At 66.7% G+C, this 56,366-nt stretch carries 48 protein-coding genes and 3 tRNA genes (1 of these 51 running past the window's edge); 21 read left to right on the forward strand and 30 right to left on the reverse strand.

Features of this window, described 5'->3' with window-relative positions; genetic code table 11:
* Positions 1-477 precede the first annotated feature (477 nt).
* Both ACTIFF_RS11325 and ACTIFF_RS11330 read right to left on the reverse strand, forming a co-directional pair.
* Entirely contained in the window at positions 478-867 is a 390-nt protein-coding gene (locus ACTIFF_RS11325; RefSeq protein WP_439536927.1) for a TraR/DksA family transcriptional regulator, read from the reverse strand.
* A gap of 72 nt (positions 868-939) precedes the next feature.
* Positions 940-1,569, reverse strand: a complete 630-nt coding sequence (locus ACTIFF_RS11330) for a hypothetical protein (RefSeq protein WP_439536928.1) — start codon at positions 1,567-1,569, stop codon at positions 940-942.
* A 341-nt stretch (positions 1,570-1,910) separates the two neighbouring features.
* Here ACTIFF_RS11330 and ACTIFF_RS11335 point away from each other — a divergent pair, with 341 nt between their 5' ends.
* Positions 1,911-2,222 (forward strand): type II toxin-antitoxin system RelE/ParE family toxin, encoded by a 312-nt coding sequence (locus ACTIFF_RS11335; protein WP_439536929.1) that lies wholly within the window; start codon positions 1,911-1,913, stop codon positions 2,220-2,222.
* 20 nt (positions 2,223-2,242) lie between these two features.
* Entirely contained in the window at positions 2,243-2,590 is a 348-nt protein-coding gene (locus ACTIFF_RS11340) for a helix-turn-helix domain-containing protein (RefSeq protein WP_439536930.1), read from the forward strand.
* Positions 2,591-2,691: 101 nt separating this feature from the next.
* On the opposite strand, the gene ACTIFF_RS11345 is transcribed toward ACTIFF_RS11340, so the two are convergent.
* The 3 genes from ACTIFF_RS11345 to ACTIFF_RS11355 form a co-directional block, all read right to left on the reverse strand.
* Positions 2,692-2,768, reverse strand: a tRNA-Arg gene (locus ACTIFF_RS11345).
* Between the two features lie 54 nt (positions 2,769-2,822).
* Positions 2,823-2,916, reverse strand: a tRNA-Ser gene (locus tag ACTIFF_RS11350).
* A gap of 75 nt (positions 2,917-2,991) precedes the next feature.
* A complete protein-coding gene (locus ACTIFF_RS11355) occupies positions 2,992-4,230 on the reverse strand; it encodes an aspartate kinase (protein WP_306476719.1) in 1,239 nt (412 codons plus the stop codon).
* Between the two features lie 321 nt (positions 4,231-4,551).
* On the opposite strand from ACTIFF_RS11355, the gene ACTIFF_RS11360 reads away from it, so the two are divergent.
* Complete coding sequence (locus ACTIFF_RS11360; RefSeq protein WP_439536931.1) at positions 4,552-4,845, forward strand: helix-turn-helix domain-containing protein; 294 nt, start codon at positions 4,552-4,554, stop codon at positions 4,843-4,845.
* 674 nt (positions 4,846-5,519) lie between these two features.
* Here the strand turns inward: ACTIFF_RS11360 and ACTIFF_RS11365 are convergent.
* Genes ACTIFF_RS11365 through gspG form a run of 8 tightly spaced genes read right to left on the reverse strand, consistent with a single transcriptional unit; the run spans position 5,520 to position 13,424 of the window.
* The gene (locus tag ACTIFF_RS11365; protein ID WP_439536932.1) at positions 5,520-7,835 is read right to left on the reverse strand and encodes a secretin N-terminal domain-containing protein; all 2,316 of its coding nucleotides are present in this window, start codon (positions 7,833-7,835) and stop codon (positions 5,520-5,522) included.
* Positions 7,832-8,347: a hypothetical protein gene (locus ACTIFF_RS11370; RefSeq protein WP_439536933.1), complete on the reverse strand. Its 516-nt coding sequence runs from the start codon at positions 8,345-8,347 to the stop codon at positions 7,832-7,834. Before ACTIFF_RS11370 ends, ACTIFF_RS11365 begins: the two co-directional genes overlap by 4 nt.
* Positions 8,344-8,880, reverse strand: a complete 537-nt coding sequence (locus ACTIFF_RS11375) for a GspMb/PilO family protein (RefSeq protein ID WP_439536934.1) — start codon at positions 8,878-8,880, stop codon at positions 8,344-8,346. Before ACTIFF_RS11375 ends, ACTIFF_RS11370 begins: the two co-directional genes overlap by 4 nt.
* Positions 8,877-9,443, reverse strand: a complete 567-nt coding sequence (locus ACTIFF_RS11380; RefSeq protein ID WP_439536935.1) for a hypothetical protein — start codon at positions 9,441-9,443, stop codon at positions 8,877-8,879. The genes ACTIFF_RS11375 and ACTIFF_RS11380 overlap by 4 nt, the downstream gene beginning before the upstream one ends.
* Positions 9,440-10,150, reverse strand: a complete 711-nt coding sequence (locus ACTIFF_RS11385) for a hypothetical protein (RefSeq protein WP_439536936.1) — start codon at positions 10,148-10,150, stop codon at positions 9,440-9,442. The genes ACTIFF_RS11380 and ACTIFF_RS11385 overlap by 4 nt, the downstream gene beginning before the upstream one ends.
* Positions 10,131-11,807: a GspE/PulE family protein gene (locus ACTIFF_RS11390; protein WP_069037705.1), complete on the reverse strand. Its 1,677-nt coding sequence runs from the start codon at positions 11,805-11,807 to the stop codon at positions 10,131-10,133. Before ACTIFF_RS11390 ends, ACTIFF_RS11385 begins: the two co-directional genes overlap by 20 nt.
* Positions 11,804-12,982 carry a type II secretion system F family protein gene (locus tag ACTIFF_RS11395; RefSeq protein ID WP_257096047.1) on the reverse strand — a complete coding sequence of 393 codons (1,179 nt, stop codon included), beginning with the start codon at positions 12,980-12,982 and terminating at the stop codon, positions 11,804-11,806. The genes ACTIFF_RS11390 and ACTIFF_RS11395 overlap by 4 nt, the downstream gene beginning before the upstream one ends.
* A gap of 1 nt (position 12,983) precedes the next feature.
* On the reverse strand, positions 12,984-13,424 hold the full coding sequence (gene gspG / locus ACTIFF_RS11400) for a type II secretion system major pseudopilin GspG (RefSeq protein WP_439537117.1): 441 nt from the start codon (positions 13,422-13,424) through the stop codon (positions 12,984-12,986).
* Between the two features lie 168 nt (positions 13,425-13,592).
* Between gspG and ACTIFF_RS11405 the strand changes: the two genes are divergently transcribed.
* Positions 13,593-14,186, forward strand: coding sequence for a lytic transglycosylase domain-containing protein (locus ACTIFF_RS11405; protein WP_439536937.1), 594 nt, complete (start codon positions 13,593-13,595; stop codon positions 14,184-14,186).
* A gap of 108 nt (positions 14,187-14,294) precedes the next feature.
* Here ACTIFF_RS11405 and ACTIFF_RS11410 read toward each other — a convergent pair whose 3' ends face one another.
* On the reverse strand, positions 14,295-15,809 hold the full coding sequence (locus tag ACTIFF_RS11410) for an AMP-binding protein (RefSeq protein WP_439536938.1): 1,515 nt from the start codon (positions 15,807-15,809) through the stop codon (positions 14,295-14,297).
* A gap of 54 nt (positions 15,810-15,863) precedes the next feature.
* Positions 15,864-17,027, reverse strand: coding sequence for a thiolase domain-containing protein (locus tag ACTIFF_RS11415; RefSeq protein WP_439536939.1), 1,164 nt, complete (start codon positions 17,025-17,027; stop codon positions 15,864-15,866).
* 137 nt (positions 17,028-17,164) lie between these two features.
* On the opposite strand from ACTIFF_RS11415, the gene ACTIFF_RS11420 reads away from it, so the two are divergent.
* The gene (locus ACTIFF_RS11420; protein ID WP_439536940.1) at positions 17,165-17,728 is read left to right on the forward strand and encodes a LuxR C-terminal-related transcriptional regulator; all 564 of its coding nucleotides are present in this window, start codon (positions 17,165-17,167) and stop codon (positions 17,726-17,728) included.
* A gap of 25 nt (positions 17,729-17,753) precedes the next feature.
* On the opposite strand, the gene ACTIFF_RS11425 is transcribed toward ACTIFF_RS11420, so the two are convergent.
* Both ACTIFF_RS11425 and ACTIFF_RS11430 read right to left on the reverse strand, forming a co-directional pair.
* Positions 17,754-19,643, reverse strand: a complete 1,890-nt coding sequence (locus ACTIFF_RS11425) for a propionate--CoA ligase (RefSeq protein WP_439536941.1) — start codon at positions 19,641-19,643, stop codon at positions 17,754-17,756.
* Between the two features lie 34 nt (positions 19,644-19,677).
* On the reverse strand, positions 19,678-20,871 hold the full coding sequence (locus ACTIFF_RS11430; RefSeq protein ID WP_439536942.1) for a GGDEF domain-containing response regulator: 1,194 nt from the start codon (positions 20,869-20,871) through the stop codon (positions 19,678-19,680).
* 182 nt (positions 20,872-21,053) lie between these two features.
* Here ACTIFF_RS11430 and ACTIFF_RS11435 point away from each other — a divergent pair, with 182 nt between their 5' ends.
* Entirely contained in the window at positions 21,054-21,623 is a 570-nt protein-coding gene (locus tag ACTIFF_RS11435; RefSeq protein ID WP_439536943.1) for a C40 family peptidase, read from the forward strand.
* On the opposite strand, the gene ACTIFF_RS11440 is transcribed toward ACTIFF_RS11435, so the two are convergent.
* The gene (locus ACTIFF_RS11440; protein WP_439536944.1) at positions 21,599-21,934 is read right to left on the reverse strand and encodes a DUF2325 domain-containing protein; all 336 of its coding nucleotides are present in this window, start codon (positions 21,932-21,934) and stop codon (positions 21,599-21,601) included. The two genes, ACTIFF_RS11435 and ACTIFF_RS11440, sit on opposite strands and share 25 nt — an antisense overlap.
* 158 nt (positions 21,935-22,092) lie before the next feature.
* On the opposite strand from ACTIFF_RS11440, the gene ACTIFF_RS11445 reads away from it, so the two are divergent.
* From ACTIFF_RS11445 to ACTIFF_RS11465, 5 genes are all read left to right on the forward strand, one after another.
* The gene (locus ACTIFF_RS11445) at positions 22,093-23,121 is read left to right on the forward strand and encodes a Fe(3+) ABC transporter substrate-binding protein (protein WP_439536945.1); all 1,029 of its coding nucleotides are present in this window, start codon (positions 22,093-22,095) and stop codon (positions 23,119-23,121) included.
* 101 nt (positions 23,122-23,222) lie between these two features.
* A complete protein-coding gene (locus ACTIFF_RS11450; RefSeq protein ID WP_439536946.1) occupies positions 23,223-23,561 on the forward strand; it encodes a CidA/LrgA family protein in 339 nt (112 codons plus the stop codon).
* Positions 23,558-24,277 carry an LrgB family protein gene (locus ACTIFF_RS11455; protein WP_439536947.1) on the forward strand — a complete coding sequence of 240 codons (720 nt, stop codon included), beginning with the start codon at positions 23,558-23,560 and terminating at the stop codon, positions 24,275-24,277. The genes ACTIFF_RS11450 and ACTIFF_RS11455 overlap by 4 nt, the downstream gene beginning before the upstream one ends.
* 139 nt (positions 24,278-24,416) lie before the next feature.
* Positions 24,417-25,106 carry a GTP cyclohydrolase II gene (ribA, locus tag ACTIFF_RS11460; protein ID WP_439536948.1) on the forward strand — a complete coding sequence of 230 codons (690 nt, stop codon included), beginning with the start codon at positions 24,417-24,419 and terminating at the stop codon, positions 25,104-25,106.
* Positions 25,107-25,125: 19 nt separating this feature from the next.
* On the forward strand, positions 25,126-25,758 hold the full coding sequence (locus tag ACTIFF_RS11465; RefSeq protein WP_439536949.1) for an SAM-dependent methyltransferase: 633 nt from the start codon (positions 25,126-25,128) through the stop codon (positions 25,756-25,758).
* 46 nt (positions 25,759-25,804) lie between these two features.
* Here ACTIFF_RS11465 and ACTIFF_RS11470 read toward each other — a convergent pair.
* Positions 25,805-25,889, reverse strand: a tRNA-Leu gene (locus ACTIFF_RS11470).
* Between the two features lie 60 nt (positions 25,890-25,949).
* On the opposite strand from ACTIFF_RS11470, the gene hpnC reads away from it, so the two are divergent.
* The 4 genes from hpnC to ACTIFF_RS11490 are packed head-to-tail and all read left to right on the forward strand — an operon-like array spanning position 25,950 to position 29,809.
* Positions 25,950-26,783, forward strand: a complete 834-nt coding sequence (gene hpnC / locus ACTIFF_RS11475; protein ID WP_439536950.1) for a squalene synthase HpnC — start codon at positions 25,950-25,952, stop codon at positions 26,781-26,783.
* Positions 26,780-27,613, forward strand: coding sequence for a presqualene diphosphate synthase HpnD (hpnD, locus tag ACTIFF_RS11480; protein WP_069037720.1), 834 nt, complete (start codon positions 26,780-26,782; stop codon positions 27,611-27,613). Before hpnC ends, hpnD begins: the two co-directional genes overlap by 4 nt.
* Positions 27,598-28,878, forward strand: coding sequence for a hydroxysqualene dehydroxylase HpnE (hpnE, locus tag ACTIFF_RS11485; protein WP_439536951.1), 1,281 nt, complete (start codon positions 27,598-27,600; stop codon positions 28,876-28,878). The genes hpnD and hpnE overlap by 16 nt, the downstream gene beginning before the upstream one ends.
* A gap of 7 nt (positions 28,879-28,885) precedes the next feature.
* A complete protein-coding gene (locus ACTIFF_RS11490; RefSeq protein WP_439536952.1) occupies positions 28,886-29,809 on the forward strand; it encodes a hypothetical protein in 924 nt (307 codons plus the stop codon).
* 15 nt (positions 29,810-29,824) lie between these two features.
* Here the strand turns inward: ACTIFF_RS11490 and ACTIFF_RS11495 are convergent, their stop codons facing one another.
* Complete coding sequence (locus tag ACTIFF_RS11495; RefSeq protein WP_439536953.1) at positions 29,825-30,304, reverse strand: hypothetical protein; 480 nt, start codon at positions 30,302-30,304, stop codon at positions 29,825-29,827.
* A gap of 146 nt (positions 30,305-30,450) precedes the next feature.
* Here ACTIFF_RS11495 and ACTIFF_RS11500 point away from each other — a divergent pair, with 146 nt between their 5' ends.
* Positions 30,451-30,891 (forward strand): putative toxin-antitoxin system toxin component, PIN family, encoded by a 441-nt coding sequence (locus tag ACTIFF_RS11500; protein ID WP_439536954.1) that lies wholly within the window; start codon positions 30,451-30,453, stop codon positions 30,889-30,891.
* Between the two features lie 171 nt (positions 30,892-31,062).
* A complete protein-coding gene (locus ACTIFF_RS11505) occupies positions 31,063-33,270 on the forward strand; it encodes a TonB-dependent receptor family protein (RefSeq protein WP_439536955.1) in 2,208 nt (735 codons plus the stop codon).
* Here the strand turns inward: ACTIFF_RS11505 and ACTIFF_RS11510 are convergent.
* The 3 genes from ACTIFF_RS11510 to clpB all read right to left on the reverse strand — a co-directional run bounded on the left by ACTIFF_RS11510 (position 33,258) and on the right by clpB (position 37,346).
* Entirely contained in the window at positions 33,258-34,049 is a 792-nt protein-coding gene (locus ACTIFF_RS11510) for a TatD family hydrolase (protein ID WP_439537118.1), read from the reverse strand. The genes ACTIFF_RS11505 and ACTIFF_RS11510 overlap by 13 nt on opposite strands.
* A gap of 62 nt (positions 34,050-34,111) precedes the next feature.
* Entirely contained in the window at positions 34,112-34,339 is a 228-nt protein-coding gene (locus ACTIFF_RS11515) for a glycine zipper 2TM domain-containing protein (protein ID WP_305633299.1), read from the reverse strand.
* A 421-nt stretch (positions 34,340-34,760) separates the two neighbouring features.
* The gene (clpB, locus tag ACTIFF_RS11520; RefSeq protein WP_439536956.1) at positions 34,761-37,346 is read right to left on the reverse strand and encodes an ATP-dependent chaperone ClpB; all 2,586 of its coding nucleotides are present in this window, start codon (positions 37,344-37,346) and stop codon (positions 34,761-34,763) included.
* A 146-nt stretch (positions 37,347-37,492) separates the two neighbouring features.
* Between clpB and ACTIFF_RS11525 the strand changes: the two genes are divergently transcribed.
* A complete protein-coding gene (locus ACTIFF_RS11525; RefSeq protein WP_439536957.1) occupies positions 37,493-39,079 on the forward strand; it encodes an acyl CoA:acetate/3-ketoacid CoA transferase in 1,587 nt (528 codons plus the stop codon).
* 25 nt (positions 39,080-39,104) lie between these two features.
* Positions 39,105-39,989, forward strand: coding sequence for a phasin family protein (locus ACTIFF_RS11530; RefSeq protein WP_439536958.1), 885 nt, complete (start codon positions 39,105-39,107; stop codon positions 39,987-39,989).
* 106 nt (positions 39,990-40,095) lie between these two features.
* Here the strand turns inward: ACTIFF_RS11530 and ACTIFF_RS11535 are convergent, their stop codons facing one another.
* The 7 genes from ACTIFF_RS11535 to ACTIFF_RS11565 all read right to left on the reverse strand — a co-directional run bounded on the left by ACTIFF_RS11535 (position 40,096) and on the right by ACTIFF_RS11565 (position 54,092).
* Positions 40,096-40,401, reverse strand: a complete 306-nt coding sequence (locus ACTIFF_RS11535) for a hypothetical protein (protein ID WP_069037728.1) — start codon at positions 40,399-40,401, stop codon at positions 40,096-40,098.
* Between the two features lie 114 nt (positions 40,402-40,515).
* Entirely contained in the window at positions 40,516-43,425 is a 2,910-nt protein-coding gene (locus ACTIFF_RS11540; protein WP_439536959.1) for an EAL domain-containing protein, read from the reverse strand.
* Positions 43,426-43,480: 55 nt separating this feature from the next.
* Positions 43,481-45,121, reverse strand: a complete 1,641-nt coding sequence (locus ACTIFF_RS11545; RefSeq protein WP_439536960.1) for a FecR domain-containing protein — start codon at positions 45,119-45,121, stop codon at positions 43,481-43,483.
* An 87-nt stretch (positions 45,122-45,208) separates the two neighbouring features.
* Positions 45,209-46,636 (reverse strand): efflux transporter outer membrane subunit, encoded by a 1,428-nt coding sequence (locus tag ACTIFF_RS11550; RefSeq protein ID WP_439536961.1) that lies wholly within the window; start codon positions 46,634-46,636, stop codon positions 45,209-45,211.
* Positions 46,633-49,731, reverse strand: coding sequence for a multidrug efflux RND transporter permease subunit (locus ACTIFF_RS11555; protein WP_439536962.1), 3,099 nt, complete (start codon positions 49,729-49,731; stop codon positions 46,633-46,635). Before ACTIFF_RS11555 ends, ACTIFF_RS11550 begins: the two co-directional genes overlap by 4 nt.
* The gene (locus ACTIFF_RS11560) at positions 49,728-52,799 is read right to left on the reverse strand and encodes a multidrug efflux RND transporter permease subunit (protein WP_439536963.1); all 3,072 of its coding nucleotides are present in this window, start codon (positions 52,797-52,799) and stop codon (positions 49,728-49,730) included. The genes ACTIFF_RS11555 and ACTIFF_RS11560 overlap by 4 nt, the downstream gene beginning before the upstream one ends.
* A gap of 12 nt (positions 52,800-52,811) precedes the next feature.
* Positions 52,812-54,092 carry an MdtA/MuxA family multidrug efflux RND transporter periplasmic adaptor subunit gene (locus ACTIFF_RS11565; protein WP_439536964.1) on the reverse strand — a complete coding sequence of 427 codons (1,281 nt, stop codon included), beginning with the start codon at positions 54,090-54,092 and terminating at the stop codon, positions 52,812-52,814.
* A gap of 398 nt (positions 54,093-54,490) precedes the next feature.
* On the opposite strand from ACTIFF_RS11565, the gene ACTIFF_RS11570 reads away from it, so the two are divergent.
* Positions 54,491-55,753 carry an MFS transporter gene (locus tag ACTIFF_RS11570; protein ID WP_439536965.1) on the forward strand — a complete coding sequence of 421 codons (1,263 nt, stop codon included), beginning with the start codon at positions 54,491-54,493 and terminating at the stop codon, positions 55,751-55,753.
* A 35-nt stretch (positions 55,754-55,788) separates the two neighbouring features.
* Positions 55,789-56,366, forward strand: the 5' portion of a protein-coding gene (gene ggpS, locus ACTIFF_RS11575; RefSeq protein WP_439536966.1) for a glucosylglycerol-phosphate synthase. The gene runs 1,669 nt beyond the window's last position; 578 of the gene's 2,247 nt are visible here — the first part of the coding sequence; the start codon lies at positions 55,789-55,791; its stop codon lies beyond the right edge, outside the window.

Raw genomic sequence — 56,366 nt, forward strand, 5'->3', positions numbered from 1 at the left:
TGGTCACCGCACCGATCGCGACGGGGACGTCGCTCCCACAGTCCCTGCGCTTGAGGGCTAGACGCGGTCTCCGGGCGCGCCCGCCCTTGTGGGAGCGGCGTCCTCGCCGCGATACGTACGTTGCACTGCGATGGCCGCGGCACTGATCGCGACGGGGACGTCGCTCCCACAGTCCCTGCGGTTGAGGGCTAGACACGGTCTCCGGGCGCGCCCGCCCTTGTGGGAGCGGCGTCCTCGCCGCGATACGTACGTTGCACTGTGATGGCCGCGGCACTGATCGCGACGGGGACGTCGCTCCCACAATCGCTGCGTTTGAGCGCTCGCCGTAGTCTCCGGGCGCGCCGCCCTTGTGGGAGCGGCGACCTCGCCGCGATACACACTTCGCACTGCGATGGTCACAGCACTGATCGCGACGGGGCCGTCGCTCCCACAGTCGCTGCGTTTGAGGGCTCGCCGTGGCCCCGCGCCTGGACGGCTTCAGAGGCTTGCGGCGGGTTTGAGGCCGCGTTCGCGTTGCGCTTCGCAGGCGACGCAGTACCGGGTGTGCGGCGCAACTTCGAGCCGTCCGGCCGGGATGTCTTCGCCGCACGCGCTGCAGACACCGTACCGGCCTTCGGCGATGCGCTGCAGCGCGGCGTCGATGTCGGCAAGGCGCGCGACGTCTTCTTCGCCACGCTGCAGATCGATTTCCCGGTCAGAGGCGCGCTGCGGCGCGTCGTCGCCGTCCTGCAGCAGCACTTCGCGGGCATGCTCGGCGCGCGTGAGGCCGCCGAGGTATGCCTTGCGTCGTGCGCTCAATTCGCCATGTTCCTGACGCAGGATGTGTTCGAGGTGCTGACGTTGTGCTGCGGTCAGGGGCAGGTTCATGACTGTTTTCTCCTCAGGGCCTGTGGCGGCCCTCTGTGTGGGGTCGGATCCGGGATCGGATGACAGATCGCTTCAGCCGCCCAGCGGACGCGCGATCAGCGAACGTTCGGGTGCAAATGCAAAGCGGTCGAACAGCGCATAGACCGGCGTGTTGCCGTCGCGCGAGCACGAGAAGATGACCTTCGCGATATTGGCCGTGGTCGACGAGTAAAGCACGATCTGCCATGTACCCCACCCTGCAGCGCCGTGCGCCACCGGGTACTCGGCACGTCCGAGCAGCTTTCCCGCAGCGTCATACGCTTCGAGGAAGGGCTGCGCTGTCGCTGCGGTCATGCCTTCCGGCGCTTCCATCGGCTTTGCGTCGATCGAAACCCAACGCTGCGGCTTGGCGAAGACGGCTTCGATGCCACCCTGACGTGCATCGAACATGCAGAGCTGGGGCGGCGCGACCACGGAGATGCCGTTCGGTGCGGATTCCATGCCCCAGGCCGAACGCGCGTAGGCATGCCAGCGCTTCGCCGGGCTGGTGGTGATGGACGCGAAGGTCACGCCCTTCGCGCTGTACTGGGTATCGATCACGGTGCCCTCGGGCACATCGTCGAACAGGATCACGGTCGCCTTGGCGAATTCCAGCGGCGGGCGCACAACGGGTCCGGTGGGGCGATGAAGTCCGGGATTGATGAGATCGGTGATCTTCGGCATGACACATCTCCATGTGACGCGAAGGCGGGTGCCTTCGACACTTCAAGCATGGACGCCGCCTGCGAATCCGCCTTGCGTTTGATCAATGCCGTTGCGTTCATCGACCGGACGACGCCTTCAAAGACATTTGCATAGGTAGAATCGCCGAAGAACCTTCATCGAGTTGCCGTTGTGTAACCACCTGATGATATGGAATTCGTCAAGGTGGCTACGGAACACCCGACCAGGTGAGACGCAGTGCAATCGAACGCGCGCCATACATCATCAGGGCGCAGGAGACATGTCGCCCTTGTCTTGTATATCGGAAAGCGTATAACTTGACGATAAAACCAATACTCTGGATGGGCGACAACCTGAAGGCCATGTCTGTATTTCCGCCGGACGCGAAGCGCGAGGCCGGGCATCAGTTGTGGACGGCGCAACAAGGCGACGATCCGAGCGACTGGAAACCCATGTCGGGCATCGGCGCTGGCGTGCGGGAAATCCGCGTCCGCACCGAAAGTGCCTATCGCGTGGTGTATGTGGCGAAATTCGAGGAAGCCGTCTACGTGCTTCACGCCTTCGTCAAGAAAACGCAGCGAACAGCCAAGGCAGATATCGACCTGGCAGAGCGCCGTTACCGCGATCTGCTCGCAACGAGGAAAACGAAATGAGTACGCCTGACACGACCATCGTGACGAGCAGCGGCAACGTGTTTGCCGACCTGGGCTTCGATCCTGAAGAGGCGCAACACCTGGTGCTGCGGTCCGAACTGATGCGCGCGATCCGAAAGCATATTGAGGACATCGGACAGACACAGCAGCAAGCCGCCCGGTTGTTCGGCGTAACGCAGCCACGTCTGAACATGGTGGTGAAGGGCAAGATCAACGAGTTCAGCCTGGACGCGCTGGTGAGCATGCTGGCCAAGGCCGGAATGCGCGTCGAGATGAAGGTGAAGAAGGCACCGGCACGCAAGCGTGAGGCGGGGCAAAGGATTTCGGCCTCTCCACCGCGCGAGTTGCGCCACATCCGCAGCGCCTGACCGCATGAACTGAAGCGGGAGGGCGCGTGAAAATTTGGCGATCAGAAAAGCAAAAGGCCAATCCGAGGATTGGCCTGAATGCTTGTTTCTCTTTGCGTTGTTGGCGCGCCCGGAGCGATTCGAACGCCCGACCCCTTGGTTCGTAGCCAAGTACTCTATCCAGCTGAGCTACGGGCGCGCTGCAAAGAGGCAATATATTAGCACAAATATACTGCCGTTCAAGCTCTGAAACTGGCGGAGGAGGAGGGATTCGAACCCTCGATACAGGTTTTGGCCCGTATGCTCCCTTAGCAGGGGAGTGCCTTCGACCACTCGGCCACCCCTCCGGTCCTTCCGAAAGCGCGCGAATCATACCGCCTGACCCTGCCCGGGTCAAACGCGCATCGCGCCTGCCGGGCGGATTACGCCGCCGGCTGGTCGAGTTCGAACGCGCGGTGCAGCACGCGCACGGCGAGTTCGAGGTACTTCTCGTCGAGTACCACCGACACCTTGATTTCGGAGGTCGAAATCATCTGGATGTTGATGCCCTCTTCGGCCAGCGTGCGGAACATCTTGCTGGCGACACCCGGGTGCGAACGCATGCCGACACCGACCGCCGACACCTTGCAGATCTTGTTGTCACCCTTGATTTCACGGGCGCCGATGTGCTGGCGCACGCCTTCGACGATCTCCATCGCCTTGGTGAATTCACCGCGATTGACCGTGAACGAGAAGTCGGTCGAGCCGTCGTGGCCGACGTTCTGGATGATCATGTCGACGTCGATGTTGGCGTCGGCGATCGGGCCGAGGATCTGGTAGGCGATGCCCGGGCGGTCAGGCACGCCCAGAACGGTGATCTTGGCTTCGTCGCGGTTGAACGCGATGCCGGAAATGATGGGTTGTTCCATATTGGCTTCTTCCTCGACAGTAATCAGCGTGCCCGGACCTTCGTGGCCCTCGTCCTCGAAACTGGACAGCACGCGCAGCTTGACCTTGTACTTGCCTGCGAACTCGACCGAACGGATCTGCAGCACCTTGGAGCCGAGGCTCGCCATTTCGAGCATTTCCTCGAAGGTGATGCGGTCGAGCCGGCGCGCCTCCGGCACGATGCGCGGGTCGGTGGTGTACACACCATCGACGTCGGTGAAGATCTGGCACTCGTCGGCCTTCAGGGCCGCCGCCAGCGCAACGCCGGTGGTGTCGGAGCCGCCGCGGCCGAGCGTCGTGATGTTGCCGTCGGCGTCCACGCCCTGGAAACCGGCCACCACGACGACATTGCCGTCGTCGAGATCGCGCCGGATGTTGCGTTCGTCGATGGACAGGATGCGCGCCTTGGTGAAGGCGCTGTCGGTCAGGATGCGCACCTGGCCGCCGGTGTAGCTGCGCGCCTTCAGGCCGAGGTCTTTCAGCGCCATCGACAGCAGGCCGATGGTGACCTGTTCGCCAGTCGACGCGAGCACGTCGAGTTCCCGCGGATCGGGTGCCGGAGACACCTCTTTCGCAAGACCGAGCAGTCGGTTGGTTTCGCCGCTCATCGCCGACACCACGACGATCACCTGATCGCCGCGTGCAACGTAGCGCGCGACGCGGCGCGCCACGCTCTTGATGCGGTCGGGCTTGCCGACCGACGTACCGCCGTATTTCTGGACTATGAGGGCCATCTGTACTTCCGCAACGTTGTACGAAAACCGGCGATTGTAACCGATCCGCCACGGCTGCATGCCGCGCTGCGCCGGAAACGGACGACCGGCCGGCGCGCTGACGACCGGTCAGCGCACAGGTTTTTCGTGTTGCAAATCGAGTTGCAAAAATATGCAAATCTGTTTGATACAGGACGATGTGTTCATTTATACTGAATTTCTCCTATGACTTTAGTGATAGGGGAAAAGCGGCATATTTATGCGAATCAGCAAGTCGCCCGGACCGGACTTTCAAGGCAGGCGCGGCTGGGTCGCCATCCACTTTTTTCAAGGACAACGAGCATGAAATCCAGTGACACCATCGACGCACGAGAGATTCGCAAGAAGCTGGGCATGAACCAGTCGCAATTCTGGTCGCGCCTCGGCGTGACGCAGAGCGGCGGTTCCCGCTACGAAAGCGGCCGCAATATGCCCAAACCTGTTCAGGCTCTGCTGCGTCTGGTTCATGTCGAACAGATCGACATCAGCAAGATCCGTCGCGAAGACATGGATGTCGTCGAATATCTGCGCGCGACCGATCCGGAAACCTTCAAGCGTCTGAAGAAGGAAGCCAAGGCCTATCGCAAGGCCGGCTGATTTCCAGGCAGCTGAAGAAGACAAAAGGAAGGCTCGGCCTTCCTTTTTTTTCGTTCACGGCGAGGCTTCAAGCGCAGGGACTGTGGGAGCGACGTCCCCGTCGCGACCAGTGCCATGACCATCACGGTGCAACGTGCGTATCGCGGCGAGGCCGCCGCTCCCACAGGGACGGCGATCGTGCTGTGACCATCGCGGTGCAGCGCGTGTATCGCGGCAGAGTGGCTGCTCCCACAGGGGCGGCGTCCCTCCAGAGACCACGGCGAGGCCTCAAGCGCAGGGACTGTGGGAGCGACGGCCCCGTCGCGATCAGTGCGGTGACCATCGCATTGCAAAGTGCGCATCGCGGCGAGGGCGGAGCGGGGGTTTCGGCGAGCACGGCTCGCCGCCCGCGGAGCCGGTTGGCCATGCAGGGCCAACCGTGGAACGGAGCGGGGGTTTCGGCGAGCACGGCTCGCCGCCCGCGGAGCCGGTTGGCCATGCAGGGCCAACCGTGGAACGGAGCGGGGGTTTCGGCGAGCACTGCTCGCCGCCCGCATAGCCGGTTGGCCATGCAGGGCCCACCGTGGATCGCCGCTCCCACAAGGGGGCGATCGTGCCTCGACCATCGCGGCGCAGAGGCCGCCGCGCCCACAGGGGCGGCGACTATCGCGGTGCGAAGAGCTTGCGCCGCGTCGTTACGGCTTGATCGTGATATCCGCCGGTGACGGCGGCGACACGGGCAGCGGGTTGCCGTCGGCTCCGAGCAATGTGACGCTGCCGACCTGCACGCTGGTGCTGCCGATCGGTGCGGTCGGGCTGACGCGGAAGCGCACCTCGCTGCGCGCCTCCTGACCATCTCCGCCGGCGATGCTCACCGTTGTACGGCCCGGCGCGGTGACATTGCCCTGCGCCGTCAGCACGTTCGGGTCATACACCAGCTCGACCGTCGCCGGCTGGGCGCCGACCGGCACCGTCATCGACACGGTCACGCCGGCTTCGCCGCCGATGGCCGCCTCGCCGGTCGATTGCATGCTCAACTCGGTCTGCGCCGCGGGGTTCGAAGGTTCGTCGCCCGGGCCCGGTTCGGGCGGCTCCGGCACCAGCGGACGCGCGATCGGCGCGGCCACTGCGGGCGCACCGCCGCCCGAGCTCGACAGCCGCACGCCCTGATCCTTGCCGGTCTTGCGCACCGACAGCGACGGCGCGCCGACGGCCGCTTCGGTACCGGCGGCCAGCGCCGGCATGATGTGCGCCGGGCGGTTCAGGTTGCGCACGATGCGCGGGGTGATCAGCAGCACGATTTCGGTCTTGTTGGTGCTGTTGCGCTCGCTCGAAAACAGCTTGCCGATGATGGGCAGGTCGCCCAGCCCGGGCAGGCGCGACGCGCTGGACCGCTCTTCATCGGAAATCAGGCCGGCGAGAATCTGCGTTTCGCCGTCCTTCAGACGCAGCGCGGTCGCGGTCGACCGGGTGCCGATCTGGTAGGCGAGCGAGCTCTGCGGGCCCTGCACTTCGCGCACCACGCTCGACACTTCCAGCGTCATCTTGATGTCGACGTCGTCTTCGAGGTGGATCAGCGGCTCGACGTCGAGCTTCAGGCCGACGTCGAGATAGGTGACCGACGCCGACACGCCGACGTTGGCGGTCGAGGTGGTCGTGAACACCGGCAGCTTTTCGCCGATATGCACCTTCGCCTTTTCCTTGTTCTTGACGCGGATGCGCGGATTGGCCAGCAGGTTGGCCGAGCCGTCCTGCTTGCGCAGGTTCAGGATCAGACCCGGGTTGGAAATGTAGCCGGTGAGGTCGCTGATGTCGCTCAGCGGCACGACGCCGGGCGCGATTTCCTGGCCGGGCAGCTGCACGACGTTGCTGGTCACGCCGGCCGCGGTCGACTGCTGGATCACCTGCTGCTGCGAACGCAGCGCGCCGAAGCCGATCTGGTCCGGGAAATCCAGCCCCAGTTCCTTCAGCTTGTTGCTGCTGACTTCGAGCACCTCGACTTCCAGCATCACTTCGGGTTCGGCCACATCGACCGATTCCACCAGCTGTTCGGCCAGACGCACCGCATCGGCGGTGTCCTTCATCACGATGAGATTGATGCGCTCATCTATATAGATGTCCTTGGTCTTCACCACGGTCTTGATCAGGTTCTGCACCTGCTTGGCTTCGGCATTGACGAGGAAGAAGGTGCGCGTGACCATTTCCTTGTACTCGCGCTGCTTGGCTGCGGTGTTCGGGTAGATCAGCACGGTGTTGTCCGACAGCACGCTGCGTTCGAGCTGGTTGGTGATCAGGATGAGCCGCATCACCTCTGCCACGGTCGTGTTGCGCACGAACAGCGTCACCTTCAGGTCGGGCCGCACGTCCTTGTCGAACACGAAGTTGATGCCGGTCGAGCGCGCGATCGCCTCGAACACGTTGCGCAGCGAGGTATCGCGGAATTCCAGCGTCACCGGCTTCTGGAACAGGCCGCCCAGTTCGGCCGGCGAGGTCTGCTTCGGGCGGGCCTGTTCGACCTCGCGCAGCATTTCGCGCGCGGCGCTGTGCGTGTTGTCCTGTTCGAGCACGTTGCGCAGGCGCGCCTCGGCGCCGCCCATGTCCTTGCGTTCGAGCAGCGTGCGTGCTTCGCGCACCATGGCGTCGTGCCGCACGCCGCGCGTCATCTGGTCGCGGATGAACTGGGCACGCTGGTTGCGCGGGTCGAGCGTCTGCGCCTTGTCGAGCGCCGCGGTGGCTTCGTCGCGCCGGCCCGCCAGACGGGCGTTCTCTGCCTGCGCCAGCAATTTGGACACGGCGACTTCGCGCTGGCGGAAGAAGGTGGCGCGGAATTCGGGGTTGTCCGGCGCTTCCTTGGTTGCCTGTTCGAACAGGCTGAGCGCACGTTCCTGTTCGCCACTGATCAGCGCCTTCTTGCCGTCCTCGAACGCCTGATTGGTGGCGCACCCGGCCAGGGTGACGGCGAGGAACGCGAAAAGCAGCGCGCGCAGGCGGGCCGGCTGGAATGCAGTCATGGGGCGCTTCCGATGGTCAGGGTCTGCCGCTGCTTGAGCGGTTCGAACATGAAGGTGATGGCCGCAGCCGTCACCGATTCAACGCGGTACTGGTTGTTCAGCAGGTCGCCGGCGCGCGCCGGCAGGATGCGGTCGCCCTGGGCGAGGAACACGGTGATGCCGCCCTCCTCCATCAGCTTGCCCTGATAGCGGAACGGCAGCGGCGGCGCGACCGGTGCCGGCGGCGGCCCCTTGCGCGCGGCCGCGGCCGCGAGCGCCGCCGGTGACGGCGCGGGCGGCAGGAAGCTGTGCGTGGCAAACAGGTCGCGACCGACTTCAGCCGCGGGGCGTACCGGTGCGTCGGCGATCAGCACACCCGGTGCCTCGCCTGCCGCCGCCACGGCGCGCGCAGCACTCGACGGGCGACGGCTGTCGGGCGTCGCCGGCTCGACATCGCCTGCATCGTCCAGACCGGCGACGTACCACACCGCCGCGAGCGTCGCCGCCAGTGCTGCGATCAGGCCGCGGTTCATGACGCGTCCTTCATCAGGATGGACACGCGCACGCTGGCATCGACATTGCCGCGCGCGATGTCTTCGCGCCGCAGCACCACCTCTTCCACCAGCACGGCCGGCGACACCTGCTGGATTTCCGCCAGCCAGGTGCGCAGCGCGGGGTAGCTGCCACGCAGCGGAAAGAGATATTCCTGCCGCGCATACCCGGCGCCGACCGGCTGCGATTCGCGGCTTTCGACGCGCGCCAGCACGAGCTTGTTGCGCCCGGCCGCCTGCGACAGCGCTTCGAGGATGGACGGCATGCGCGCGCGTGGCACCAGTGAGGCGTCGAAGCGGTCGAGCTGTTCGCGCGGCGACTCGACCGTGCGGCCCAGCGACAGGCGCTCGGCCAGCGCGCTGCGTTCGCCTTCGAGTCCACCCAGTTCGGCTTCGAGCGGCGCCGTGGCGCCGAACTGGATGGCCAGCGCGAATGCAAGCAGCGCCACGCCGAGCGCGCCGGCCCAGCCGGCACGCGATGCGGCATACATCAGACGGGCGCGCAGCATGTTCATGCGCCCCTCCACTGCAGGCGCAGCGAAAACGCGACCACCTGCAGGCCGTCGCGCTCCTTCAGTTCGAACACCTCGATGCGCGGCGCACCGACCGCCTGCGCGTCGGCGAAGGACTCGGCATAGGCGAACAGCGCATTCAGGTCGCGCGCCTCGCCGGTCACGCGCAGCACGCCGCGTGCCGCATCGGGCTCGACCGACAGCAGCGCCACATCTGCCTTGCCGCGCGCTTCCAGTTCGGCGAACAGCGGCTGCCATTCGCGCGCGCGCTGCAGCGACAGCTTGCGCGCCACGTCGATGCGCGCACGCAGCGCCGGATCGTCCTGTTCGCGGCGCGCCAACACGCGCGCCTGTTCGGCCTTGCGTGCCGCACGCCGGTTGTCGTCGCGCAAGGCGGCGACTTCATCTTCGGTGGTCTGCCAGCGGTCGAACGACGCGAACGCGGCAATCGCCCCGACGGCCAGCAGCAGCCAGCCGAGCCAGCCCGGCGCGTGGCGACGCGGGACGAAATCGAGTTCGGGGGTGGGTGGCCGTGCGCCCGGCCGGGCCATCGATGGCAGCTTCATGCAACCACCCCACCGGCCACACAGCGCCAGCCGCGCGGCAGATTCATCGACGGCGCCCCCTGGACGAACAGGTGGCCGCCATCGAGTACGCCGTCGAACAGGCTCAGGCGACGTTCGAGCAGCGCCGGCAGCGCGGCCGGATCGTCGAGCGCCTCGCCGCGCATGTGCAGCCAGCGTCCGCCGGACCACAGGCCCATGCACAGCCAGCCCTGCTGAAGCTGCGCAAAACCGCCCAGCGCGGCGCTGCCGCCGAAGGCCGCATAGGCGCGCAACCAGGCCGGCTGCATGCTGACCAGCCGCACGCCGGTCGCCGCCGCCCAGGCCACGAGGGCCTGTACCAGTGCCGTGTCCATGCCGCAGGCCAGCACGCGCTCGGCGGGCTGGGCGTCCCAGGCAAAGGTCCAGCCCTGCGCGGCGGTACCGAACACTTCCATCATGCGGGCGCGCACCAGCGCCTGCACTTCGTCGCGCCCGGCCACGCCGGGCGGCAGGTCGATCACCTGCCAGCGCGTCCACGCGTTGTCGATCGACACCTCGACCGCCGCGCGACGCGGCGTGGCAGCGGCCGGAATGCGGGCCAGCGCAGCGGCCAGCGTGTCGTGCGCCAGCGGCTGCGAGTCGGCGTGCAGGCGTTCGCCCGCGCGCGCCAGCGACAGGCCGTGCGGACCGACCTCGAGCAGCAGCGACCTAGACGACAAAAGTGACACGGTTCAATTCCGTCAGACTGGTTTCACCACTGGCCACCAGCACCAGACCCGCTTCGCGCAGCGTGCGCGTGCCGCGCGCCCGCGCGGCCTCCTTCAATTGCCGCATCGGCGCGCGCGTCACGATCAGTTCGCGCAGTTCGTCGTCGAGCACCAGCAACTCCGCAATGGCGCGCCGGCCCTTGTAGCCGGTGCCGCGGCAATGACCGCAGCCGGTGCCGGCGCGATAGTCGTAGCCGACGGCGTCGGCCAGCCCGGATTCGGCCAGCAGCGCGGCATCCGGCTGCTGGGCGACCGAACAGTGCCGGCAGTTCAGGCGCAGCAGTCGCTGCGCGACAATGCCGTTCAGCGCCGACACCAGGTTGTACGGATCGACGCCCATGTGCAGAAAGCGGCCGATCACGTCGAACACGTTGTTGGCGTGCACCGTGGTGAGCACGAGGTGACCGGTCAGCGCGGCCTGCACCGCGATCTCGGCGGTTTCCCCGTCGCGGATTTCGCCCACCATGATCTTGTCCGGGTCGTGCCGCAGCACCGAGCGCAGGCCGCGCGCGAAGGTGAGGCCCTTCTTCTCATTCACCGGAATCTGCAGCACGCCGGGCAGCTGGTACTCGACCGGGTCTTCGATGGTGATGATCTTGTCGAGACCGTGGTTGATTTCGCCGATGGTCGCGTACAGCGAGGTCGTCTTGCCGGAACCGGTCGGGCCGGTCACCAGCAGCATGCCGTAGGGCTCGGCCGCCAGCTTGCGCATGGCGGCGCGCGCGATGTCGTCGAAACCCAGGCTTTCCAGCGACAGCGCCTGCAGTTCCTGCGTCAGGTGGTCCTTGTCGAGCACGCGCAGCACCGCGTCCTCGCCGTGCACGCTGGGCATGATGGACACGCGCAGGTCGATGTCGCGCCCGGCGTAGGCCACCTTGAAGCGACCGTCCTGCGGCACGCGCCGCTCGGCGATGTCGAGTTCGGCCAGCACCTTGATGCGCGACACCACCTGCTCGGCGGTGTCGGCGCCGGCGATCTGGCCGATCCGCACCATCACGCCGTCGATGCGGTACTTCACCTGCATGCCGGCCGGCACCGATTCGAGGTGGATGTCGGACGCCGCCTGTTTCAGTGCGTCGTACAGCGTGGAATTGACCACCCGCACGACCGGGCTGGCGTCGTCGGCGATGCGCGCCAGCGACAGGATTTCGGCCGAACTGGCGCTGACGCGGTCGCTGTCGTCGAGCAGGCCGGTGGAGGCGCGCTGGCTGTCTTCGTAGCGGGCGAGCGCCGCGGTGATGTCGTCGCGCGTGGCGACCCGCAGCTCGAAACTGGCCGGCAGTGTGGCGGCCAGCCAGTCCTGCAGCGCGCCGTCGTACGGGTCGGCCACCACGGCGATCAGGTGACCGGATGCGTCGACGGCCACCAGCACGGCACGCGCCAGCGCCTCGGAAAAGCGGATGCGTTCGAGCGAAGGCGTGAGCGCATTGAGCGCGGCGCTGTTCATCGCCGGCAGACCGAGCTGGGCGGCGACGCGGGCGCACATCGCATCGGGCGTGTCGCCCGACAGGTCGATCAGCGCCTGCATGATCGAGCCGCGTCCGGCCCGCAACCGGGCACGGGCGATCAGGTCGGCAGGCACGCCCTGCGGCGCGCCGGCTGGCAGCGGTGCGTTCATTGCAGGCTTTCCGCGAGCTGGAAGATGGGCATGTACATCAGCACCACGACGCCGCCGATCGCCAGCCCGATGCCCAGCATCAGCAGCGGACCGAACAGGCGGGTGGCGCGGTCGAGCCAGCGCGTCATTTCCTCGTCGTGGAAGGCGGCGATGCGTTCCATCATGTCGCCCAGGTTGCCCGCCCGCTCGCCGACACGCAGCATGCGCGACGCCACGGCGGTGCTCAGGCCGACTTCGGTGAAGGCGTCGGACGCCGAACGGCCTTCGCGGATCGACAGCAGCGCGCGCGACAGACTTTGCTGCATCGGCAGCGGCAGCAGTTCGCGCACCAGTTCAAGCGACTGCACGACCGGAATGCCGCCGCGCAGCAGCATGCCGACGGTGCGGAAGAAGCGCGCCAGCCGGAAGATCCGCATGCGGTCGCCGATGCCGGGCAGGCGTTCGAGCTGCGCCATGAAGCCCTGGCGGAACGCCGGCTGGCGCAGCGTCCAGCCGAGCCCGACGACGACGGCGATCACCGCGATGCCGAGCGCACCGGAATTCGCCTTGACGAAGTGGCCCCACGCGAGCAGCCACTGCGATGCCAGCGGCAGTTCGGTCGAAATGTCTTCGTACACCTTGGAAAACTGCGGCACGACGAAGGCCAGCAGGAACATGACGACCAGCAGGCCGACCACCAGCAGGATGACCGGATAGGTCGCTGCGGCGACCAGCTTGCCGCGCACGCTTTCCAGCTGTTCGCTGTAGGCGACGTAGCGTTCGAGCGCCTGGTCGAGGTCGCTGGTGCGCTCCGAGGCGCGGATCATCGCCACCAGCAGGTCGGGGAATACCGAGGTCTGCGCCGCCATCGCCATCGACAGCGTCTTGCCCTGACGCAGCGCATCGATCAGCGCGGTGAGCACGGTGCGCGACAGCGTGCGGCCTTCCTTGTCGGCCATCACCTCCAGCCCTTCGACCAGCGACAGGCCGGCGCGCAGCAGTGCCAGCAGTTCCTGACAGAACAGCAGCACCGGGAAGCGCTGGCGCGTGAAGCTGAGCGTGCGCGCACGCGCAGCCGAGAGAACGGTCAGGCCGTCGGCCTGAACCTGGGCGCGGGCGGAGATTTCGTCCGACGCCTCGATCTGAAGCTGCGTGATGCGGTTGGTGACGTCGAGGGCCCGGATGCGGAAAAGCATGTCACCAGTTCGTGATGTCGGCGGCTTCGTCGCTGCCGCCTGGTTGACCGTCCTTGCCCAGCGAGCTGAGATCGTATTCGCCGTGTTCGCCCGGCGCGCGATAGATGTACGGGCGGTCCCACGGATCCGGCGGCACCGCCTTCTTCAGGTAGGGGCCGCCCCACTTGGGCGCCGTGGCGGGGCGTTCGACCAGCGCCTTCAGGCCCTCTTCCGTCGTCGGGTAGCGGCCGTTATCCAGTCTGTACTGGTCGAGCGACTTTTCCAGCGCATCCATCTGGGCGCGCGCCGCCTTGACTTCGGATTTGCCGATCTGGCTGAAGTAGCGCGGACCGACATAACCGGCCAGCAGACCGATGATGACCATCACCACCAGCAGCTCAAGCAGCGTGAAGCCGCGTTGCACCACGCGGCCGGGAGTGGCGCCTCGAACCGGGCCTTGCATGGAGCCGGGAACGGGTCTGTCCGGGAATTCGTTACGTGTCATCATTGACTTAGTCTAGCCGTGCCGGCCATGCGGCAGCAAGCGTTTGCGGGCAGTGCAACATGAGCGAAACCTTGCGGCAGCAAGATTGCAATACTCGACACTTTACCGGGCGTGTGTTTCCTTCAGATGAATCGACCCACCAAACTGATCCTCTCGCTGTGCTGCCTGCTGAGTGCCGCGCCGGCACAGGCGGACATTTACGCGCGCGAAGATGGTGAGGGCACACTGCATCTCACCGACACGCCCGTCGGCGAGGGGTATGAACTGCTGCTGGAATCGCGTTCGGCGGGCGCCCCGGCAAGCGTCGGCCGGACGGTCGGGCGGTCCGCGGCTGCTGCAGCGCACCAACAGCGCATTGCGCGCGTGGCGGGTCGTACCGGCGTCGAAGCCGGGCTGCTCAATGCGGTGATTGCGGTCGAATCGGCCTACAACCCGAAGGCCGTTTCGCCCAAGGGTGCGGCCGGATTGATGCAGCTGATGCCGGACACGGCGCGCCGCTACGGCGTGACCGACCGCTTCGATCCGGACCAGAACCTGCTCGGCGGCGCGCTCTACCTGCGCGACCTGATGGCGCGCTTCGACAACCAGCTCGAACTGGCACTGGCTGCCTACAACGCCGGCGAAGGCGCGGTCGAACGGCACGGACGCCGGGTGCCGCCGTTCGCGGAAACCCTGCGTTACGTGCCAAAGGTGCTCGACCACTACCGGTCGCTGCGCTGACGCACGCCGCCGCGCGGGCGGCGCGTCGGGACTTCGGACGGCCGGCCTGACGTCCGGACGACTCGTCCCTGCGCGTCCTTGCGTACGAGTCGTCCCTGCTACGTGCCGTTACGACTGTGCATCCATCTCGCGCAGCGCCGTCTTCAGCACCTTGCCGTAGTTGTTCTTCGGCAGTTCATCGACGAAGCGATAGTGCTTGGGCCGCTTGAAGCGCGCGATCTCGGTCAGGCAGTGCGCATCCAGTTCGGCCACGGTCATCGGCTGGCGGGTGACGACGAAGGCAATCACCACCTCACCCCATTCCGGGTCGGGGCGACCGATCACCGCCACTTCGGCCACCGATTCGTGGGTCAGCAGCGCTTCTTCGACCTCACGCGGATAGATGTTGCTGCCGCCGCTGATGATCAGGTCCTTGCTGCGGTCGAGCAGCGTCAGGAAGCCGTCTTGATCGAGCCGGCCGACGTCGCCGGTGTACAGCCAGCCGTCGACGATGGAGGCGGCGGTCGCCTCCGGGTTGTCCCAGTAGCCATTCATGACCGCTTCGCCGCGCACGCGGATTTCGCCGGTTTCGCCGGTCGGCACATCCTTGCCCTGCGCATCGACCACCGCCACTTCGACCATGGACTGCGCAAAGCCGACCGACGCCAGGCGCTCGCGGTAGCGCGGCTGCGTCGGGTCGTTGATGAGTGCGCGCGGCATTACGGTGATCATCATCGGGCACTCGCCCTGCCCGTAGATCTGCGCAAAATGCGGGCCGATCAGTTCCAGTGCCTCTTCGAGGTCGGCCAGATACATCGGACCGCCGCCGTAGCAGATGGTCGCCAGGCCGGTCGGACGCTGGCCGGTCTTCTTCACCACGTCGATCAGGCGGCGCACCATGGTCGGCGCGGCGAAGAACGACGCTTCCGTCCAGTGGGCGGCGAGATCGAAGCATTCCTGCGCGTCGAAACCGCCGGATTCGGGCACCACATTGATGCCGGCCTGCATGACGTAGGGCAGGTGGAACAGGCCGCCGCCGTGCGACATCGGCGCCGGGTGCAGCGCCACGTCGCCCGGGGCCAGCGCCTGCACGCTGGACAGATAGCCCATGCAGGTCCAGCGCAGCTGGCGCAGCGACAGGTTCACGCCCTTGGGCCGGCCGGTCGTGCCGCTGGTATAGAACAGCCACACCGGATCGGTGTCGCCGCGCGGCTCGATGGCCGACGGCGCGATCGACGCATCGCGCAGGAATTCGAATGACGCCAGCACCGGCACCGCGTTGCCGCCGTCGCGCAGCACGGCTTCGAGCTCGTCGCGCGCCTCGGCGCCGCAGAACACGATCTTCGAACCGCTGTGGCTGCAGATGAAGGCGGCTTCCTTGGCGTGCAGCTTGGCATTGATCGGCACCACCGCCACACCGGCCCACCAGGCGCCCCACATCAGCGGCAGGTAATCGGGCGTGTTGTACATGAACAGTGCCACCCGGTCGCCCGGCGCGAGGCCCTGCGCACGCAGCCAGGTCGCGAAGCGCGCCGCACTCTCGGCGAATCCGCGGTAGTTCCACAGCACCTCGCGACCGAAGGCAATGGCGGGACGATCGGGGTATTGCTGCGCGGTACGCTGAAGCCACAGGGCGATGTTCATGGGTGCTCTCTCTCTCCGTTGATCTTGATTTTATGGGCGGCCCGACCGGACCGCTTACTGCACGCGTTCGAGAATGGAACCGTAGTTGGCCACGCTGGCGCCCCCCATGTTGAGGATGCCGGCGAAGCGCGCGTCCGGCAAGACGTCGGCGCGGAAGCGACCGAGCAGCATCCACGCGCTGATGACATGCATCGATACGCCGGTGGCGCCGATCGGGTGACCCTTGGTTTTCAGGCCGCCGGACAGATTGACCGGCAGCTTGCCGCCGGCATGCACCCAGCCCTCTTCCAGCGCGCGGTGACCGCCGCCGGGCGGCGTCAGGCCGATGGCTTCGTACATCATCAGTTCGGCGATGGTGAAGCAGTCGTGCACCTCGACGCTGTCGAGGTCATCCAGCGTGAGTTTTGCCGAATCGAGCAGGCGCTGCCAGGCGACGCGCGCACCGGCCAGTTCGCTCATGTCGCGCTGCGACGTCGGCATGATGTCGTTGGCCTGCGCCGTGGCGCGCAGGCGCACGAAGGGCCGGCTGCCGTCGTGCGCGTCGCTGTCGCACAGCACGATGGCCGCTGCGCCATCGGAAATCGGCGAACAGTCGGTGCGCAGCAGGCGGCCGACGACACGCGGATTCTTTTCCGATTCGGTCGCGCAGAATTCGACGCTGAGCGGATTGCGGTACTGCGCCAGCGGGTTGTGCGCCGCGTTGTCGTGGTTCTTCGATGCGATGCGCGCCATCGCGTCGCGCGGATCGCCGAAGCGTTCGGCATAGCGGTCGGCGATCACGCCGAACATGCCGGCAAAGCCGGCCGGCGTTTCGGCTTCGTCCTTGAAGTAGGACGCGCGCAGCAGCGCGTTGCCGACGTCGCGGGTCGACAGCTGCGACATCACCTCGACACCGATCACCAGCACGCGCCGGGCCGTGCCGGCGCGGATGGCGAGCGCGCCCTGATGCACCGCGGCGCTGCCGCTGGCGCAGGCGTTCTCGACCCGCACCGCAGGCGTCATGCGCAGGCCGGGCAGCAGATTGGCCGACAGACCGGCCACGAAGCCCTGCTTCACCATGCCGACGCCGAAGTGGCCGACCACCACGGCGTCGATGTCGGTCGGTTCGAGACCGGCATCGGCAATCGCCTCGGCGGCGACTTCCGCCATCAGGGTTTCGACATCTGCGTCAGGGCGCCGGGCAAAGGGCGTGTGGGCGAAACCGGTCAGATCGATCATGGACTCTCTCCCGCGACCGCACAGGGCGGCCATCTGTGGCGAAAGCCGGCCCCATTGGGCGGCCGGCGGATCGGGTATACATTAGGCGCGCCCGAACACCACCGCCAGTCGCAGAACTACGCCCTGCCGAGCCCGATATGTCTTCCTTGATGCCCGATTCCACCGCCGCCGACCAAGCGGCCGACCTCTGTCCGCTGGGTATGGTGCTGACCTCGCAGCGCCGCATCGAGTGGTGCAACGACCGCTTCGCCGCCAGTTTCGGCTATCCGCGCTCGGCGCTGATCGGCCAGAGCATGGCCGTGCTGTACCCGACGACCCGCGAGTTCGAGCGGGTCGGCGAGCGCGGCTGGCAGGCGCTGTTCGAATCGGGAACGTATGAGGACGAGCGGCTGATGCGGCTGCGCGACGGCGGGCTGCGCTGGTTCCGCGTGCTGGGCAATGCGCTCGACCGCAGCGACCCGTACCGGCGCGCGAGCTGGCTGTTCGAACCGCTGCGCGTCAGCGGCACGGTGGACACGCTGAGCCTGCGCCAGCGCGAAGTGCTGTCGGCGATGACACGCGGTCTGACGTCGAAGGAATGCGCGCGCGAACTGGGCATCAGTCCGCGCACCGTGGAAAAGATCCGCGCCCAGCTGATGCAGCGCTACGACGTGCATAACGCCGCCGCGCTGATGAGCCGCATCAGCGGCATGCCGGGCTGACGCGTACGCGTCAGCCGGCGGTTGCTCAGCCGAGCGACTGGCGGATCTGGTCGAGCGTGGTCGGGTCGTCCAGCGTGGTCAGGTCACCCGGATCGCGCCCTTCGGCGATGGCCTGGATCGAGCGGCGCAGCATCTTGCCCGAGCGTGTCTTGGGCAGGCCATTGACGAACAGCACCCGGCCAGGCCGCGCGATGGCGCCGAGCAGGTTGTCGACCGTCTGCATCACTTCCTTTTCCATCGAGGCGCGACCTTCCGGCGTCGCGACCCGGCTGGCATCCTTGACCACGGCGAACGCCATCGGCAACTGGCCCTTCAGGGTGTCCGCCACACCGACCACGGCCACTTCGGCCACGCCGGCATGCGCCTGGATCGCTTCCTCGATTTCGCGCGTGCCGAGCCGGTGGCCGGCGACGTTGATCACGTCGTCGGTGCGGCCGAGGATCTTGTGATAGCCGGCGTCGTCGCGGATGCCCCAGTCGAAGGACGAATACACCAGCGGCGACTTGAACAGCGAAAAGTAGGTGCGCACGAAGCGCTCGTCATCGCCCCAGATGGTCGACAGGCAGCCCGGCGGCAGCGGCGGCACGATGCCGACGATGCCCTTCTCGTTCGGCCCGCACTCGGTGCCGTCCTCGCGGAAGATGCGCAGGTCGTAGCCGTACACCGGATGGCCGGGCGAACCGAGCTGGATGGCCGTCTTTTCGACACCCGGCAGTTCGCACAGGATGGGCCAGCCGGTTTCGGTCTGCCAGTAGTTGTCGATGACCGGCTTGTCGAGCGCGCTCATCAGCCACTCATGGGTCGGCTCGTCGAGCGGCTCGCCGGCCAGGAAGATGTGGCGCAGCGATGAAATGTCGTGCTTCTTCAGGTAGGCCGGATCCTGCTTCTTCAGCACGCGGGCGGCGGTCGGCGCCGAGAACATGACCGACACCTTGTACTTTTCGACCAGGCTCCACCAGATGCCCGGGTCGGGGCGCAGCGGCGTGCCTTCGTACATCAGCGTCGCCATGCCGGCGATCAGCGGGCCGTAGATGATGTACGAGTGACCGACCACCCAGCCGATGTCCGACGTCGTAAACATCGTCTCGCCGGGGTGGCCGCAGTAGATGTGCTGCATCGATGCCGCCAGCGCGACCGCGTAGCCGCCGGTATCGCGCTGCACGCCCTTGGGCTTGCCGGTGGTGCCGGAGGTGTACAGGATGTACGACGGCTCGCTCGATTCGAGCCACACGCACGGCACGCTCGCATTCATGTGGTGGGTGCGCAGCGTCGCGTAGTCGACGTCGCGCCCGACCACCACCGGGCATTCCTTGTCCAGCCCGCGATTCACCATCAGCACGCGTGCCGGCGGGAATTCAGCCAGCGAACAGGCTTCGTCGAGCAGGTGCTTGTACGGCACGACCTTGCCGCCGCGCATGCCGGCTTCGGCCGACACGATGACCTTCGGCTTGGCGTCATCGATGCGGGTGGCCAGCGAACCGGATGCAAAGCCGCCGAACACCACCGAGTGGATGGCGCCGATGCGCGCGCAGGCGAGCATGGCGAAGGCCGCTTCGGCAATCATCGGCATGTAGATCAGCACGCGGTCGCCGCGTTCGACACCGAGCGACATCAACATCGCTGCCATGCGCTCGACTTCGCGCTTCAGCTCGGCGAACGAATAGGTCTTTTCGATGCCGGTCTCGGTCGATACGAAAATGAGCGCCGCCGCGTCGGGCCGCGTGGCGGCATGCCGGTCGACCGCGTTGTGACAGAGATTGGTGGTGCCACCGACGAACCACTTGGCGAACGGTGGCCGGGAGAAGTCGCAGGTTTGCTGCGGGGCCTCCTGCCAGTCGATCAGGCGGGCCTGTTCGGCCCAGAACGTGTCGCGTTGGGAAATGGAACGCGCGTGAAAATCGGTGCTTGCTGACATGCTTCCTCCTCTGACCTGCGCCGTCTTGCGGATATTATTTTTTATCAACGATCGAAGTATCAGCTTCGCTTGCGTAACCGCGCAAGCAGTCGAGCGGAATGTCGCAATCGTATTTGACACTAATCAATTCGAGCAGCGGCAACAGCCGGTAGATCAGCGCAGGCAGCTGGGCATCGATCTCGTCGGACGCCCCGGACTTGATCAGCAGCAGCGCGCGCTCGATGCTCACGATGCCGGCTGTCCAGGCGAATTTCTGCGGCTCGCCGCCACTGCTGCGCACCGCGTTGCCGCCCTCGCGCTGTGCCATGTCGGCGCGCGCCACCGCCAGCCCGAGCATTTGCGACACCGAGTCGGCATTGTCGGACAGGCTGTTCGCCACACCGATGTTCAGGCTGATGCGCAGCGTCTGGCCGCGGTACTGCATGGCGGTCGCGGCGATCACGGTGCGCATGCGATTGGCGAACTGTTCTGCGCTGGCCAGGCTGATGTCCGGCGTGATGATCGCGAACTGGCCCTCGCCGATCTGCGAGAAGGTGTCTTCCCGCCGCACCTTGGTCGCCAGCACCTTGGCCAGCTTGCGCATGATGAGGTCGGTCACGTGCCGGCCGAAGCTGCGCACGATGTCGCCGAAATTGTCGATGCCGACGATCAGCACGCTGACCTCGCCGCGCTGGCGAACCGCTGCGGACAGCAGCTGGGCGCCGTGGATTTCCATGTACTGCGGCGTCGCCATGCCGGAATCGGGGTCGATCGGCGACGCATTCGCCAGCGCTTCGCGACTGTCGGCGAGCTGGCGTCGCGTGCTGTTGAGGCGGCTGGCCGATTCGATGCGCGCAATCAGTTCGACCGTGCCGATGCCCTTGGTGATGAAGTCGGTCGCGCCCAGTTCGCGCGCCCGTTCGCGGGCGGCGTCGTCTTCGTCGCCAGAAATCATGATCACCGGAATGTCGGCGATGCGCTGCACGCGCGACGAGCGCACGCGTTCGAGCAGGCCGTAGCCGTCGAGTTTCGGCATCGTCAGGTCGGACAGCACGACCTGGATCGAATCATCCACCAGCAGCGTCTGCCAGCCGGCTTCGCCATCGGCTTCTTCGCGAAAATCGAAGCGATCGCGGATGCGCTTGATGATGGACGCACGCACCATGCGCGAGTCATCGACGATCAGCACTTTGACCAGCGGCACCTTCACCGGCGACATCACGTCAGCATTCGTATTGCGGTCACTCATGGGCCCTGAAACCGGCTTTCAAGGGGATCGAACGCGTGATTGTAGGGGAAGCCGGCGCCGCGGCGGCGAGGTTTTGCGCCGCACCGGAATCGGCCGGCATCCGGTCGCGCGGTGTCCGCGACCGGATGCCGGCTGACCCGAAAACTTGGCAGGGTGGGCATGCATGCGTATATTCGCGACCCATGCGTCGAATACCCCTGACCCGGATATGCCTTTGTGCCGCACTGGCTCTGGCTGCCGCACTTCCCCTCGCCACACGTGCCGAACCGGTTGAACAGGCGCCGACAGGCTTTTCGCTGGACGACCTGTCCGGCGATCGGGTGGCGGAACATGCCGCCGCAGCCGCAGGCGCGGTCACCGATCTGCTCGACAGCGGTTTCGCGCTGCTCGGCATCCGCTACCGCTTCGGCGGCAACAACCCGCAAACCGGTTTCGACTGCAGCGGTTTCGTGCGTCACGTGTTTTCCGATGCGCTGGGCGTGCTGCTGCCGCGCACCGCCGTTGAGATGGCGCGCGTCGGTGCCCGCGTCGGGCGCGAAGACCTGCAGCCGGGCGATCTGGTGTTTTTCAACACGCTGAGCCGCACCTTTTCCCACGTCGGCATCTACATGGGTGACGACAAGTTCCTGCACGCCAATTCGCGCGGCGGCGGCGTGCGTATCGACGACATGACCGGCCGCTACTGGGCGCGCCGCTTCAATGGCGCCCGGCGCATCGACGTCGACAGTCAGGGCGCGACCGCACTCCGCTGAGTCTTCGGGCACTGCGCGCAGCGCACGGCCCCGCATCCCTCCAGCGCCTGCTTCAGCGCACACACCGACCGCCGGCACGCCACGACAGGCACCCCCTGCTCGCGCGCCGCTTCGCGGAACGCCTTCATCACGTTGTGACCGAGAAAATCGGTGAACAGGATGACCAGTTGGGTACCGCCCGGAAGGCGCGGCGCCGAGCGCTGGTGCTTGGGTTCGCGCCCGGTGATGTGATGGCCGATCTTCAATCCGAATTCAGCCAGCACGTCCGGAATGTTTCCGAGCCGGTCGGCGCCCACGAGTACGGCATCCATGCGCACATCCTTTATGAGAACAATTCTCATTCAAGATAGTGCAATTGCGAACACTTTGCAATTGCGAATCACTTCTGTTAAGTTTTCGCCGCCATCGGGCGGGACGGATTCCCCGCCCCCGCCCGCATGTGCATGAACCGTACTCAATGGAGCTTTCGATGACTTCCCGTCTGATCCGGCTGGCCGCAGCACTCGGTGTCAGCCTGCTGATTGCGCCCGCCGGCGCGCAGGACAAGGTGCTCAACCTCTACTCGGCCCGTCACTACCAGACCGACGAGGCGCTGTACGCAAATTTCACGCGCCAGACCGGCATCAAGATCAACCGCATCGAAGGCAAGGAGGAAGAACTGCTGGAGCGCATCCGCAACGAAGGCGCCAACAGCCCGGCCGACGTGTTCATCACGGTCGATGCGTCGCGTCTCGCCCAGGCCGACGGCTTCGGCCTGTTCGCACCGGTGAAGTCGGCGGTGCTCGAAAGCCGCATCCCGGCGCATCTGCGCGACCCGGAGTCGAACTGGTTCGCCTTTTCGACCCGGGCGCGCGTCATCGTCTACAACAAGCTCAAGCTGAAGGCGGCCGATGTGGCCAACTACGAAGATCTGGCCAAGCCGGCACTCAAGGGCAAGGTGTGTTCGCGGTCCGGCGCGCACCCGTACAACATTTCGCTCGGCGCCGCGCTGATCCAGCACATCGGCGAGGCGAAAACAGAAGAGTGGGCACGCGGCGTCGTGGCCAACTTCGCCCGCTCGCCCAAGGGCGGCGACACCGATCAGATCAAGGCGGTGGCGGCGGGCGAATGCGATGTGGCGGTGTCCAACACCTATTACCTCGTGCGGCTGCTGCGCTCGACCAAGCGCGAAGACCAGGCGCTGATGGAAAAGGTCGGCGTGGTGTGGCCGAACCAGTCGTCGTTCGGCACGCACATCAACGTGTCCGGCGGCGGCATGCTCAAGACCGCACCGAACAAGGACGCCGCAGTGAAGTTCCTCGAGTATCTGGCCTCGGACGAAGCGCAGACCTACTTTGCCGATGGCAACAACGAATGGCCGGTGGTGCCGTCGGTGCCGGTGTCGAACGCCGAACTCAGATCGCTCGGCAGCTTCAAGCCGGATACGCTGAATGTCGGTGAGCTGGCGAAGACCACCGCCCAGGCACAGAAGGTGTTCGACCGCGCCGGCTACCGCTGAGCGGCGCGCGGACGACAAAGGGCCCCGCCACTGGCGGGGCTTTTTTGTCTGCGCGGCGCGCACATCGATAGAATCGGGGCGATTGCCCTCCCCTGCCCCCCATGCTCGCCTCGCTCACACTCCTGCTCGTGTTCCAGCTGATCGGCGAAACCGTCGTGCAGTGGCTGCGCCTGCCGGTACCCGGACCGGTGCTCGGCATGCTGCTGCTGTTTGCCGCGCTGGTGGTCCGCGGCGAGGTGCCGCTCGCGCTGCGCGACACGGCCAACGGCCTGCTGCAGCACCTGTCGCTGCTGTTCGTGCCGGCCGGCGCCGGCGTCATGACGCACCTGGGCCTGCTGGCCACCGCCTGGCTGCCGATCAGCGTCGCCATCCTGCTCAGTACGGCCGTCACGCTGCTGGTCACCGCCTTCGTCATGCGCGCCGCCGCCCGCCAGCGATGAACCCGGAACTGCGCGAACTGTGGGTCTATCTGTCCACCTCGCCGCTGCTCGGGCTGACGCTGACCCTGCTCGCCTACCAGCTGGCGTACGCGGTCTACGTGAAACTGGGTTCGCATCCGCTGGCCAATCCGGTCGCCATCGCGGTCGCGCTCATCGTGGCCATCCTGACCTTCACCGGAACACCCTATGCGGTCTATTTCGAGGGCGCGCAGTTCGTGCACTTCCTGCTCGGACCGGCCACCGTGGCGCTGGCGGTGCCGCTGTATGCGCAGTGGCCAAGGCTGAAAAAGCTGTTCGGTGCATCGATGCTGGCGCTGGTCACCGGATCGGTGGTGTCGGTCGTGTCGGTGTGGCTGATCGCAGAAGCCTTCGGCGCCAGCGATCAGGTGCTGCGTTCGCTGGCGCCGAAGTCGGTCACCTCGCCGATCGGCATGGGCATTTCGGAAAAGATCGGCGGACTGCCGTCGCTGACCGCGGTGCTGATCATGCTGACCGGCATCGTCGGCGCGGTCATCGGGCCGGCGCTGCTGAAGGCGACCGGCACGCAGGACGATGCGATCCGCGGCTTCGCGATCGGCATGAGCGCGCACGGCATCGGCACCGCGCGCGCCTTCCAGATCAGTGAAACCGCAGGCGCCTTTTCGGCGCTTGCAATGGGATTGAACGGTGTCGTCACATCGATTGTGGTGCCCGTGCTCGTGCATGGACTCGCCTGACGGGGCGTGAACAACCGGCAGCGCTTCAGAATCGCGGGCTGTCGTACATCTCACGAGTTGCGCCATACTTATGGCCCCGCAGACGGACGAGACCCATCCGTTTCCGGCGTTGATCCGGCCACTTCCAGCAAAGCAGCAGATGACCTCGCATTCCAGTGAAAAGAAGTACCGCGCCATCGGCCAGTTGCCGCAAGGCGATGTGGTCGGCCATGGCGAGCCCGACCCTCCTGCAACCGCCGGGCCGGGTGCCGCCACGGGTACCACCTGCCGGCTGCCGACCAGCTATGGCGACTTCACGCTGCATGGCTATGCCGACCCGGCCACCGGGATGGAACATGTTGCACTGACGCTGGGCGACTTCTCCGACGGCGCACCGGTGCTGCTGCGCCTGCATTCGGAGTGCCTGACCGGCGACACGCTGTTCAGCCTGCGCTGCGACTGCGGCCCACAACTCGAAGCGTCGCTGCGCGCCATCGCCGCCGAAGGACGCGGCGCGCTGGTCTACCTGCGCCAGGAAGGCCGCGGCATCGGCCTGATCAACAAGATCCGCGCCTATGCGCTGCAGGACACCGGCGCCGACACCGTGGACGCCAACCGCATGCTGGGCTTCGCCGACGACGCACGCGACTACCGTTTCGCCGCGCACATCGTGCAGAGCCTGGGCATCCGCCAGGCCCGCCTGCTGACCAACAACCCGCTCAAAGTGCGCGCGCTCGAGGCACAGCAGATCGAAGTGATCGAACGCATTCCGCTGCACGCCGGCGCCAATCCGCTGAATCACCGCTATCTGTCCACCAAGGCCCAACGCATGGGTCACCTGCAGGATTGATGACAACCAACCCGCCCTCATGAGCCACATAGATGCGCAGGACTTCTGGTCAGACAAGTACCGCGCCGCCGGCGAGGCCTATCTGTTCGGCACCGCGCCGAACCGCTTCCTGCAGTCGCAGTCCGCACTGCTGCTGCCTGGCCAGCGCGCGCTGAGCATCGCCGACGGCGAAGGCCGCAACGCGGTCTGGCTGGCGGAACGGGGGCTGGACGTGACCGCGACCGAACTGTCGCCGGTCGCACTCGACAAGGCGGCGACGCTCGCCGCAGCGCGCGGCGTCAGCGTCGATTTCGCGCTGGCCGACGCGCTGCGCTGGACCTATCCGGACGAAGCCTTCGATCTGGTGGTCGGCATTTTCATCCAGTTTGCTGCGCCGGACGAGCGTCGGGCGCTGTTCGACAACATGAAGCGCACGCTCAAGCCGGGCGGGCACATCGTGCTGCAGGGCTACACGCCCAAGCAGCTCGATTACGGCACCGGCGGCCCGTCGGCGGTCGAAAACCTCTATACCGCCGCGCTGCTGCGCGATGCCTTCGGCGACTTCGAACTGGAGTGCCTGCAGGAATATGAATCGGAGCTGGACGAAGGCCTCGCGCATCGCGGGCATTCGGCACTGATCGGGATGGTGGCGAGGAAAAGGGTGACCGTCTAGCGATGACCGTCTAGCGGTAACCCTTCAGCCGGACTGACCGGCCGGCTGGTGCCCAGGAAGGGACTCGAACCCCCACGCCTCGCGGCGCCAGAACCTAAATCTGGTGCGTCTACCAATTTCGCCACCTGGGCAGGCGGCACGGATTCTATCAGGCAGGGCCGGCGGCACGCGCCCGGTATACTCCGCCACCCATGCCGGTCGAACACTACGAAAACTTTCCGGTCGCATCGAAGCTGATGCCACCCGCGCTGCGCGAACCGGTCGCCGCGATCTACTGGTTCGCCCGCCATGCCGACGATCTGGCGGATGAAGGCGACGCCGCGCCCGAAGCGAGGCGGGCCGCGCTCGAACTGTGCCGCGAACAGTTGCGCATCATCGAACGCGGCGGCGAACCGGACGACGCCATCCACCGCCGCCTCGCGCGCGCGGTGCGCCAGTGGTCGCTGCCGCTGCCGCTGTTCCACGACCTGCTCGACGCCTTCGCGCAGGACGTGGTGCAGACCCGCTACGCCAGCAAAGCCGAACTGCTCGACTACTGCCGCCGCTCGGCCAACCCGATCGGCCGCCTGCTGCTGTGCCTGTACAAGGTGGACGATGCCGCCAGCCTGGCGCAGTCGGACGCCATCTGCAGCGCGCTGCAACTGATCAATCACTGGCAGGACGTGGCGATCGACTGGCGCAAGAACGCCGACGGCATCCCGCCCGGCCGCGTCTACATTCCGCTCGATGCGATGGCGCGCTTCGACGTGACCGAAACGCATCTGGCGCAGTCGAACTGCGACGCCGCCTTCCGCGCACTGATGAAACACCTGGTCGATGACGCGCGCGCATTGATGCATTCGGGCATGCCGCTGGCCCGCACGCTGCCGGGTCGCACCGGCTGGGAGCTGCGTCTGGTCGTGCAGGGCGGGCTGCGCATTTTGCAGCGCATCGAGCAGGTCGATTACGATGTGTTCCGCCACCGCCCGAAACTGGGCCGTGTCGACTGGCCCGTGATCGGGTGGAAAGCCCTGAATTACCCATGACTCCCGACGAATACTGTCAGGACCGTGCCGCAAAGAGCGGCTCGTCCTTCTACTACAGCTTCCTGTTCCTGCCGCCGCCGCGCCGCCGCGCCATCACCGCGCTGTACGCCTTCTGCCGCGAGATCGATGACGTGGTCGACGAAACCACCGACATCAGCCTCGCGCGCACCCAGCTCGCCTGGTGGCGCACCCAGGTCGCCGCCTGCTTCGACGGCACGCCGGAACATCCGGTCTGCCTCGCGCTGATCCCGGCCATCCGCGAATTCAGCCTGCCGCGCGAGCAGCTGCTGGAAATCATCGACGGCATGGAAATGGATCTCGACCAGTCGCGCTATCTCGACTTCAAGGGGCTGCAGCTCTACTGCTACCGGGTCGCCTCGGTGGTGGGGCTGCTGGCAGCGCAGATATTCGGCAGCACGCAGCGCGAAACGCAGAAGTACGCGCACGATCTGGGCATCGCCTTCCAGCTCACCAACATCATCCGCGACGTGGGCGAAGACGCGCGGCGCGGTCGCATCTACCTGCCGGTCGATGAGCTGCAGCGCTTCAACGTGCGCGCCGCCGACATCCTGAACGCGCGCTACAGCGACGAATTCCGTCAACTGATGGAGTTCCAGATCGAGCGCGCACGGCATTACTACGAACAGGCGATGGCCGCGTTGCCGGCGGTCGATCGCGCGTCGCAGCGGCCCGGTCTGGTGATGGCGGCGATCTACCGCACCTTGCTTGACGAGATCGAGCGCGACGGCTGCCGCGTACTGGACCGGCGCATCGCGCTGACGCCGGTGCGCAAGCTCTGGCTGGCCTGGAAGACGTGGCTGCGCAGTTGAACACCGACCGGCCATCGGTCGCCATCGTCGGCGCCGGCTGGGCCGGGCTGGCCTGCGCGGTCGAGTGCGTGGCGCGCGGTGTGCGTCCGGTGGTGTTCGAGGCGGCGCCGCAGGTCGGCGGCCGTGCACGCGCGGTCGAGCTCGATGGTCTGGCGCTGGACAACGGCCAGCACATCCTGATCGGCGGCTATGTCGACACGCTGGCGATGATGCGCACCGTCGGTGCCGACCCGGACGTGCTGTTCGACCGCCTGCCGCTGTCGCTGCGCTTCACCGACGGCTTCGAACTGCGCGCCCGCTCCGGCTCGCCGTGGGCGCAGGCTGTCGCCTTCATGACCTGCCCGGGTCTGACCTGGGGCGACCGGCTGGCTGCACTGCGCCTGATGGCAGCGATCCGCCGGGCACCAGCCGCCGACGAAACGGTGACGCAGATGTTTGCGCGTACCCGCCAGACCGACACCAATGTGCGCTACCTGTGGGCGCCCCTGTGCATCGCCGCGCTGAACACCGCACTCGACGACGCGAGTGCCCGCGTGTTCTCCCAGGTGCTGCGCGACACACTGCTCGGGCGCGCCGGCGCCTCAGACGTGCTGCTGCCGCGCACCGATCTGGGCCAGCTGTTTCCGGCGCCGGCTGCCGCCTGGCTGACACGGCAGGGTGGCCAGCTGCGCGCGGGCGAGCGGGTGCGGACGATCTCGCCGCATGCGGACGGCTTCGCGCTCGATGTCGCCGGTGGCACGGAAGTGTTTGCACAGGTCGTCGTCGCCACCAGCCCGCACCACGTGCCGGCGCTGATCGGCGCCCTGCCGGGCACCGCGCGCATCGCGGCGGAGATCGCCTCCCTCGACTACGAACAGGTCACCACCGTGTTCGCCGATTTCGGCGAAGGCGCGCGCCTGCCGCAGGCCATGATGGGCTTCGCCGACGGCGTGCCGCACTGGATATTCGACCGCGGCGCGCTGGGCGGGCCGCCCGGATTGATGGCCTGCGTGGTGTCGGCCGCCGACGCCGCGCGCGACGACACCGAGCGCGCCGTCATCGACGCGGTAAGACGCGCCTTTCCGTCGCTGCCCGAACCGCGCCGGGTGCGCACGCTGACCGACCGGCGTGCGACCTTCCGCTGCACACCGGGCCGTGCCGCGATCGCACAGCCGGCCGACCCGCGACTGGCGCTGGCTGGCGACTACCTGCTGCCGCTTTATCCGGCAACGCTGGAATCGGCGGTGCGCAGCGGCATGGCCGCCGCCCGACGCGTGGCCGGCTGACGCGGGCATGACGATGCGCGACGGCGTCATCGCCTTGCTCCTCGCGCTGACGCTGACCGCCCCGGTGAGCGGGCAGCCCGCAGACCCCGCGCCGTTCAGTTTCGCCGCCTGGGGCGACGTGCCGTACAGCCGGGTCGAGCGCGACAAGGCGCTCGACATGCTGGCGGAACAGGCCGCGCTGCCACTGGCCTTTTCGATCCACATCGGCGACATCAAGAGCGGCGGCAGCCTGTGCGACGACGCCACGTTCGCCGACCGGCAGGCATTGCTCGACGGCTCGAGCCACCCGCTGATCCTGCTCGCAGGCGACAACGAATGGACCGACTGCGCGCGCGCATCGGCCGGCCGCTTTGCGCCGCACGAGCGACTGGACGCGCTGCGGGCGCGCTTCTTTGCGACCGGTGAATCACTCGGCCAGCGCCGCCTCGCGCTGACGCGGCAGCACTGCTGCGCGGAAAACGTGCGCTGGTCGCATCAGGGCGTGCTGTTCGCCGCGCTCAATGTGTCCGGCAGCGCACTGCCGCCGGGCCCGCGCAGTGCGCAGCTGGAAGATGCAACGCTGCACTGGCTGGACGACACCTTCGCACAGGCGCAGACGGGCGGCGCGCAGGCGCTGGTGATCGCCTTCCATGCCAACCCGGCGTTTGCCGATCATGCGAAAGGTACGCCGCGCCCGCGTTACCGGGCGCTGCTCGACCGCCTGGCCCTCGGTGCGGCCCGCTACGCGCGCCCGGTACTGCTGATCCACGGTGACACGCACCGTTACCGGGTCGATCAGCCGCTGCACGACCCGCGCAGCGGCGCCGTCCTCGACAACGTGATGCGGCTGGAGACGCACGGGTCGCCGTGGCTGGGCTGGACGCGGGTGAAGGTCGATCCGGCCGCCACGCCGCCGTTCAGCTTCGAAGCACGCCCGCAGTGGCTGGACTGACCGGACCGGACGTGCTCACTTCATGATCAGCGGGTCGATCATGATGTCGCGCGTGAAAAAGGTGTTCTGCTCGCCGGCGCAGCTCATGAAGCCGAGCGCTTCGCCGAAGCGCAGGAACTGCCCTTCGCGTTTCAGGTAGGCGTTCTGCGCCTGGTAGGCCTCGGTTTCGGTCTTCAGCGTGGTCGGGCAGTCGGCGAAGATGGCGTCGCCGCGCGCCTTGTGCTGCAGTACATGGACCAGTTCGTGCAGCAGGAAGGAGTTGTCGGCGGCGCTTTCCAGATCGAGCGTGTCGCGCACGTAGATGACGTAGCGCTCGGTTTCGAAGGTGGCGACGATATTGGTGCAGCCGTTGCCGGTCTCGGGACACACGGCATCCGCCAGGGCCTGTTCGCTCATGATTTCGATCGGCGGCAGGTCGGCGAGCGGAATTTCCGGATAGCCCGACAACTTGGCGGCCAGCGTCAGCAAAAAAGAAAGCAGTTCCTGGCTCACCATGGATGCGCGCTCCGGTCGGTCGATGGTCGGGTCGTCAAGCGCCCGCGCAGCGAAAGACAGCGGCTGGCACCGGTTCGTTCGCCGGCTACACTTGCGGCCCTTCACTGGCCTCCGCTAACTTGTTTCCAGCCACCCCACCCTGCCCGATGCGCATCGTCCTCGACACCAATGCCGTGCTCGATCTGCTGCTGTGGCACAACGCCGAACTCGACTGCGTTGCACAGGCGCTGGCGACCGGCCGTGCGCAGCTGGTGTGCGACGACGCCTGCCTGCGCGAATTGCGCACCGTGCTGCGCTATCCGAAGTTCGGGCTGGACGAGGTACAGGCGGCGGCGCTCCATGAAGCCTATTGCATGAAGCTGGAACTGTCGCCGCTGCCCGAATGCCCCGATACCGGCCAACCGCGCTGCCGCGACCGCGAAGACCAGAAGTTCTTCGATCTCGCAGTGCGCGCCGGCGCCGACCTGCTGGTGACGCGCGACCGCGCGCTGCTGCGGCTCGGCCGACATCGTCTGTGCCCGCCGACCTTGCGCATCCTCGCCCCGCCCGCCATCCAGACCTTGTTCGCCGCTGCAGGCGGTGAGTAATTCCCGGCTTCGGTCCCGGGTCGCAGATTCAAGCTTTTCGTGAGGTTTTGTAAGTCGGCCCTGCCTATACTCCGGCCGCTTCGACAGACGTGCGCAGACACGTCGCCCAACCCACTTCGCAACGCGCAACCCCGCGCGCCTTGCCTGCAGACACCCAGAGAGAGGCTCCGCATGACCCCCGCGCTCCGTCACACCCCGCTTGCGCTCGCCCTTGCGCTGATTGGCCAGTGCGCCAGCGCCGAAGAACTGAAGATTGCGCCGACCGTGGTCATCACCGGAACCCGGGTCGAGCAGAATTCCTTCGATCTGCCGATGGCCATCGATTCGATCGACAAGGCCACGATCCAGGAACAGCGCGGCACGGTGAATCTGTCGGAAGTGATCAACCGCGTGCCGGGCGTGGCTTCGGCCGGCAAGGAGAACTACACGCAGGAGCAATCGCTGACGATCCGCGGCTTCGGCGCGCGGTCGGCGTTCGGCGTGCGGGGCGTCAAGCTCATCGCCGATGGCATTCCAGCCAGCACGCCGGACGGCCAGGGCGGCACCGGCCTGTTCGATCTGGCATCGGCCAGCCGCATCGAAGTGCTGCGCGGCCCGTTCTCGGCCCTGTACGGCAACCACTCGGGTGGCGTCGTCCAGATCTTCACCGAAGACGGTCCGGACCGCTTCACGATCACGCCCAGCTTCCAGTTCGGCAGCTACGGCACGCAGCGCTCCGGCGTGAAGTTCGGCGACACCGTCGGCAATTTCAACTACACCGCCAGCGTGTCGGACTTCCGCACCGACGGCTACCGCGACTACAGCCGCTCGGACAAGCAGCAGGCCAATTTCAAGGCGCGCTGGATGCTCGGCGACAAGGCCTCGCTGACCTTCATCGGCAACTACATGCATCAGCAGGGCCAGGATCCGCTCGGCCTCACGTTTGCGCAGCTGAACAGCGATCGCCGGCAGCAGGGCACCTCCAACCGCAACCTCGCCGGCAACCCCGGAACCGCCGAATTCTTCGGCACGCGTCGCACGCTCGAAAACTCGCAGGGCGGCGTGGTGTTCGACACCGCCCTGTCCGACCGCGACAGCCTGCGCGCGATGTTCTACCTGGGCAATCGCAACAACGAACAGTACCTGGCGCTGAATGCGGGTACGCAGGACAACGTCACCGCATCCGGTGGCGTCTCGGTCTTCGATCGCGACTACTGGGGCACCAGCCTGCGCTGGACGCGCAAGCTCGAAACCGTCACGTTCAGCGTCGGCGCAGAGTACGAGCGCGCCGACGAAGCGCGCAAGGGCTACCGGAACGGTACGACCTCCAGCGGCGCGCAGGCGCTGGCCGCGGTTTTCGGCTTCCGGGGTGACCTCAAGCGCGACGAACGCAACGTGGCGGAACAGACGGGCACCTTCGTCCAGGGCGAGTGGGCCGTGACGAAGGACGTGTCGCTGTCGGGTGGCCTGCGCTACACGAAGATGGATTTCAAGTCGAAGGACAACTTCATCTGCAACGGCGGCTGCTCCGGCACGACGAATGCGGCGGGCGTGAATCCGGACGACAGCGGTTCAGCCTCGTTCAGCGACTGGACATCGGCCCTCGGCGCCATCTGGAAAGTGACCGAAACCAGCAACTTCTATGCGAACGCCGGGCGCAGCTTCGAGGCACCGACACTGATCGAACTGGCCTACCGTGCGGATGGTGGCGCAGGACTGAATTTCGATCTGAAGCCGTCGGTCAGCGACCACTACGAAATCGGCTTCAAGACTTTTCTGAACAATTCGACCCGGCTTGACGTGGCGGCTTTCTACATCGACTCGTCCGATGAGGTCGTCATCCGCAGCAATGAAAACGGGCGCGCGGTGTATCAGAACGCCGGCGACACGTCGCGCCGCGGCCTTGAACTGGCGATCGACTCCCGGCTGACCCGCGACATCGGCGCCTATGCGTCGCTGACGCTGATCAAGGCGGAGTTCGAGGATACGTTTGCCACCTGCCTGACGACACCCTGCGCGGTCAATCAGGCGACCACCGTCGATTCGGGCAACAAGATCGCTGGCGTCGCCAACAAGTCGTTCTTCGGCGAAGTCACCTACAAGCACGATCCGTGGGGCTTCAGCGGGGGCGTGGAGTACCGCGCCAGCGGCCGCATGTTCGGCGACGATACCAATCAGGTGCGGGTGGGCGGCTACGGCGTGGCATCGATCCGCGGCGGCTTCACGCAGACGGTCGGCGGCTGGAAGCTGAACGAATTCGCGCGCATCGACAACCTGTTCGACAAGGAATACGTCGGTTCGGTGTACATCAACGCCGGCAACGCGCTGACCGGTCGCTACTATGCGCCGGCGTCGGAACGCACCTGGCTGATCGGCGTGTCCGCCAGCTACGCGCTGTAAGTCGCCGTAGCGAGCCGGGGCAGCACGCGCAGCGCGTTCGCCCCGGTGGCCTGCACCAGCGTCTCTTCGCTGACACCACGGATGCCGGCAATCACCTGCGCGATGCGCGGGAGATTGGCCGGCTCGTTGCGTTCACCGGCGGCAAATTCGGGCGGAATATCGGGCGAGTCGGTTTCGAGCACCAGCGTGTCGAGCGGCAGTTCGGTCACCAGCCGGCGCAGGTTCAGCGCTCGCGCCCAGGTCACCGCGCCGCCGAAGCCCAGCGCGAAACCCAGCTTGATGAATTCGTCCGCCTGCTGGCGGCTGCCGTTGAAGGCGTGTGCGATGCCGCCGGGACCGGTCCGGCCGAACACCGCGCGCAGATGCTTCAGGATGCGGTCCTGACTGCGCCGCACGTGCAGCAGCACCGGTAGGCCGAAATCACGCGCCAGTCCGAGCTGGCGCACGAAATAGTCTTCCTGCAGCGTCGCGTCGATATGGGCGACGAAGAAGTCGAGGCCGATTTCGCCGACGGCGATCACGTCGGGGTCGTCGAGTTCGAGCGCCAGGGCGTCGATGTCGGACAGCTGTGCAGCGGGGATGTAAAGCGGATGGATGCCCAGCGCAAAGCGCAGGTCGGGCTGGCCGGCGCACACCGCCCTGACGCGACCGAAGCCTGGACGATCGACCGCCGGCAGCACGATGGCGCCGACGCCGGCCGCGCGAGCGCGTTCAATGATGCCCGCGCGGTCCGTGTCGAACTCGGATGCATCCAGATGGCAGTGCGTGTCGATCAGCATGGGCACAAGCATAGCGGCCCCTGCCCCGGAGTGCCGCCGGGTGACCGGCGGCACTGCGGAGATCAGCGCTTCTTCTTGCCCATTTCGTTGCCGATGGCGCCGCCGGCAATCGCACCGCCCACGGTACCGATGGTGCTGCCGCCGGTCAGCACCGATCCGGCGACACCACCGGCAGCCGCGCCGATCAGCGCATTGCTTTCGCTCTTGCTCATGCCGGCACAGCCGGTCATCAGCACCGCCATCGCAGACACGACAGCCAGGGTTTTCAGGGATCGGTTCGGGGTCGTCATCGCAGGTCTCCAGGTTCGGGAATGTCCGCCCCGTCATGCCGATGCGGCACAGGGCTTCGAAGCGAGTCTAGAAAAGCGGCAGGACGCCGGGTGTCGGCGGGCAGCACAGCCACGTGTCGGCGCCATCCGACAAGCAGGGAGGCATCAGACACAACAAGGCCGCGACGCTCTCGTGGGCGCAGCGGCCTGTGGGAGTGACCCCGATGGGCGTGGCGGCGTGTGGGAGCGGCGGCCTCGCCGCGATCGTGCTGCGACCATCGCCGTGCAAAGTGCGTATCGCGGCGAGGGCGGCGCGGGGGTTTCGGCGAGCACTGCTCGCCGCCCGCAGAGCCGGCTGGCCATGCAGGGCCAGCAGTGGATCGCCGCTCCCACACGCCGCCACTCCCAAAGGGCGCCGCTTCCGCCGCGACGGAACTCTGCGTCAGTTCGGCTTGTGGAAGCGGAACTGACCGCCGGCGTCCAGATCGACGACGATCACATCCTTCGGTCCGAAGCTGCCCTCCAGAATGCGCTTCGACAGCGGGTTCTCGATGTGCTCCTGGATCGCGCGCTTCAGCGGCCGTGCGCCGAACACCGGATCGAAGCCGGCCTTGCCCAGTTCGGCCAGGGCGGCATCCGACACCTGCAGCCCCATGTCGAGCTTGGCAAGGCGCTTTTCCAGATAGCCGAGCTGGATCTTCGCGATGCTCTGGATATTGCGTTCGTCCAGCGCGTGGAACACCACCACCTCGTCGATCCGGTTGATGAATTCCGGACGGAAGAAGGTTTTCACCTCGCCCATCACCGCCAGCTTCACGACGCCGTAATCCGAGCCCGACATCTGCTGGATCATCTGGCTGCCGAGGTTGGAGGTCATCACGATGACCGTGTTCTTGAAATCCACGGTGCGGCCCTGGCCGTCGGTCATGCGACCGTCGTCGAGCACCTGCAGCAGCACGTTGAACACGTCCGGATGCGCCTTTTCGACCTCGTCGAACAGGATGACGCTGTAGGGCTTGCGCCGAACCGCCTCGGTGAGGTAGCCGCCTTCGTCGTAGCCAACATAGCCCGGCGGCGCGCCGATCAGGCGGCTCACCGAATGCTTCTCCATGAATTCACTCATGTCGATGCGGATCAGGTGATCTTCCGAATCGAACAGGAATTCGGCCAGCGTCTTGCACAGTTCGGTCTTGCCGACACCCGTCGGGCCGAGGAACAGGAAGCTGCCGTACGGGCGATTCTCGTCCGACAACCCGGCACGCGAGCGGCGGATCGCGTCGGACACGAGGCGCACCGCCTCGTCCTGACCGATCACGCGCCGGTGCAGCTTGTCTTCCATCTTCAGCAGCTTTTCGCGTTCGCCCTGCATCATCTTGCTGACTGGAATACCGGTCGCGCGCGACACCACCTCGGCGATTTCCTCGGCGCCGACTTCGGTGCGCAGCAGCTTGTTGGCGGGCTTCGCCGAACCGTTCTTTTCCGCCTGGTTCAGTTGCGCCTCGAGCTGGGGCAGCTTGCCGTACTGCAGTTCGGCCAGCTTGTCGAACTGGCCCTTGCGCTGCAGATCCGTCATCTGCGCACGCACCTTTTCGATCTCTTCACGGATGTGGCTGCTGCCGGCAACCTGTGCCTTCTCGCTTTTCCAGATTTCCTCGAGGTCGTTGTATTCGCGCGCCAGCCGGGTGATTTCCTCCTCGATCAGGCCGAAGCGGCGCTGTGACGCCTCGTCGGTTTCGCGCCGCATGGCTTCGCGCTCGATCTTCAGCTGGATCAGCCGGCGGTCGAGCTTGTCCATCACCTCGGGCTTGGAATCGATTTCCATCTTGATGCGCGCGGCCGCTTCATCGATCAGGTCGATCGCCTTGTCCGGCAGGAAGCGGTCGGTGATGTAGCGGTGGCTCAACTCGGCCGCGGCGACGATGGCCGGGTCGGTGATTTCCACGCCGTGGTGCAGTTCGTACTTTTCCTGCAGGCCGCGCAGGATGGCGATGGTCGCTTCCACGCTCGGCTCGTCGACCAGCACCTTCTGGAAGCGGCGCTCGAGCGCGGCATCCTTTTCGATGTACTTGCGATATTCGTCCAGCGTGGTGGCGCCGATGCAGTGCAGTTCGCCGCGCGCCAGCGCCGGCTTGAGCATGTTGCCGGCATCCATCGCGCCTTCTCCCTTGCCGGCGCCGACCATGGTGTGCAGTTCGTCGATGAACATGATGATGCGGCCTTCGTCCTTGGCCACTTCATTGAGCACGTTCTTCAACCGTTCCTCGAATTCGCCGCGGTACTTCGCTCCGGCCAGCAAGCCGGCCATGTCGAGCACCAGCACGCGCTTGCCCTTGAGCGTTTCCGGCACTTCGTCATTGACGATGCGCTGCGCCAGCCCTTCGACGATGGCGGTCTTGCCGACGCCCGGCTCACCGATCAGCACCGGATTGTTCTTGGTGCGCCGCTGCAGGATCTGGATGGCACGGCGGATTTCGTCGTCGCGCCCGATCACCGGATCGAGCTTGCCGGCGGCGGCGCGCTCGGTCAGGTCGACGCAGTACTTCTTCAGCGCCTCACGCGACCCTTCCGCTTCCGCACTGCCGACCGACGAGCCGCCGCGCACCTGCTCGATCGCTTTCTCAAGCGTCGTGCGGTCCAGCCCCGACTGCTTCAGCAGACGGCCGATATCGCCCTTGTCGCTGGCCGCAGCAAGCAGGAACATTTCGGACGCGATGAACTGGTCACCACGCTTCTGCGCCTCGCGGTCGGCAAGGTTCAGCAGATTGGTCAGGTCGCGACCGATCTGCACCTCGCCGCCGTGCCCCTCGACGGTCGCGATGCGCGACAGCGACTCCTCGATCGACTTCTTCAGCGGTGCGACATTGGCGCCCGCGCGCTGCAGCAGCGAGGCGGTGGCGCCGTCGTCCTGGTTGAGCAGCGCGAGCAGCAGGTGGGCCGGCTCGATGTACTGGTGATCGCGGCCGACCGCAACGCTCTGGGCGTCGGCGAGGGCCTGCTGGAACTTGGTGGTCAGTTTGTCGAAGCGCATCGGGAGTCTCCCTAATCATGGTCTGCACGCTATCTGGGGCAGACACTGCGCTTTTCAATCGGGCGGCGCTTGATGCGGATCAATTCGCGACGCACAGGCCGCGGCGGCTCCGGTACAGTGCGCCGGTCCGATACGCGCCATTCACGATGAACGCAACGCCCAGGAACGCCAGCAAGATCATGAGTGCCGCCGAGGCGGTTGCCCGCATACCCGATGGCGCGACCGTGGCCACCACCGGTTTCGTCGGCATCGGCTTCGCCGAACATGTGGCGATCGCAATCGAACAGCGCTTCATCGATACGCAGCATCCGCGCGACCTCACGCTGGTTTATGCGGCCGGTCAGGGCGACGGCCACTCGCGCGGTTTGAACCATTTCGGCCACGAAGGCCTGGTGAAGCGGGTGATCGGCGGTCATTGGGGGCTGGTACCACGGCTGCAGGCGCTCGCCGTCGCCAACCGCATCGAAGCCTGGAATCTGCCGCAAGGCGTGATTTCGCAGTTGTTCCGCGACATCGCCGCGCATCGCCCCGGTCAGCTGACGCGCGTCGGACTCGATACCTTCGTCGACCCGATACATGGCGGTGGCCGGATCAACGCGATCACGACCGAAGACATGGTCACCCGCATGCGCATCGGCGACGAGGATTTCCTCTTCTACAAGGCCTTTCCGGTGACGGTGGCGCTGGTGCGCGGCACCACGGCGGACACCGACGGCAACGTGACGATGGAGCGCGAGGCGCTGACGCAGGAAGCGCTGGCGGTCGCGATGGCGGCGCACAACTCGGGCGGTCTGGTCATCGTGCAGGTCGAACGCGTCGCGGCGCGCGGCTCGCTGCATCCGCGCCAGGTGAAGATACCCGGCGTGCTGGTCGACTGTGTGGTCGTTGCGCCCGCCGAGCACCACATGCAGACCTTTGCCTCGCACTACAACCCGGCGTATTCCGGCGAGGTACGGCTACCGCCGGGCGCGCTCGCCGCCATGCCGCTGGACGTCCGCAAGGTGATCGCGCGCCGTGCCGCGCTCGAACTGCGGCCAGGCGACGTGGCGAATCTGGGCATCGGCATGCCTGAAGGCGTTGCATCGGTGGTGGCCGAAGAAGGCCTGGGCGATGTCGTCACGCTGACTGCCGAACCGGGCGTCATCGGCGGCATTCCGGCCGGCGGGCTCGACTTCGGGGCGGCGGTGAACACCCAGGCGGTGATCGACCAGCCCTATCAGTTCGACTTCTATGACGGCGGCGGACTGGACATCGCGGTACTCGGGCTGGCGCAGGCGGACGCCGAAGGCAATCTGAACGTATCCCGCTTTGGTTCGCGCCTCGCCGGTGCCGGCGGCTTCATCAACATTTCGCAGAATGCGCACAGACTGGTCTTCGCCGGCAGTTTCACGACCGGTGACAGCAACATCGCAGTCGAACGGGGCGCGCTGCGCATCCGGCGCGATGGCGACCGGATGAAGTTCGTACAGGCGGTCGAGCACCGTACATTCAGTGGTCGCGAGGCGCTGCGCCGCGGCCAGCAGGTGCTCTACGTCACCGAGCGCTGCGTATTCCGCCTCATCGACGGCGGACTCGAACTGATCGAAATCGCACCGGGCATCGACCTCGAGCGCGATGTGCTGGCCCGCATGGCATTTTTGCCCGTCATTTCATCGTCGTTGCGAACGATGGACCCGTGCATCTTTGCCGACAGCGTCATGGCGCTCGACGCGCAGTGGCGGCAGAATCCCTGATATTCACCTTACAAGGAGTCGTGCCATGAGCAATCCCGAGCAGATGTCGGAACTGCAGAAGAAGAACATCGAAGCGGCGATGCGTCTGGCGCAGCTGTCGATGGAAAATTCGCAGCGCATCATGCAGCTGCAGGTGGCGACTGCACGCGCGCTGTTCGAAGAAAGTGTGGCCAATGCCCGAGCGCTGGCCGATGTGCGCGAACCGGCGAATCAGGTCGAACTGCGGTCACAGCTGGCCCGCTCGACCACCGAGAAGATGCTCGGCTGCGCGCGACAGATTGCGGAAATCACGTCTGAAACCCAGGCGGAATTCGGTCGGCTGGTCGGCGAACAGCTCAACAGCGGCGGCTCCGACCTGATGGACAGCCTGCGCAAGCTGCTGGCCGGCATGCCGATCACCAGCACGCAGTCGATGGGTTCGATGCAGGAAGCCATCGACAAGGCACGCGGTGCGTTCGAACAGATCAGCGCATTGACGCGCAGCGCCTTCGAACAGTTTGCCGGGCGGACCACGGCTGAACCGGCGCAGGCCAGGGGGCGCGCAGCGCCCGCTGCAGAACCCGCCACGCCCGGGAAAGTTGCGACGCCGCAAAGGTCCTCTTTACCGAAGGCCGCCGCCGCACCGGTCGCGCCCGCAGCGAAACCGGCCTCCCGCCCGGCTGCGAAATCGGCCAGCAAACCCGCCGTCGCGAAGCCCGCGGCAGAAAAACCCGCTGCCAAGGCGGCCACGCCTGCGCTGAAGCCTGCAGCGAAACCCGCTGCAGCGGTCAAGGCGACGACGACGAAGGCGGCACCTGCGAAAACGGCATCAACCAGCGCGGCACCTGCGAAAATTGCGCCTGCCAAGCCGGCGCGTGCGAAGTCGGCTCCCGCGAAGCCCACGGCGCCTCGCAGCAAGAAGGCGGACTGATCGCCCCTGCAGCGCCGTCAGTGGAAAAGAAAACGACCCGGGTGGTCTGCGCCACCCGGGTCGTTTTGTTTTCGCAGGCTGCTGACCGGAAACCGGTCCGGCGGAATTACTTGCCCAAGCCCTTGAAAGATGCCATTGCGGCCTGACCGGCTTCGGTCGCGAATGCGGTGAATGTCTGGCCCTGCGCCTGCAGCAGCTTGAAGAGCGCGGTGTTGGCTTCCACATTGAAGCGGATCAGCTCTTCCGGCGTCTTCAGGCTGGCGGCCTTCTGCGCTTCGGACTGGAAGAACGCCATCAGTTCTTCGCCGGATTTCTTCTGCAGTTCGATCGACTTGGCAATGGTCTGCGCCTGGATTGCCATCAGTGTCTGAACAGCTTCCATCGGCTTCTGAAAATCGGGTTTTGTCGTCATGGTGTGTCTCCTTTGGTGATGTTGCAGTGCAACAATGGACACAGATTACCCCTTCCGGTCCGGATGTCAATCACTTTCTGACACCTTCCCTCGTCCGCGCGGAATCCATCCGGCTCAGGACTTGATCAGCCTCAATGCGCGCGGTTCGCTGCGCTGCTTGCTGCCCAGGATGTTGTTGGCCAGCAGGTCGGCCGAACTGAGCGGACGCGAGAACAGATAGCCCTGTACGACATCGCAGCCCTGCGCCGACAGCCGCGAAAGCTGTTCGTCGTTCTCGACGCCCTCTGCCACGACCCGCATGCCCAGACCATGTGCCAGCGCGATCGTCGCGCGCACGATGGCTTCATCGTCCGGGTCGCGCACCAGATCGCGCACGAAAGCCCGATCCACCTTCAGTTCGTCGATCGGAAATCGCTTCAGATAGGACAAGGATGAATAGCCGGTGCCGAAGTCGTCGACCGACAGCGACACGCCGAGCGCATGGATGTCGGCCAGCAGCGCCGCGACGTGATCGACGTCGCTCATCGCGGTGGTTTCCGTCAGTTCCAGCCGAAGCAGCGAAGGCTCGATGCCGGAGCGGGTCAGCGCATCGGACACGCGACGCACCAGCGAGCGTCCGAGGCACTGGCGCGCAGACACATTCACCGCGACCGGTACCACGTTCAACCCCTGGCGAGACCACTCGGCGATCTGCCGGGTGACGGCCTGCAGCACCCAGTCGCCGATCTCCTCGATCAGGCCGGACTCTTCGGCGACCGCAATGAAATCGACCGGCTGCAGCAATTCGCTTCCCGCACCCCCTGCACTGCCCTCGCGCCGGAAGCGCAGCAGTGCCTCCAGCGCCGACAGACGACCGGTCGCGAGTTCGTACTGCGGCTGGTAATGCACCTCGAACCGATTCTGCTCCAGCCCGCGCCGCAGATCCGATTCGAGTTCGATCCAGTCGCGCGTGCCGGCGCTCATGTCATGCGCGTAGAAGTGTATGGCCGCACCGGCCTGTGACTTGCTGCGGTACATCGCCGTATCGGCCATGGCGAACAGCACGTCCGGATCGCTGCTGTCTTCGTGCGCGATGGCCACGCCGATGCTGCACGAGAAGCGGAAATCGACGCCATCGAGCGTGATCGTCTGACCGACCGCATGCATCACCTTGGCCGCCACGCGCGACACGGCCTCGCGATCGCCCAGGCCTTGCAGGATGATCATGAACTCGTCGCCGCCCCAACGCGCCACCGTGTCGCTGGCGCGGCAGACCGCGCGCAGCCGGCTGGCCAGCGTGGTCAGCACGGCGTCCCCCTGCTGATGGCCAAGACTGTCGTTGATGCGCTTGAAACGATCGAGGTCGACGAACATCACGGCCACCACGCCCGCGTCACGCTGCGCCAGCACCTGGCGCAGACGGTCGCGCAGCAGAAGGCGGTTCGGAAGCCCGGTCAGCGCGTCGTGCGTCGCCTGATGCGCCAGACGTTCGGCCGCGTCCACGGTGTCGCTGACATCGTTGAGCACCAGCACGACGCCTTCGATACGACCCGATGCATCGAACAGCGGGCTGGCCGACAGGCGCAGCGCGCGCGCCGGGCCTTCGCGGCCGGCCGGCATGCTCACGTGACCCGGCCGCGTCACCGATCGCGCAGTATCGCGGCAGCGCTCTGCCAGCGCCGTTGTTTCGATCAGCAGGTCGCGGCCGAGCACCACCAGCTCGCCGAGCGCACGCCCCTGCACGTGATCGATCGTCGAACCGACCAGAGCCAGTGCCTGCCGGTTCAGATAGCGAACGTTCAGCTGCATGTCGAGCCGGAACACCGCATCGGAAATCGCCTGCAGCGTGGCATCGGCGCGGGCGTTGGTACGGTTGAGGCGCAACCCGAGACGGAGCGACTGAGTGGCCAGCCAGCCGAGCGCACCCAGCGTGACGGCGATCGCGACACCGCTCGTTCCCAACCAGCGGGACAGACCATCGAGCAGTACGAATGTGCCCAGCCAGGGCAGCAGCACGGCCAGTACCACCAGCGCGACATCTCGCATGCGGCGCTTCGGCCCCACCCAGGTCACGGCACCGAGCAGCAGCAGGCCGGCGAACAGGCTCCACCGCGGCGACAGCGGTGTCACGACGGCCCCGTCGTTCAGTGCCATGTAGGCACGCGCATGGAAATCCACCGATGTCATCGGGGCGCCATGGCCGGACATCGGTGTCGCCAGGGGTACGCCCAGCCCTGCTGCCGTGACGCCGACCAGCACCGTGCGCCCGCGCAGGGTCTCCGGCGACACGCGCCCCGCCAGCAGATCGACCGCCGGAATGTGACGCAGCGGCCAGTCATGCGACGATGGCAGCACCATGACTTCATGATCGCGCACCCACCGCCCTGCGGCCGTCGACCCGCCGTCATGCTGCCGGCCCAGACCGGCCAGCGGGCGCGGCGGCTGCGAAACGTCCATCAGCGCCCACGCAAACGCCGGCCATTGCGGACGGAGTTCGCCGGCTTCCAGAAAGAGGCGTCGTGCCAGTGCATCGGCGTCGAGCTCGACATCGACATGGCCGAGCCGTGCCGCCGCCGCGGCCAGCGCCGGCAGGGGCTGCAGCGTGTCGATGCCGCCGCCCGGCCGCGCCACCGGTGCAACCGGCAGCACCACATTGCCGGCGCGTGCAATCGCTTCGGCCAGACGACCGTCTTCGCGGGGGTCGGACGACGGTTCGGCAAACATGACCGGATAGCCGATGCCTGCGACACCGCCCCGGTTCAGCGCGTCGATCAGATCGGCATGGCGCGAACGCGGCCAGGGCCATGCGCCGAGCGCCTTCAGGCTGGCCTCGTCTATTGCAATCACCAGCGGCGCACTGACTGCGCTGGCAGGCGTATCGGCCGACACGCCCTGCATCACCAGCAGGTCATGTACCAGCAGGTCGGCGCGTTCCAGCGCGCGCGGCGACAGGGCATGCAGCACCAGCAAGACGGCGATCGCCGCCACCCACGGCAAACGACGATGGTCGAGCAGCGCGACGGCGATGCGCTGCGCTGCTTTCATCGGGCAAACCTGCCGCAGCAGTCAAGCGACTTGACAACCTTCATGAGGGCTCCTGTCAGAGCAACAAAAGCAGCGGCAGCAGCCACCAGGGTTGAAAGGACGGCGGCGGCTCGGGCACGGTGATGGCTTGTACAGGGGCCCAGTCACCTTCGACACCGTCGGCGGCGAAGCTGCGCACGCGCAGCAGGTAGCGCCCGGGCACGGCATCGCGCAGCAGATAGCCGGCGCTGTCGAGCCGGGTATCGACCAGCGGCTGCGCGAAGTCATCGCCCGTCGCAATCTGCAGTTGGTAGCGCACGCCCTCTCCCGCGCTGCGCCAGCGCAGTGCCAGCCCGTCGGGCGACGCCTCCGGTGCTTCCATCGCCGGACCGGGTTCGGGCCGTCGGAACGGCTGCGGGTCGCTGAACGGCCCGGCCCCTTCGTCGGGGTTGCTGCTCGCCACGCGCCAGAAATAGCTGCCGGGCGGCAAGACGGCTTCGGACGCATACGCCGGCTCGGTGAGATCACGGCGGTCGATGATCAGGCTGTCAAAACCTTCGCTCGCCGACACCTGCAGACGCCAGCGTTCGTCTGCACGCGACCGGCTCCAGCTCATCGCCGGCCGGTCGTCGCTGATGCGGGCATTCGGCGCCGGGCTCACCAGCACCGGCGGTTCCGGTCGCGCATCCAGCGTCAGCGGCCATTCCGCGTCACGTCCTTCGAGGCCGGTCGCATCGACACCGCGCACACGAACCCGGTACTCGCCGTCGGGCAGCGTGGCGACGGCTACGGATGCCTGCGACGATGTACGGTCGGACAGCACGGTATCGAAGCGGGCATCCGGCGCGATCTGCACGCGGTAGGCCGTGGCGTCGGCCAGCGCTGGAAAGGGAAGATTGAGGGGCAGACGGTCGGCAAACAGGGTCTGCGCCGCTGGCGCGGGCAGCAACGCACGCGGTGGCGCAATGGGCGCGCCGCGCACGGCCGATGCACCCTGGCCGGCGGCCACCTGCTGTTCGCCTGCCGCATTGCCGAAGGCGACGCGGCCTTCGATGACCTCGTTGCGCGTATCGGCATCACCGGCATGCACGCGGAAACGCGTGCCGCGCACGGCGGCGATCGCAGCCGGCGTATCGATCTCGAAACGGCTCGCCGTGCCGCTGCGCGGTACCACCAGACTATCCAGCGAGCCGCGCAGCAGGTCGAGCCGCACCCAGGTCCCCGCGCCGGCCGCAAAGTCGGCGGACTGGCGCACGCCCAGTTCGCTGCCCGGACGCAGCTGTACGCGGCTGCCGTCGCTGAACCCGAGTGCCGCACTGCCCGCTGCGCCGGTCAGCACGCGCGTGCCAACGGCCAGCAACTGGCCGGCCACCGCTGCGCTGCGCCGCCCGTCGGCGGCGATCACGACCACGTCGCCCTGTACCGCGTCGAGCCTCACCTCTCGCGTGCGCAGTTTCAGCCAGCCTTCTGGAATCAGCAGCCGGGTGCCGGGCTGCATGCGGCGCGGCTCCGTGATTCGGTTGTAGCGCTGGATGCGCGGCCAGTACGACAGATCCTTCAGATAGCGCTGGGTGAGGTTCCACGGGTTATCGCCCTCGCGGACGATGTAGGCGAAATCGGCCGCCTGTGCGGTCGATGCCAGGCTGGCCAGCACCGGCCACACCGACAGGGCAAGCAGGCGGAACAGGAAACCGGCGGGCGACGGTCGTACGGGCATCGGAACCTCGGGCGGGCGGCGGCGGCGAACATATCCCTTGATCGTAGTCGCATCGCTGACGCTCCGCCATCCGTCGTCCGGCCTAGCTCAGGGTGCCGAGGCCAACCCTTGCCAGCCGCCGCCGACCGCCTTGTTCAGCAGCGCGCTGGCCGAGAACTGCCGGCCGCGCAGCTGGGCCAGGCTGCGTTCGTTGTCGAGCGCCGTGGTCTGCGCGGTGATCACTTCTGTGTAGTTGGCGATGCCTGCGCGATAGCGGTTCAGCGCCAGCGTTTCCGCCTCGCGCGACGCTTCCAATGCCTGCGCACGCAAGGCCGCTTCGTCTTCCAGCAGACGCAGCGCGCTCAGGTTGTCCTCCACCTCCTGCAGCGCCCCCAGTACGGTCTGCCGGTACTGCGCGACCGTGATGTCGTGTGCCGCACGCGCCGATTCGATCTGCGCATCGCGGCGGCCGCCGTCGTACACCGCCTGCGCCACGCTGAGGCCGAACGACCACACCAGGTTGGATGCCGAAAACCACTGCGCGAACTGGTTGCCGGCATAGCCGGTCGAGGCATTCAGCGTCAGTGACGGGAACCAGGCCGCCTGCGCCACGCCGATACGCGCGTTGGCGGCGGCCACGCGACGTTCGGCCGCCGCAACATCGGGGCGCCGCTCGAGCAGCGTCGACGGCAGACCGACCGGCGTGGCCGGGGGTGCGGCCGGCCAGTCGGCCGACTCCAGCGCGAAGGCGGATGGCGGCGCACCGATCAGCACTGCGATGGCGTTCTGCAACTGCGTACGCGTCAGATCGAGATCGACCGCCTGCGCCTGGGCAGCGCGCAGCTGCGCCAGCGCCTGCACCTCGTCACCGCGCGTCGACACGCCGGCGGCGACGCGGTTGCGCGCCAGTTCCAGCGCGCGCTCGAAGGACTCGACGGTGCGCCGGTACAGGTCGCGCTGATGGTCGGTTGCACGCAGCTGGAAGTAGTTCTGCACCAGTTCGGCATGCAGGCTCAGCCGCACCGACGCCAGATCGCCGGCGCTGCCGTCGAGTTCGGCGCCGGCCGCTTCGACCTCGCGTCCGATGCGCCCCCACAGATCCGCCTCCCAACTGGCATCCAGGCCGAGCTGGGTGGTGTTGGACTGGTTCGCCGAGCGGCCTTCGATCGCCGCACCGCGGCTGCGCCGGGCCGCCGCCGACAGCCCGATTTCAGGCGTGTAGCCGGCACGCGCCAGCTGCGCAGCTGCGCGGGCCTGGCGGAAACTGCCCAGCGCGGACTGCAGATCGGGGTTGGCCGCGTCGAGCCGAACAATGAGGTCGTCAAGCACAGGATCGCCGTAGGCGCGCCACCATTCACCGCGTGGCAGGTGGTCAGCCGGCTCGGCCGGCTTCCAGCCCTCGGCGGCACGGAAATCGGCCGGCACGTCGAAGGCCGGTCGCTGGTGATCAGGACCGATCGAGGTGCACCCGGCGGCAAACAATGCCAGCAGGAGTGCGCACACGACGGGAGAAGAACGGGGGAGCAGCATGTTCATGGCGTCACCGTGCGGCCGCGGCCGGCAAACCACCGGCGGCTGTAGCGGCTGAAACGTTCGAGATAGAGATAGGTGACCGGCGTCGTGTAGAGCGTCAGCAACTGGCTGACCACCAGACCACCGACCACCGCAATGCCCAGCGGCTGGCGCAGTTCCGAGCCTTCGCCGAAGCCGATGGCCAGCGGCAGCGCACCGACCATGGCCGCCAGCGTGGTCATCAGGATGGGCCGCAACCGCATCAGGCAGGCCTCTCGGATCGCCTCGTGCGGCGCGCAGCCGCGATTGCGTTCGGCGTCGAGCGCGAAGTCGATCATCATGATGGCGTTTTTCATGACCACGCCGATCAGCAGCAGCAGGCCGATGATGGCGATCAGCCCGAATTCGATGTTGAACGCCATCAGCGCAAGGATGGCGCCGATGCCGGCCGACGGCAGCGTGCTCAGGATGGTCAGCGGATGAATCAGGCTTTCGTACAGGATGCCGAGCACCAGATAGACCGCGATGATGGCACCCAGTACCAGCAGCGGCTGGTTCGACAGCGACTGCTGGAAGGCGCGCGCCGATCCCTGGAAACCGGCATTGACGCTGGCCGGCACGCCGATGTCGCGCATCGCGCCCTGGATCTGTTCCATCGCCTGCGCCAGTGTCACGCCTTCGGCGGTACCGAAGGAGATGGTGGTCGACACCTTGCCGCCCAGATGTGAAATCGACAGCGGCATGGTGCCCTCGATCACCCGCGCGAAACTGTCGAGCGGCACCAGCTGACCGTCGGCGCCGGCGACGCGCACCGCATCGAGCGCGGAAATGTCCTGCGCGCGCGCCGGATCGACTTCCAGCACCACCTTGTACTGATTCAGCGGCTCGTACAGCGTGCTGATCTGGCGCTGTGCAAAGGCGTCGTTGAGGATCTGGTTCACACCGCCCGGCGTGATGCCCAGCCGCGCCAGTGTGTCGCGGTCATAGACCAGCAGGGTTTGCGAGGCGCGGTCTTCCTGGTCGGTCGACACATCGACCAGCTGCGGCAGGTCGCGCATCGCAAAGCGTACTTTCGGCTCCCACTCGCGCAGCACGCGCAAACTGTCTGCAGTCAGCGTGAACTGGTATTGCGATGATGAACGCAGGCCGCCGATGCGCAGGTCCTGCGCTGCCACGAGAAACAGCGACACCCCCTCGATTCGCCCGAGTTTGCCGCGCAGCCGGCCGATCACCTGATCGGCCGTCGCCTTGCGCTCCGACAAGGGCTTCAGAATGACGAAGAAGCTGGCGTTGTTCGCACCGCCGCCACGTCCGCCGCCGGTGAAGGCGCTGACATTGGCCACCGCCGGATCGGCGCGTACCACCTCGACCGCCTGCGCCATCTTCTTCGTCATGACCTGGAAGGAGGTCGTCTGGTCACCGCGCAGGCTGCCGAACAGACGGCCGGTGTCCTGATTCGGAAAGAAGCCCTTGGGCACGATGACGAACAGCCAGAGGTTGAGCGCGATGGCGCCGGCAAAGATCAGCATGACGATGCGCGTGTGGCGCAGTGCCCAGTCGAGGCTGTGCGAGTAGGCAATCTGGATGTCGTCGAACACGCGCGCCAGTGCGCGCTGCCAGCGTGCTTCCTGCTCGACCGGCTGGTGGCGCAGCAGGCGCGCCGCCAGCATCGGGGCCGCGGTCAGCGACACCACCATCGACACCAGCACGGCCACCGACAGCGTCAGTGCGAATTCGCGGAACAGCCGGCCGACGATGCCGCCCATCAGCAGGATGGGGATGAACACCGCCACCAGCGACAGGCTGATCGCCACCACCGTGAAGCCGACCTCGCGCACGCCCTTCACCGCCGCTTCGAAGGGCTTCATGCCGCGTTCGATGTGGCGCGCGATGTTTTCGATCACCACCACTGCATCGTCCACCACGAAGCCGGTGGCGATGGTCAGCGCCATCAGTGACAGGTTGTTCAGGCTGAAGCCCAGCAGGTACATGACCGCCAGACTGCCGGCCAGCGACACCGGCACGACGATGGCCGGGATCAGCGTCGCGCGTGCGTTGCGCAGGAACAGGAACACCACGAAGATGACCATGCCGACGGCGATCGCCAGCGCGATCTCCACCTCGTGCAGGGCGCTGCGTATCGTGGTCGAACTGTCCGACACGATGTCGAGCCGGGCCGAGGCGGGCAGGCTGGCCGCCAGCTCCGGCAGCAGCGCGTGCACCCGTTCGACGGTCTCGATCACATTGCTGCCCGGGCGTTTGGTGACGACCAGCAGCACCGTCGGCTTGCCATTGGTCAGACCGAGATTGCGCACGTCCTGCACTGATTCGGTCACCGTCGCGACATCGCCCAGGCGCAGCGTGGCGCCCGAGGTGTGACGCAGGATCAGCGGCACGTAATCGGCCGCGCGGCGCACCTGGTCATTGGCGTCAATCTGCCAGTAGCGGTCGCCCGACTCGACGAAACCCTTGGGACGATAGACATTGCTTTCGTTGATGCGCGCACGCACGTCTTCCAGCGTCAGGCCGTTCTGGTGCAGCGCATCCGGATTCACCTGCACCCGCACCGCCGGCGGCGCACCACCGCCCACGGTCACTTCGCCGATACCCGGAATCTGCGCCATCTTCTGCGCCAGCACGGTGGACGCGATGTCATAGAGGCGCGGAATGGGCACCGTGTCGGAGGTGATCGCGAGAATCATGATCGGCGCGTCGGCCGGATTGACCTTGCGGTAGCTCGGATTGGACGGCAGGCTGGTCGGCAGGCTGGCCCGGGCAGCGTTGATCGCCGCCTGCACGTCGCGCGCCGCGCCCTCGACGTCGCGGTCCAGCTCGAACTGCAGCGTCACCCGGGTATTGCCCTGCGAACTGCTCGACGTCATTTCGGTGACGCCGGCGATGCGCCCCATCGTGCGTTCCAGCGGCGTGGCCACGGTCGCCGCCATTACCTCCGGGCTGGCGCCGGGCAGCGCGGCGGTGACCGAAATGGTCGGGAAGTCGACCTGCGGCAGTGCGGCCACCGGCAGCAGCACGAACGCCAGGCCGCCGGACAGCGCGATGGCCGCGGTCAGCAGCGTGGTCGCCACCGGACGGTAAACCGACCAGGCCCAGCCGCTCACGCCCGACGCTCCTGCGCTGCGGGGCCGCGCGCCGCGAACAGCCGACCGAACGCAAGATAGATGACCGGCGTCGTATACAACGTCAGCACCTGGCTCACCAGCAGGCCGCCGACCATCGTCAGACCCAGCGGATGGCGCAGTTCGGACCCCATGCCGCCGCCCAGCATCAGGGGCAGCGCACCGAGCAGTGCCGCCATCGTGGTCATCAGGATGGGGCGCAGGCGCAGCAGGCAGGCCTGGTAGATCGCGTCGCGCGGCGCCATGCCATGCGTGCGTTCGGCGTCGAGCGCGAAGTCAATCATCATGATGGCGTTCTTCTTGACGATGCCGATCAGCAGGATGATGCCGATCACCGCAATCATGTCGAGCGCGTGACCGGTGCCGAGCAACGCCAGCAGCGCGCCGATCGCGGCCGACGGCAGCGTGCTCAGGATGGTCAGCGGATGGATGAAGCTTTCGTACAGCACGCCCAGCACGATGTACATGGTGGCCACCGCGGCGAGGATGAGCCACAGCGTGTCGCTCAGCGAAGCGCGGAAGGCCTCGGCCGAACCTTCGTAGGTCACGGTGAGCGTGGCCGGCATGGCGAGCCCGCGGCGCGTGGCATCGATGGCATCGACCGCTTCGCCCAGCGACACGCCGTCGGGCAGGTTGAACGACACCGTGGCGGCCGGAAACTGCCCCTGCCGGCCGATCGACAGGCGGGCCGGCCGCTCTTCGATGCGCACCAGGCTGCCCAGCGGAATCTGCTCGCCGGTGGCCGACATCACATGGATCTGCGAAATCGCTTCCGGGCCCTGCTGGAACTGCGGCTGCGCTTCCAGCACCACGCGGTACTGGCTCGACTGCGTGAAGATGGTCGAAATGAGGCGCTGGCCGAAGGCGTTGTACAGCGCAGCATCGATGTCGGCCACGGTCACGCCGACCCGGGCGGCGGCGGCGCGGTCGATATTCACATAGGCCTGCAGGCCGCCGGTCGTCAGATCGGTGGTGACGGCGGACAGCTTGTCCGACTGCTGCAGCGCTGCGACCAGTTTCGGCACCCATTCGAGCAGGTCGTCCTGATGGGTGGCCTGCACGACGAAAGGATACTGCGCGCGACTGACCCGGTCCTCGATTGTCAGGTCCTGCACCGGCTGCAGATGCAGCGTGATGCCCGGCACCTCGCGCGCCAGATCCTCCAGCCGGCGAGCGATTTCGGGCGCGCGTGCGTCGCGGTCAGCCAGGGCTTTCAGCCGGATCTGCATGCGGCCGGTGTTCAGCGTCGGATTCTGGCCGTCAACGCCGATGAAGGAACTGATGTTCTCCACATCCGGGTCGCGCAGCAGCACCTCGGCCAGCGCCTGCTGGCGCGCGCTCATCGCCGCGAACGACACCGTCGGCTCGGCTTCCGAAATGCCCTGGATCAACCCGGTGTCCTGCACCGGAAAGAAGCCCTTGGGCACGGCGAGGTAGAGCAGCGCGGTCAGCACGAAGGTGGCCAGGGTGACAGCCAGCGTCAGCGGCTGGTGATCGAGCACCCAGCGCAGCGTGCGCGAATAGCCGGCCAGCAGACGGGCATACCAGCCCTCTTCGGCTGCATGCCCCGGTTCGGCCTTCAGCAGGCGCGCCGCCATCATCGGCGTCAGCGTCAGCGATACCACGGCCGACAGCAGGATGGCGATGGTCAGCGTGAGCGCGAACTCGCGGAACAGCCGGCCGACCACGTCCTGCATGAACAGCAGCGGAATCAGCACCGCCACCAGCGACACGGTCAGCGAAATGATGGTTAAGCCGATTTCCTTCGCGCCGTCGAGCGCGGCCTGCATCGGCGTCTTGCCCTGTTCGAGGTGGCGCGCGATGTTTTCGGTCATCACGATGGCGTCATCGACGACAAAGCCGGCGGCGATGGTCAGCGCCATCAGCGTCAGGTTGTTCACCGAAAAGCCGGCCATGTACATGACGGCGAAGGTGCCGATGAGCGACAGCGGCACCGCCACCGCCGGAATGACCGTGGCGCGGACATTGCGCAGGAACAGGAAGATGACCAGCACGACGAGCGCGACCGCCATCACCAGTTCGATCTGCACGTCGCGCACCGACGTGCGGATTGATTCGGTGCGATCGGTCAGCACGGCGACATCGACCGCGTCGGGCAGCGAGGCCTGCAGCTCCGGCAGCAGCGCCTGGATGCGCGAGACCACGTCGATCACGTTGGCGCCCGGCTGGCGCTGGATGTTCAGGATGAGTGACGGCGTCTGGTTGGCCCAGGCGGCCAGCAGCCGGTTCTCCGGTCCATCGACCACCTCGGCGACATCTTCGAGCCGGATCGGTGCGCCGTTCTTCCACGCAATCACACTCTTCCGGTATTCGGCCGCCGACCGCAGCTGGTCGTTGGCATCCAGCGTCGTGGCGCGGGTCGGTCCGTCGAAACTGCCCTTGGCCTGGCTGGAACTGGTGCTGACGACGGCCGCGCGCAACTGTTCGAGGCTGAGCCCGTAGGACGCCACCGCCGACGGGTTGACCCGCACGCGCACGGCGCGCCGCTGGCCACCGGAAATGCTCACCAGCCCGACGCCCGACTGCTGCGAAATCTTCTGCGCCAGGCGCGTGCTGACGGCTTCTTCCAGCAGATGCAGCGGCAGCGCGTTGGAACTGATGGCCAGCGTCATCACCGGCGCATCGGCCGGATTGACCTTGCTGTAGACCGGCGGCGCCGGCAGTTCCTGCGGCAGCAGCGTTGCCGCGGCATTGATCGCCGCCTGCACCTCCTGCTGCGCGGTATCGAGCGAAATGTTCAGCCCGAAGCGCAGCGTGACCACGGAGGCGCCGGCCGAACTGACGGAATTCATCTGCACCAGCCCGGGCATCTGGCCGAACTGGCGTTCCAGTGGCGAGGTGATCAGCGAAGTGGTCAGTTCCGGGCTGGCCCCCGGGTAGAAGGTGACCACCTGCATCGTCGGGTAGTCGACCTGCGGCAGCGCCGACACCGGCAGCAGCCGGTAGGCGATGAAGCCGGTCACCAGCAGCGCGATCATCAGCAGCGAGGTCGCCACCGGGCGCAGGATGAACAGTCTGGACGGGTTCATGGAAATGGCCGGTCAGCGCGCCGGCGCCGCATCGCGACGCGCGGGCGACGCCCCGTCCGGCTTGCCGGCACGGGCACCCGCGACCGGCACGTCATCGATCTTCACCTTGTCGCCTTCGCGCAGGCGGTCCACGCCATCGGTGACGACGCGCTCGCCGGGCTGCACGCCTTCCGTCACCTGCTGCAGTTCGCCCGCCAGCGTGCCGGTCTTCACCGGCCGCATCGCCACCGTCAGATCGTCACCGACAACGTACACGAAAGTGCCACTGGCGCTGCGCTGTATCGCGGTGACCGGCACCACGACGGCACCGGACACGGTGTCGACGCGTACCCGCACATTGACGAACTGGTTCGGAAACAGCACGTCGTCGCGGTTCTCGAACATCGCCTTGGCCTTGACGGTGCCTGTGGCGACGTCGATCTGGTTGTCCAGGATGCGCAGCGTGCCGGTGGTCAGCACACGGCGGTTTTCGCGGTCCCACGCTTCCACTGCCAGACCGCCGCGCTGCGTGATGGCCGCACGCACCGCCGGCAGTTCCGGCGCAGGCAGCGAAAACACGACCGAAATCGGCGCTTCCTGCGTGATGGTCAGCAGGCCTTCGGTATCCGACGCGCGTACGATGTTGCCCGGTGTCGCCTGGCGCAAACCGACGCGTCCGCTGATCGGCGCCGTGATGCGCGCGTAGCTCAGCGACAGCTGCGCCGACGAAATGCTTGCTTCGTCGGCCTTGATGGCGGCTTCGTACTCGCGCACCAGCGCCTGCTGGTTCGTCACCTGCTGGGTGGCGATCGAATCCTGCTTCAGCAGCGTTTCGTAACGGTTCAGGTCTTCGCGTGCATTGGTCAGCAATGCCTGGTTGCGCATTTTCGCCGCCTGCGTCTGCGCCAGTTCGACTTCGAAAGCACGTGGATCGATCTGCGCCAGCAGGTCTCCTTTCTTCACCCTTTGGCCTTCGGTGAAGTGCAGCGAACGCAATTCACCTTCGACGCGACTGCGCACCACGACACTTTCGATCGGCGTCACCGTACCGAGCGCACTGACCGTCACCGGCAGATCGGCCAACCGGGCCAGCGCGGTACCGACCCGTGATTCGCCACCGAAGCGACGGCCTGCGGCGCCGGGTGCGCCGGATGCCGCACCGGCCGGCCGGGCACCCGGCGGCCCTCCACCCTCGGCGGGCGTGCCGGTGCGATCACGCGCCAGAAACCAGCCGGCGGTCAGACCGGCCAGCACCAGCAACATCAGTATCCAGGGCCAGCGTGGCTTGCGTGAAACGGAGGGCGTGGTCGTCATGGAATATCGGTCGAAGTGAAATCGTTGGCATGGCGGTCAGCGCGCGCAGGGAGGTCACCCGCGCTCGTCACGACGGCCATTGTCGGCTGCGCATGTTAATCACGTCGTGGCGCGCCGGGCGGACTTGTGAATGGACTGTGAACGGCGGTGTGCGGTCGTCACCGCGGCGCTCGACCGGGCCGGATGTCGATGCCGCAACGCGGTGTTGAGCGACGCCCGGCACACGGGGTTCCGCAGGCGACGAAATTGCGTCTGGTAAACTGCAGGGGTCGTTTACAGGCTCAGCCAGCAGTTCCACCGCGCGGCCCTGCGTTTTTCCGCGGGACACCCCGTCCCGCTGTCCGGTTTCACACCCTGCGTCAGGTCGCTTCCACTCCGTCTTTCGGGAGGGCGAAGCCTTGCTTGTCCATCTGCTGCCGCTCGCAGCACTTCTGTCCGGCGTTGCCCTGTTGTTGCTGGGCAGCGGCCTGCTGACCACCCTGCTCGCCGTACGCGGCGGCATCGAAGGCTTCGGCAGCCCCTTCATGGGCCTGCTCGGCTCGATGTTCTTTGCCGGCTTCCTGGTCGGCACCCACGTCGCACCGCGCGTGATCCGCCGGGTCGGGCACGTGCGTGCGTTTGCCTTCTTCACGTCGGCGGTCGCCTGCGCCGTACTGCTGCACGAGTTGCTGGTCGTGCCCTGGGTGTGGGCGCTGGTGAGGCTGCTGACCGGTATTTCCATGGTCGGGCTATACACCATCGTCGAAAGCTGGCTGAACAGCCAGGCGGCGCCGGCGCAACGCGCCCGTGTGTTCTCGGTTTACATGGGCGTCAATCTGGGCGCACTGGCGCTGTCGCAGCAATTGCTGCATCTGGGACCGGCCAGCGGCCATGTGCTGTTCGGTCTGGCCGCGCTGCTGGTGTCGGCGGCCGTGATGCCGGTGGCTGCGACCCGGCTGCATCAGCCGGTGCTCGACCACAGTGCGTCGGTCGACCTGAAAAGTCTGTACGCCAAGGCGCCGATCGCGCTTGCCGCCGCGTTCGCATCGGGCCTGGCGATGGGCGCCTTCTGGGGTCTGGGTGCGGTGTGGGCTGACAGTCACGGCTTGGGACATCAGGGCATCGCGGCCTTCATGACTGCCACCATTCTCGGCGGTGCGCTGTTCCAGTGGCCGATCGGTCTGCTGTCCGACCGCATCGACCGCGGCCGGGCGATCGCCTTCGTGGCGTTGGGCGCCGCACTGTGCGCCATCGGACTGATGGCGGCCGCCCGCCACGGCACGCTGGCGATCAGCCTCGCCGGATTCATCTACGGCGGCTTCGCGTTCGCGCTCTACCCGATGGCGGTCGCCCGCATGATCGACCGGCTGCAGCCGCACGAAGTGCTTTCGGGCAGCAGCAGCCTGCTGCTGATCCACGGCGCCGGTGCCGCCGCCGGCCCGCTGATCGCCGGCCTTGCCATGTCGCTGGCCGGCAATGCGGCGCTGCCGCTGTGGTTTGCCGCAACCCAGGGTGTGCTGGCGATCGCCGCTTCGTCGCTGATCCGCAGACTCACGCCGGACGTTGCACATCAGACGCGCTTCCAGCCGATGGTGCGCACCGCCTCCACCGCCTTCGACATGGTCGAAGGCGCACATCCGAACGACTTTCCTTCCACCCGAACCCGCCCGGAGATCCGCTGACCCGAACCCGCAACCTGCCCTGAAAGGACTTCATCATGCTCCTCGCCACCGATCTGGACGGCACCTTCCTCGCCGGCGACCCCGAAGCGCGCCTGCGCCTGTACCAGCGCATTGCAGCCGACCCCGAAGTGACACTCGTGTTCGTGACCGGACGCGGCCTCGAAGCCGTGCTGCCCATCCTGTCCGATCCGACGATACCGGTGCCGCACTACATCATCGCCGACGTCGGCGCGACCGTCGTCGATGGCGCCACACGGCAGGCGGTGCAGCCGCTGCAGTCGGCGATCGATGTCGTATGGCCGGGCGAACTTGCGGTGACCGAGGCGCTGGCCGGCTTCGAGCGACTGCAACGGCAGGAAGTCCCGCAGCAGCGGCGCTGTTCCTACTTCTGCAACGGCGACGCGGTGACTGGCGACATCCACGCCGCGGCGGCGGCACTGGGCTGCGACGTGCTGTATTCGGCCGATCGTTACCTCGACATCCTGCCGCCCGGCGTGAACAAGGGCAGCACGCTGCGCAAGCTGGTGCGCCATCTCGGCATCGACTCCGAACATGTACTGGTGGCCGGCGACACACTGAATGATCTGTCGATGTTCGAACAGGGCTTCCGCGG

Origin of the sequence: Methyloversatilis sp. (assembly GCF_051861465.1) — a bacterium.
Classification (GTDB): domain Bacteria; phylum Pseudomonadota; class Gammaproteobacteria; order Burkholderiales; family Rhodocyclaceae; genus Methyloversatilis.

What these genes read in the sequence shown, in the direction of transcription:
- hpnC (WP_439536950.1), top strand. Translation starts at nt 25,950, where the DNA reads ATGCCGGTCGAACACTACGAAAACTTTCCGGTCGCATCGAAGCTGATG.
- ACTIFF_RS11440 (WP_439536944.1), bottom strand. Translation starts at nt 21,934, where the DNA reads ATGGATGCCGTACTCGTGGGCGCCGACCGGCTCGGAAACATTCCGGAC.
- ribA (WP_439536948.1), top strand. Translation starts at nt 24,417, where the DNA reads ATGACCTCGCATTCCAGTGAAAAGAAGTACCGCGCCATCGGCCAGTTG.
- ACTIFF_RS11490 (WP_439536952.1), top strand. Translation starts at nt 28,886, where the DNA reads ATGACGATGCGCGACGGCGTCATCGCCTTGCTCCTCGCGCTGACGCTG.
- ACTIFF_RS11495 (WP_439536953.1), bottom strand. Translation starts at nt 30,304, where the DNA reads ATGGTGAGCCAGGAACTGCTTTCTTTTTTGCTGACGCTGGCCGCCAAG.
- ACTIFF_RS11545 (WP_439536960.1), bottom strand. Translation starts at nt 45,121, where the DNA reads ATGCCCGTACGACCGTCGCCCGCCGGTTTCCTGTTCCGCCTGCTTGCC.
- ACTIFF_RS11365 (WP_439536932.1), bottom strand. Translation starts at nt 7,835, where the DNA reads ATGACTGCATTCCAGCCGGCCCGCCTGCGCGCGCTGCTTTTCGCGTTC.
- ACTIFF_RS11405 (WP_439536937.1), top strand. Translation starts at nt 13,593, where the DNA reads ATGAATCGACCCACCAAACTGATCCTCTCGCTGTGCTGCCTGCTGAGT.
- ACTIFF_RS11515 (WP_305633299.1), bottom strand. Translation starts at nt 34,339, where the DNA reads ATGACGACCCCGAACCGATCCCTGAAAACCCTGGCTGTCGTGTCTGCG.
- ACTIFF_RS11450 (WP_439536946.1), top strand. Translation starts at nt 23,223, where the DNA reads ATGCTCGCCTCGCTCACACTCCTGCTCGTGTTCCAGCTGATCGGCGAA.
- ACTIFF_RS11370 (WP_439536933.1), bottom strand. Translation starts at nt 8,347, where the DNA reads ATGAACCGCGGCCTGATCGCAGCACTGGCGGCGACGCTCGCGGCGGTG.
- ACTIFF_RS11420 (WP_439536940.1), top strand. Translation starts at nt 17,165, where the DNA reads ATGTCTTCCTTGATGCCCGATTCCACCGCCGCCGACCAAGCGGCCGAC.
- ACTIFF_RS11380 (WP_439536935.1), bottom strand. Translation starts at nt 9,443, where the DNA reads ATGAAGCTGCCATCGATGGCCCGGCCGGGCGCACGGCCACCCACCCCC.
- ACTIFF_RS11540 (WP_439536959.1), bottom strand. Translation starts at nt 43,425, where the DNA reads ATGAAAGCAGCGCAGCGCATCGCCGTCGCGCTGCTCGACCATCGTCGT.
- ACTIFF_RS11560 (WP_439536963.1), bottom strand. Translation starts at nt 52,799, where the DNA reads ATGAACCCGTCCAGACTGTTCATCCTGCGCCCGGTGGCGACCTCGCTG.
- ACTIFF_RS11455 (WP_439536947.1), top strand. Translation starts at nt 23,558, where the DNA reads ATGAACCCGGAACTGCGCGAACTGTGGGTCTATCTGTCCACCTCGCCG.
- ACTIFF_RS11425 (WP_439536941.1), bottom strand. Translation starts at nt 19,643, where the DNA reads ATGTCAGCAAGCACCGATTTTCACGCGCGTTCCATTTCCCAACGCGAC.
- ACTIFF_RS11565 (WP_439536964.1), bottom strand. Translation starts at nt 54,092, where the DNA reads ATGACGACCACGCCCTCCGTTTCACGCAAGCCACGCTGGCCCTGGATA.
- ACTIFF_RS11390 (WP_069037705.1), bottom strand. Translation starts at nt 11,807, where the DNA reads ATGAACGCACCGCTGCCAGCCGGCGCGCCGCAGGGCGTGCCTGCCGAC.
- ACTIFF_RS11505 (WP_439536955.1), top strand. Translation starts at nt 31,063, where the DNA reads ATGACCCCCGCGCTCCGTCACACCCCGCTTGCGCTCGCCCTTGCGCTG.
- ACTIFF_RS11430 (WP_439536942.1), bottom strand. Translation starts at nt 20,871, where the DNA reads ATGAGTGACCGCAATACGAATGCTGACGTGATGTCGCCGGTGAAGGTG.
- hpnD (WP_069037720.1), top strand. Translation starts at nt 26,780, where the DNA reads ATGACTCCCGACGAATACTGTCAGGACCGTGCCGCAAAGAGCGGCTCG.
- ACTIFF_RS11525 (WP_439536957.1), top strand. Translation starts at nt 37,493, where the DNA reads ATGAACGCAACGCCCAGGAACGCCAGCAAGATCATGAGTGCCGCCGAG.
- ACTIFF_RS11500 (WP_439536954.1), top strand. Translation starts at nt 30,451, where the DNA reads ATGCGCATCGTCCTCGACACCAATGCCGTGCTCGATCTGCTGCTGTGG.
- ACTIFF_RS11410 (WP_439536938.1), bottom strand. Translation starts at nt 15,809, where the DNA reads ATGAACATCGCCCTGTGGCTTCAGCGTACCGCGCAGCAATACCCCGAT.
- ACTIFF_RS11330 (WP_439536928.1), bottom strand. Translation starts at nt 1,569, where the DNA reads ATGCCGAAGATCACCGATCTCATCAATCCCGGACTTCATCGCCCCACC.
- ACTIFF_RS11535 (WP_069037728.1), bottom strand. Translation starts at nt 40,401, where the DNA reads ATGACGACAAAACCCGATTTTCAGAAGCCGATGGAAGCTGTTCAGACA.
- ACTIFF_RS11395 (WP_257096047.1), bottom strand. Translation starts at nt 12,982, where the DNA reads ATGCTTTTCCGCATCCGGGCCCTCGACGTCACCAACCGCATCACGCAG.
- ACTIFF_RS11465 (WP_439536949.1), top strand. Translation starts at nt 25,126, where the DNA reads ATGAGCCACATAGATGCGCAGGACTTCTGGTCAGACAAGTACCGCGCC.
- ACTIFF_RS11435 (WP_439536943.1), top strand. Translation starts at nt 21,054, where the DNA reads ATGCGTCGAATACCCCTGACCCGGATATGCCTTTGTGCCGCACTGGCT.
- ACTIFF_RS11360 (WP_439536931.1), top strand. Translation starts at nt 4,552, where the DNA reads ATGAAATCCAGTGACACCATCGACGCACGAGAGATTCGCAAGAAGCTG.
- ACTIFF_RS11355 (WP_306476719.1), bottom strand. Translation starts at nt 4,230, where the DNA reads ATGGCCCTCATAGTCCAGAAATACGGCGGTACGTCGGTCGGCAAGCCC.
- ACTIFF_RS11510 (WP_439537118.1), bottom strand. Translation starts at nt 34,049, where the DNA reads ATGCTGATCGACACGCACTGCCATCTGGATGCATCCGAGTTCGACACG.
- ACTIFF_RS11445 (WP_439536945.1), top strand. Translation starts at nt 22,093, where the DNA reads ATGACTTCCCGTCTGATCCGGCTGGCCGCAGCACTCGGTGTCAGCCTG.
- ACTIFF_RS11325 (WP_439536927.1), bottom strand. Translation starts at nt 867, where the DNA reads ATGAACCTGCCCCTGACCGCAGCACAACGTCAGCACCTCGAACACATC.
- ACTIFF_RS11375 (WP_439536934.1), bottom strand. Translation starts at nt 8,880, where the DNA reads ATGAACATGCTGCGCGCCCGTCTGATGTATGCCGCATCGCGTGCCGGC.
- ACTIFF_RS11335 (WP_439536929.1), top strand. Translation starts at nt 1,911, where the DNA reads ATGGGCGACAACCTGAAGGCCATGTCTGTATTTCCGCCGGACGCGAAG.
- clpB (WP_439536956.1), bottom strand. Translation starts at nt 37,346, where the DNA reads ATGCGCTTCGACAAACTGACCACCAAGTTCCAGCAGGCCCTCGCCGAC.
- ACTIFF_RS11530 (WP_439536958.1), top strand. Translation starts at nt 39,105, where the DNA reads ATGAGCAATCCCGAGCAGATGTCGGAACTGCAGAAGAAGAACATCGAA.
- ACTIFF_RS11415 (WP_439536939.1), bottom strand. Translation starts at nt 17,027, where the DNA reads ATGATCGATCTGACCGGTTTCGCCCACACGCCCTTTGCCCGGCGCCCT.
- ACTIFF_RS11550 (WP_439536961.1), bottom strand. Translation starts at nt 46,636, where the DNA reads ATGAACATGCTGCTCCCCCGTTCTTCTCCCGTCGTGTGCGCACTCCTG.
- gspG (WP_439537117.1), bottom strand. Translation starts at nt 13,424, where the DNA reads ATGCAAGGCCCGGTTCGAGGCGCCACTCCCGGCCGCGTGGTGCAACGC.